Origin of the sequence: Nitrospira sp. SG-bin1 (assembly GCA_002083365.1) — a bacterium.
GTDB lineage: Bacteria > Nitrospirota > Nitrospiria > Nitrospirales > Nitrospiraceae > Nitrospira_D.
In genome coordinates this window covers 57672-115342 of the sequence record LVWS01000018.1, presented here as the reverse complement: position 1 = coordinate 115342, position 57671 = coordinate 57672, and the positions used below count along the sequence as shown (strand labels likewise).

General features: G+C 55.6%; 61 protein-coding genes and 1 tRNA gene (1 of these 62 only partly in view). 47 read left to right on the top strand and 15 right to left on the bottom strand.

Features of this window, described 5'->3' with window-relative positions:
- The 4 genes from A4E19_01495 to A4E19_01480 form a co-directional block, all read left to right on the top strand.
- Position 1: a 1-nt sliver of a hypothetical protein gene (locus A4E19_01495; protein ID OQW35463.1), read on the top strand. Its footprint begins 560 nt before the window's first position; just 1 of its 561 coding nucleotides falls inside the window; its start codon lies off the left edge, out of view; the stop codon is cut by the window's left edge — 1 of its three bases falls inside, at position 1.
- 224 nt (positions 2–225) lie between these two features.
- Positions 226–1605 carry a hypothetical protein gene (locus A4E19_01490; protein OQW35462.1) on the top strand — a complete coding sequence of 460 codons (1380 nt, stop codon included), beginning with the start codon at positions 226–228 and terminating at the stop codon, positions 1603–1605.
- A 598-nt stretch (positions 1606–2203) separates the two neighbouring features.
- A complete protein-coding gene (locus A4E19_01485; GenBank protein ID OQW35461.1) occupies positions 2204–3637 on the top strand; it encodes a hypothetical protein in 1434 nt (477 codons plus the stop codon).
- A gap of 839 nt (positions 3638–4476) precedes the next feature.
- Positions 4477–5373 carry a hypothetical protein gene (locus A4E19_01480; GenBank protein ID OQW35460.1) on the top strand — a complete coding sequence of 299 codons (897 nt, stop codon included), beginning with the start codon at positions 4477–4479 and terminating at the stop codon, positions 5371–5373.
- A 170-nt stretch (positions 5374–5543) separates the two neighbouring features.
- On the opposite strand, the gene A4E19_01475 is transcribed toward A4E19_01480, so the two are convergent.
- The gene (locus A4E19_01475; GenBank protein ID OQW35508.1) at positions 5544–8318 is read right to left on the bottom strand and encodes a hypothetical protein; all 2775 of its coding nucleotides are present in this window, start codon (positions 8316–8318) and stop codon (positions 5544–5546) included.
- A 238-nt stretch (positions 8319–8556) separates the two neighbouring features.
- Between A4E19_01475 and A4E19_01470 the strand changes: the two genes are divergently transcribed.
- Complete coding sequence (locus A4E19_01470) at positions 8557–8877, top strand: hypothetical protein (GenBank protein OQW35459.1); 321 nt, start codon at positions 8557–8559, stop codon at positions 8875–8877.
- A 57-nt stretch (positions 8878–8934) separates the two neighbouring features.
- Positions 8935–9462 carry a hypothetical protein gene (locus tag A4E19_01465; protein OQW35458.1) on the top strand — a complete coding sequence of 176 codons (528 nt, stop codon included), beginning with the start codon at positions 8935–8937 and terminating at the stop codon, positions 9460–9462.
- 179 nt (positions 9463–9641) lie between these two features.
- Here A4E19_01465 and A4E19_01460 read toward each other — a convergent pair whose 3' ends face one another.
- From A4E19_01460 to A4E19_01445, 4 genes are all read right to left on the bottom strand, one after another.
- Positions 9642–9980 (bottom strand): hypothetical protein, encoded by a 339-nt coding sequence (locus A4E19_01460; protein OQW35457.1) that lies wholly within the window; start codon positions 9978–9980, stop codon positions 9642–9644.
- Positions 9977–11011 carry a hypothetical protein gene (locus A4E19_01455; GenBank protein OQW35456.1) on the bottom strand — a complete coding sequence of 345 codons (1035 nt, stop codon included), beginning with the start codon at positions 11009–11011 and terminating at the stop codon, positions 9977–9979. The genes A4E19_01460 and A4E19_01455 overlap by 4 nt, the downstream gene beginning before the upstream one ends.
- A 64-nt stretch (positions 11012–11075) precedes the next feature.
- A complete protein-coding gene (locus A4E19_01450) occupies positions 11076–11738 on the bottom strand; it encodes a hypothetical protein (protein OQW35455.1) in 663 nt (220 codons plus the stop codon).
- A gap of 52 nt (positions 11739–11790) precedes the next feature.
- The gene (locus A4E19_01445) at positions 11791–13350 is read right to left on the bottom strand and encodes a hypothetical protein (GenBank protein OQW35454.1); all 1560 of its coding nucleotides are present in this window, start codon (positions 13348–13350) and stop codon (positions 11791–11793) included.
- Between the two features lie 63 nt (positions 13351–13413).
- Here A4E19_01445 and A4E19_01440 point away from each other — a divergent pair, with 63 nt between their 5' ends.
- Positions 13414–13866 carry a hypothetical protein gene (locus A4E19_01440; protein ID OQW35453.1) on the top strand — a complete coding sequence of 151 codons (453 nt, stop codon included), beginning with the start codon at positions 13414–13416 and terminating at the stop codon, positions 13864–13866.
- A gap of 66 nt (positions 13867–13932) precedes the next feature.
- Here A4E19_01440 and A4E19_01435 read toward each other — a convergent pair whose 3' ends face one another.
- Positions 13933–15519: a hypothetical protein gene (locus tag A4E19_01435; GenBank protein ID OQW35452.1), complete on the bottom strand. Its 1587-nt coding sequence runs from the start codon at positions 15517–15519 to the stop codon at positions 13933–13935.
- Positions 15520–15637: 118 nt separating this feature from the next.
- On the opposite strand from A4E19_01435, the gene A4E19_01430 reads away from it, so the two are divergent.
- The 4 genes from A4E19_01430 (at position 15638) to A4E19_01415 (ending at position 19385) form a co-directional block, all read left to right on the top strand.
- Positions 15638–15892: a hypothetical protein gene (locus A4E19_01430; GenBank protein OQW35451.1), complete on the top strand. Its 255-nt coding sequence runs from the start codon at positions 15638–15640 to the stop codon at positions 15890–15892.
- 64 nt (positions 15893–15956) lie between these two features.
- Positions 15957–16694 carry a hypothetical protein gene (locus tag A4E19_01425; GenBank protein OQW35450.1) on the top strand — a complete coding sequence of 246 codons (738 nt, stop codon included), beginning with the start codon at positions 15957–15959 and terminating at the stop codon, positions 16692–16694.
- 260 nt (positions 16695–16954) lie between these two features.
- On the top strand, positions 16955–17254 hold the full coding sequence (locus A4E19_01420) for an RNA-binding protein (protein OQW35449.1): 300 nt from the start codon (positions 16955–16957) through the stop codon (positions 17252–17254).
- 133 nt (positions 17255–17387) lie between these two features.
- Positions 17388–19385, top strand: a complete 1998-nt coding sequence (locus A4E19_01415; GenBank protein ID OQW35448.1) for an excinuclease ABC subunit B — start codon at positions 17388–17390, stop codon at positions 19383–19385.
- Here the strand turns inward: A4E19_01415 and A4E19_01410 are convergent.
- The 6 genes from A4E19_01410 to A4E19_01385 all read right to left on the bottom strand — a co-directional run bounded on the left by A4E19_01410 (position 19382) and on the right by A4E19_01385 (position 22388).
- Positions 19382–19642 (bottom strand): hypothetical protein, encoded by a 261-nt coding sequence (locus A4E19_01410; GenBank protein ID OQW35447.1) that lies wholly within the window; start codon positions 19640–19642, stop codon positions 19382–19384. The two genes, A4E19_01415 and A4E19_01410, sit on opposite strands and share 4 nt — an antisense overlap.
- A 124-nt stretch (positions 19643–19766) precedes the next feature.
- Complete coding sequence (locus A4E19_01405) at positions 19767–20027, bottom strand: hypothetical protein (protein OQW35446.1); 261 nt, start codon at positions 20025–20027, stop codon at positions 19767–19769.
- Positions 20028–20348: 321 nt separating this feature from the next.
- Complete coding sequence (locus tag A4E19_01400) at positions 20349–21209, bottom strand: transposase (protein ID OQW35445.1); 861 nt, start codon at positions 21207–21209, stop codon at positions 20349–20351.
- A gap of 145 nt (positions 21210–21354) precedes the next feature.
- Positions 21355–21431 (bottom strand) — tRNA-Pro (locus tag A4E19_01395).
- A gap of 43 nt (positions 21432–21474) precedes the next feature.
- Positions 21475–21999, bottom strand: coding sequence for a hypothetical protein (locus A4E19_01390; GenBank protein ID OQW35444.1), 525 nt, complete (start codon positions 21997–21999; stop codon positions 21475–21477).
- A 128-nt stretch (positions 22000–22127) separates the two neighbouring features.
- Positions 22128–22388 (bottom strand): hypothetical protein, encoded by a 261-nt coding sequence (locus tag A4E19_01385; protein OQW35443.1) that lies wholly within the window; start codon positions 22386–22388, stop codon positions 22128–22130.
- A 201-nt stretch (positions 22389–22589) separates the two neighbouring features.
- On the opposite strand from A4E19_01385, the gene A4E19_01380 reads away from it, so the two are divergent.
- The 11 genes from A4E19_01380 to A4E19_01330 all read left to right on the top strand — a co-directional run bounded on the left by A4E19_01380 (position 22590) and on the right by A4E19_01330 (position 31320).
- A complete protein-coding gene (locus tag A4E19_01380; GenBank protein OQW35442.1) occupies positions 22590–23936 on the top strand; it encodes a signal recognition particle protein in 1347 nt (448 codons plus the stop codon).
- A gap of 44 nt (positions 23937–23980) precedes the next feature.
- Positions 23981–24274, top strand: a complete 294-nt coding sequence (locus tag A4E19_01375) for a 30S ribosomal protein S16 (protein OQW35441.1) — start codon at positions 23981–23983, stop codon at positions 24272–24274.
- Positions 24275–24281: 7 nt separating this feature from the next.
- On the top strand, positions 24282–24800 hold the full coding sequence (locus A4E19_01370; GenBank protein OQW35440.1) for a hypothetical protein: 519 nt from the start codon (positions 24282–24284) through the stop codon (positions 24798–24800).
- A 1-nt stretch (position 24801) separates the two neighbouring features.
- Entirely contained in the window at positions 24802–25587 is a 786-nt protein-coding gene (locus tag A4E19_01365; GenBank protein ID OQW35439.1) for a tRNA (guanosine(37)-N1)-methyltransferase TrmD, read from the top strand.
- Between the two features lie 4 nt (positions 25588–25591).
- Complete coding sequence (locus A4E19_01360) at positions 25592–25996, top strand: 50S ribosomal protein L19 (GenBank protein ID OQW35438.1); 405 nt, start codon at positions 25592–25594, stop codon at positions 25994–25996.
- A gap of 65 nt (positions 25997–26061) precedes the next feature.
- Complete coding sequence (locus A4E19_01355; protein OQW35437.1) at positions 26062–26721, top strand: ribonuclease HII; 660 nt, start codon at positions 26062–26064, stop codon at positions 26719–26721.
- 4 nt (positions 26722–26725) lie between these two features.
- The gene (locus A4E19_01350) at positions 26726–27106 is read left to right on the top strand and encodes a hypothetical protein (GenBank protein ID OQW35436.1); all 381 of its coding nucleotides are present in this window, start codon (positions 26726–26728) and stop codon (positions 27104–27106) included.
- A 38-nt stretch (positions 27107–27144) separates the two neighbouring features.
- Entirely contained in the window at positions 27145–27825 is a 681-nt protein-coding gene (locus A4E19_01345) for a cell division ATP-binding protein FtsE (GenBank protein OQW35507.1), read from the top strand.
- Positions 27822–28721 (top strand): hypothetical protein, encoded by a 900-nt coding sequence (locus A4E19_01340; protein OQW35435.1) that lies wholly within the window; start codon positions 27822–27824, stop codon positions 28719–28721. The genes A4E19_01345 and A4E19_01340 overlap by 4 nt, the downstream gene beginning before the upstream one ends.
- A gap of 35 nt (positions 28722–28756) precedes the next feature.
- On the top strand, positions 28757–29899 hold the full coding sequence (locus tag A4E19_01335; protein ID OQW35434.1) for a hypothetical protein: 1143 nt from the start codon (positions 28757–28759) through the stop codon (positions 29897–29899).
- A gap of 68 nt (positions 29900–29967) precedes the next feature.
- Positions 29968–31320: a peptidase S41 gene (locus tag A4E19_01330; GenBank protein ID OQW35433.1), complete on the top strand. Its 1353-nt coding sequence runs from the start codon at positions 29968–29970 to the stop codon at positions 31318–31320.
- On the opposite strand, the gene A4E19_01325 is transcribed toward A4E19_01330, so the two are convergent.
- Entirely contained in the window at positions 31317–31745 is a 429-nt protein-coding gene (locus A4E19_01325) for a histidinol-phosphatase (protein ID OQW35506.1), read from the bottom strand. The genes A4E19_01330 and A4E19_01325 overlap by 4 nt on opposite strands.
- 155 nt (positions 31746–31900) lie before the next feature.
- Between A4E19_01325 and A4E19_01320 the strand changes: the two genes are divergently transcribed.
- The 10 genes from A4E19_01320 to A4E19_01275 all read left to right on the top strand — a co-directional run bounded on the left by A4E19_01320 (position 31901) and on the right by A4E19_01275 (position 41434).
- Positions 31901–32107, top strand: coding sequence for a thiamine biosynthesis protein ThiS (locus A4E19_01320; protein ID OQW35505.1), 207 nt, complete (start codon positions 31901–31903; stop codon positions 32105–32107).
- 9 nt (positions 32108–32116) lie between these two features.
- Positions 32117–32890: a thiazole synthase gene (locus A4E19_01315; GenBank protein OQW35432.1), complete on the top strand. Its 774-nt coding sequence runs from the start codon at positions 32117–32119 to the stop codon at positions 32888–32890.
- 169 nt (positions 32891–33059) lie between these two features.
- Positions 33060–33638 (top strand): hypothetical protein, encoded by a 579-nt coding sequence (locus tag A4E19_01310; GenBank protein OQW35504.1) that lies wholly within the window; start codon positions 33060–33062, stop codon positions 33636–33638.
- A 233-nt stretch (positions 33639–33871) separates the two neighbouring features.
- Positions 33872–35548, top strand: coding sequence for a proteasome ATPase (locus tag A4E19_01305; GenBank protein ID OQW35503.1), 1677 nt, complete (start codon positions 33872–33874; stop codon positions 35546–35548).
- Positions 35549–35555: 7 nt separating this feature from the next.
- Positions 35556–37055, top strand: coding sequence for a proteasome accessory factor PafA2 (locus A4E19_01300; protein OQW35431.1), 1500 nt, complete (start codon positions 35556–35558; stop codon positions 37053–37055).
- A gap of 24 nt (positions 37056–37079) precedes the next feature.
- Entirely contained in the window at positions 37080–37895 is an 816-nt protein-coding gene (locus A4E19_01295; GenBank protein ID OQW35430.1) for a proteasome subunit beta, read from the top strand.
- Between the two features lies 1 nt (position 37896).
- Positions 37897–38583 (top strand): proteasome subunit alpha, encoded by a 687-nt coding sequence (locus A4E19_01290; GenBank protein ID OQW35429.1) that lies wholly within the window; start codon positions 37897–37899, stop codon positions 38581–38583.
- 89 nt (positions 38584–38672) lie between these two features.
- Complete coding sequence (locus A4E19_01285) at positions 38673–40049, top strand: Pup--protein ligase (GenBank protein OQW35502.1); 1377 nt, start codon at positions 38673–38675, stop codon at positions 40047–40049.
- Positions 40046–41038 (top strand): peptidase M23, encoded by a 993-nt coding sequence (locus A4E19_01280; GenBank protein ID OQW35428.1) that lies wholly within the window; start codon positions 40046–40048, stop codon positions 41036–41038. Before A4E19_01285 ends, A4E19_01280 begins: the two co-directional genes overlap by 4 nt.
- A gap of 51 nt (positions 41039–41089) precedes the next feature.
- Positions 41090–41434 (top strand): hypothetical protein, encoded by a 345-nt coding sequence (locus A4E19_01275; protein OQW35427.1) that lies wholly within the window; start codon positions 41090–41092, stop codon positions 41432–41434.
- 160 nt (positions 41435–41594) lie between these two features.
- Here A4E19_01275 and A4E19_01270 read toward each other — a convergent pair whose 3' ends face one another.
- On the bottom strand, positions 41595–42242 hold the full coding sequence (locus A4E19_01270) for a hypothetical protein (protein ID OQW35426.1): 648 nt from the start codon (positions 42240–42242) through the stop codon (positions 41595–41597).
- Between the two features lie 438 nt (positions 42243–42680).
- Entirely contained in the window at positions 42681–43067 is a 387-nt protein-coding gene (locus A4E19_01265; GenBank protein ID OQW35425.1) for a hypothetical protein, read from the bottom strand.
- 605 nt (positions 43068–43672) lie between these two features.
- Here A4E19_01265 and A4E19_01260 point away from each other — a divergent pair.
- The 15 genes from A4E19_01260 to A4E19_01190 all read left to right on the top strand — a co-directional run bounded on the left by A4E19_01260 (position 43673) and on the right by A4E19_01190 (position 57569).
- A complete protein-coding gene (locus tag A4E19_01260) occupies positions 43673–44254 on the top strand; it encodes a hypothetical protein (GenBank protein OQW35424.1) in 582 nt (193 codons plus the stop codon).
- A 258-nt stretch (positions 44255–44512) separates the two neighbouring features.
- Positions 44513–45022 (top strand): orotate phosphoribosyltransferase, encoded by a 510-nt coding sequence (locus tag A4E19_01255; protein OQW35423.1) that lies wholly within the window; start codon positions 44513–44515, stop codon positions 45020–45022.
- A 63-nt stretch (positions 45023–45085) separates the two neighbouring features.
- A complete protein-coding gene (locus A4E19_01250) occupies positions 45086–46990 on the top strand; it encodes a hypothetical protein (GenBank protein ID OQW35501.1) in 1905 nt (634 codons plus the stop codon).
- 78 nt (positions 46991–47068) lie between these two features.
- Entirely contained in the window at positions 47069–47872 is an 804-nt protein-coding gene (locus A4E19_01245) for a hypothetical protein (GenBank protein ID OQW35422.1), read from the top strand.
- On the top strand, positions 47872–48138 hold the full coding sequence (locus A4E19_01240; protein OQW35421.1) for an acyl carrier protein: 267 nt from the start codon (positions 47872–47874) through the stop codon (positions 48136–48138). Before A4E19_01245 ends, A4E19_01240 begins: the two co-directional genes overlap by 1 nt.
- Positions 48139–48152: 14 nt before the next feature.
- Entirely contained in the window at positions 48153–49502 is a 1350-nt protein-coding gene (locus A4E19_01235; protein OQW35420.1) for a hypothetical protein, read from the top strand.
- Positions 49492–49803, top strand: coding sequence for a hypothetical protein (locus tag A4E19_01230; protein ID OQW35419.1), 312 nt, complete (start codon positions 49492–49494; stop codon positions 49801–49803). The genes A4E19_01235 and A4E19_01230 overlap by 11 nt, the downstream gene beginning before the upstream one ends.
- Positions 49804–49847: 44 nt before the next feature.
- Complete coding sequence (locus A4E19_01225; GenBank protein OQW35418.1) at positions 49848–50690, top strand: hypothetical protein; 843 nt, start codon at positions 49848–49850, stop codon at positions 50688–50690.
- Complete coding sequence (locus tag A4E19_01220) at positions 50683–51306, top strand: hypothetical protein (GenBank protein OQW35417.1); 624 nt, start codon at positions 50683–50685, stop codon at positions 51304–51306. Before A4E19_01225 ends, A4E19_01220 begins: the two co-directional genes overlap by 8 nt.
- A complete protein-coding gene (locus A4E19_01215; protein ID OQW35416.1) occupies positions 51303–53627 on the top strand; it encodes a hypothetical protein in 2325 nt (774 codons plus the stop codon). Before A4E19_01220 ends, A4E19_01215 begins: the two co-directional genes overlap by 4 nt.
- A 10-nt stretch (positions 53628–53637) precedes the next feature.
- Positions 53638–54834 carry a beta-ketoacyl-[acyl-carrier-protein] synthase II gene (locus tag A4E19_01210; GenBank protein OQW35500.1) on the top strand — a complete coding sequence of 399 codons (1197 nt, stop codon included), beginning with the start codon at positions 53638–53640 and terminating at the stop codon, positions 54832–54834.
- Positions 54831–55634 (top strand): hypothetical protein, encoded by an 804-nt coding sequence (locus A4E19_01205; protein OQW35415.1) that lies wholly within the window; start codon positions 54831–54833, stop codon positions 55632–55634. The genes A4E19_01210 and A4E19_01205 overlap by 4 nt, the downstream gene beginning before the upstream one ends.
- Positions 55622–56065, top strand: coding sequence for a hypothetical protein (locus A4E19_01200; protein ID OQW35414.1), 444 nt, complete (start codon positions 55622–55624; stop codon positions 56063–56065). The genes A4E19_01205 and A4E19_01200 overlap by 13 nt, the downstream gene beginning before the upstream one ends.
- Positions 56062–56787: a 3-oxoacyl-[acyl-carrier-protein] reductase gene (gene fabG / locus A4E19_01195; protein OQW35413.1), complete on the top strand. Its 726-nt coding sequence runs from the start codon at positions 56062–56064 to the stop codon at positions 56785–56787. The genes A4E19_01200 and fabG overlap by 4 nt, the downstream gene beginning before the upstream one ends.
- Entirely contained in the window at positions 56784–57569 is a 786-nt protein-coding gene (locus tag A4E19_01190; protein OQW35412.1) for a hypothetical protein, read from the top strand. The genes fabG and A4E19_01190 overlap by 4 nt, the downstream gene beginning before the upstream one ends.
- The last annotated feature ends 102 nt before the right edge of the window (positions 57570–57671 follow it).

The following is a 57671-nucleotide window of genomic DNA, read 5'->3' as shown; positions in this document are numbered from 1 at the left end:
AGCGCCTTGAGCCGTTCCGGTATCAGCGTCCGCCATATCATCGTTGAAGCTTCCCGTGCCGGATGCTAGGGTCATGGTGCCGTCACTCGGGCACGGCTGTTCATCGCAGTGTCGTCCATGAGGGTTTCCGAAGATCCTGCTGCCCTTTTACCCAGATGGCAGGTGCGAAGGTCGAGAAGACGGCGGATTCGGGCCGACAATGATGCAGCACAGGGAGGGAAGGACATGGGTCAGCCGGAGGGATCTCAGGCGGCAACCGAAGCGTTCTTGAGAAAGTTGCATGAACGCCCTCACCAGCCGATCGGGAGATGGCTCCGTGCACCGGCTCACGTGCATTATGAAGCATTCCGCATGTCTGACCCGCCGACGCAACGTCCGGCCAGTCGATCGGAATTCCAGTCGCTCTTGGGATATTTCAAGGTTCCGGCCGAGACGATCGAGCTTCGGGATAATTTCGGCTACGGGGTGAAGGAATCGGAAAACGGCGATCGGCTCATCCTTATCTGGCAAGCACATACGGAATACTACAATTATCAACTCTGGCACGTGCCTTCGCCGGTGACAGGGGCGGTGACCTTCGGCGCGCTGGCGTTTCCGGATTACACGTTTCCCCTGGAGCCGCTTGGGTCGGTGGTGTGCCGCTTGGACATTCTACTCGTGACGGGTTTGTTGCCGTCGCGGAGCGACCTACGCGAACTGATGCCCGGGCCCGTTTTATACGGCAGCCGAGTCTTCAACGAGCAAACATGCGTCGTGACGAGTTTTACACCGGATACGCAGGGACGAGAACGGTACTGGGTCAGTATCGGACCGTCCCAAGGCGATTCCTCACGCCTGAAAGACATTGTGGATGCCATTGTGCGGATCGAGACTTATTATCATTTGTTATTGATGCAAAAGCCGCTGTTCTCTGCCGCCATCGATCAAGTCTATAAGTTCGAGCAGGTTCATCTGAAACAACGGGAGATCATTACTCAGCACATTGGACACGCCGACTCCCAGACCTTGCAGCGCTGGCTGAATACGCTGACGCAGGATTTGCTGAAGACCAACCGCATGGCGGGGAAACTTCACTTCGAGCTGTCCGCGTCGCTCCCCTACGACAAGATAGTGCACACGACGTTGGGGTCCATCGCCGAGCATGCGATGGACTCGTACCGTCCGATTTCCGACTATGTCCTGGGTGGGATTACGGGAGTCGCGGAAGGGTATCAACAGCTCTTACGCCGTATCGATACGCTCCGAGGCGGATTCGAGGGCATCATCGCGATCATTCGGGCCCGCATCGACTTGATCCTGGAATCGCAAAACCTCGCCCTGCTTCAAAGCGTGGACAAAACGACCAAGAGCCAAGTGATTCTGCAACACACGGTCGAAGGCTTGTCGGTGATCGTGATCGCGTATTATCTGGCCGGCCTGGCGGGGTATATCTTCAAAGGATTATCCGAAGTGGGCTGGCTCGGCAACGCGAACCTCGCCTCAGCGGTTTTCGTTCCGATCGCCATCGGGCTGGCCTTCCTCATCACGATGGCGAGTAAGAAGTATCTGCATAAGAAGCTGGCCAGCGAAGAGCCGGCGCCACAGGTCAACAAACCGCACGAGTAGTTGCCAGCGTCACGGAGCGAGGGCTTCACTATCCACGGTCGGCTCTTATCCATCCGAGTCGATGACCGAGATCCACATCGTCGCTTCTCACAGCACCAGTATCTTGCTGGATCTCTCTGTAGGGCCAGTACTGAGTCTTCACTGGTAACTATACTGGTATATTTACAAGTAGAAGCGCGGTGTAGGCGCCAAGGTAAGGTGCCGCAATTCCCGTTATTCTGTTTTGAACCATAGACAACAATGTGTTCTGGTCATCCGATTCGATACACCGCCTGAATCTGATTTGATACATGTGTATGTGATTGGAACGGTACGCATCACACGGGGTGGCCGTTCTTAAAACCGTATACGGCTGAAAGTAAAGAGATCAGACCGCTTGTATAGATGGTCGGTGAGCATTCCTCTGCAATGGCATCTCGCTTGCTGTCGGATGGAAAGATGCACACGAGTTGAGTCACATCCTTTCTTTACCGGTTCACTCGACGAGGCTGCCCTGAATTGCGACGCGTGAACCGGAGGAGATGAGAGCTCGCTCGAACGACTCAACGAAGTCGTATTCACTCACATCACTATTATTTTCACCATAAGGAGGGTCGCTATGCAGTGCTTACATGGCTTTGATGACCGGGGGCTTAACGTCCCTTTAGGGCGTTTCAATCAACCGGGTCGGTTCGGCCGCATGTTTCCTGAGCTTCGCTCACTGACGGCTTTCGATCCGGGTCCGGTCGAGCTGGGAAAGGTCGATGGCGCGATGGATGGTGGTAATCCTGGCCCCGGCGATACCAGCCAGAATAACCTACGGATTAAGGCGGGATACACCTTTCTGGGTCAGTTTATCGATCATGACCTGACCCTTGATACCACGTCTCAGCTCGAGCAGCAGGTTGATGTCACCGCGACCATCAACTTCCGCACCCCAGCACTCGAGCTCGACTCAGTGTATGGGTTGGGTCCGGCGGTGCAACCACACCTCTACGACCGCGACAAGCCGTTCCGATTGCTCCTTTCGCCGGACGGGAACGATCTGCCTCGCAATTCCCAGGGTACCGCACTGATCGGCGATCCTCGGAACGATGAAAATGCGATCATCGCGCAGCTGCACCTGATTTGGCTTAAGTTCCACAACCAAGTCTTCGAAAAAGAATTTGCCGGCATGCCGGTTGGCCGGGAGCGGTTCGAGGCGGCACAGAAACTCGTTCGATGGCATTACCAGTGGCTCGTCGTGAACGAATTCCTGCCACGCATTTGCGGCAGCAAGTTGGTGCCCAACACGGTTGCCTATCCGTCGTTTGAGTTCAAAGACCACGCCTTCATGCCGGTCGAGTTCAGCGTGGCCGCCTATCGGTTCGGCCACAGCCAAACGCGTCCCGGTTACTTGCTCGGACGGACCGGTGGTATTCGGGCTGCGGCGTTGTTCCCGGACGACCCATCGATTCCCAACTCGGTGGGAGATCTCCGAGGTTTCCGTCCGATCCCACCTGAGCTCAGAATCGAGTGGAATACCTTCTTCGGTCCATCTGCACAGCCAAGCAAGCTTGTGGATACTAAACTGTCCCGTGTCATGCTTCGGCTGCCGGACGGCGTGGTACCGCCAGGAACACCGGACAAATTCCGCTCGCTGGCGACGCGGAATCTTCAGCGTGGTATCGATATGCGACTTCCGGCCGGGCAGCATGTCGCTCGACGTCTCTGTATTCCGAAGCGGCTGAGCGAAAATGAAATTTGGACCACGAATGGAACCAAAGTCGGCTCGGGTCCGGCACCCTTGTGGTTCTATGTCTTGCGCGAAGGCGAGGTCAGAGCCAAAGGGCGTCGTCTGGCCGGAGCGGGTGCAGCCATTGTCGCACGCACGTTTATCGCGTGCTTGTTAGCCGACAAGGCGTCCTATCTCTGGCAAGATCCGGAATGGATTCCGACGTTGGGCAAAAACGGACGTTTCACAGCCAGCGATCTCGTGAACTATGCGCTCGATCTATCTGGTTCCAACGAGATTGAATCAGAGGACGTCAGTAAACTGGAAGGTGACGACTAGCTCGTGTTAGTCAAGGTCCGGCCGGCGTTTCCCGGCCGGACCGCTTTGCATCCGGCAAGACAAAGAGGTCGGCAACCAGTGCGGGAAGAAGCTCGCCTCAGCCACTTTTATCTCGAACGCCATCGTCCTGGGCTTCTGCAGAGCCTTCAGTCTCTTGTATCGCCGATCTTCATTTCTTTCATGATACATCTCATGTCGATGCTACTCAACAAGGGTTCTTCAGCGATCTTTCGCCTGAGACACGGGTCCAGGACGCGCATCCCATGCAGCTCATTCGTGAGTCCTTGGACCACACTCTAGTCGCGTGGCCCTTTGGCGGGTCGATCCGAGTCTTCTCATGATTCTGCCAGAAAGACGTATCTGCAGATGAAGCTGACGGCTGAACTATAGGCATAACAATCCGAAACACCCGCAGTGATAGTCTCTCAGGTACAGAGTTAGCGCTTGCGATCTTCCATAGGTTTCTCCTCCCTAAGCCAGCGCCTTACCGCCGAATAGCATACGTTAAAGCCCCCTGCTATTCACAACACTTGGGAGCGTTGCCTGACGCTACTTCGTTTGCCAGGGCATGAGCATTTCATAACTTCATTCGGATCGGAAGAGATACATCTCATGAATCTTTGTTGATACACGCATCTGTGACGAGCGCGGTCGGGGTAGTGCTTATAGCGTTACTCGGTAGGACGCATCACTCTTAAAGTACAAAAATATCCAGCTTCTCCTTACCGACCACGTTGCGATTGCAATTCTCCATGAGTTTGGCAAGCATCCTGCTTCCTTCATCAGCATGAGGTAGTCCCGGACATCTCGAAATCACGTCTCGACCGAGAGCTTCTATCATGAGCACCACGATCCAAGGTTCGGTCCAAAACTCCGAAGAGCACCTGTCTCAGGACAATGAGGCCCAACCTGCGGCAGGTGCACAACAAGGCAGCCTGATACAGTCCAAATTCGCGGAAATTGTTTGGACTTCTCTTGCAACTATCTTTGCAGGTCTGATCGGTGCCAATTGGTTCGGCGAATGGGTTACTAAGAAAGAGAACTCACCCAATTCGAGCCATCCGATTGCGATTCACCGAGCAGTCATCTACGCCAAAATTCTTGTCTTTCGAGACCGGGAGCAGGGCGAAAAACCCTTGTACATGAAAAAGCTTCGCCTTGCCGGCCATGCAATCGAACAAGAAATCCCGCTGTACGACGAAGCGCTCTATCTGAAGACCTTTTACCTAAAAGGATCACATGCGAACAGGGTCCCCCTTGAAGGCCATTCGTCCGGCATTGTCAATGTAACGCCGATTGTCCCCCCATCCGCCGAGTTCGATCTCCATCACTACGAGCAGTCGGGGTTCAAACATCTGAGTTATACGCTCGACATTTCTAAACGAGACTATCTGACGGTCGCCTACCACTATTACAATGGCTTTCAGTTCAATCCATCAGGTCACAAATACGAGAGCGATGGAGGCGTGCACTTCGAGTATCCAGCAGATGAAGCGGTCGTAATCTTCGATTTCTCCCATGTGGCCACCCAGAAACGGGAGACTCCCTTTCGCATCAGAGGAACGCCGGCCGTCTCCCTCAAGCGGTCAAAAGACGGTCCCAAAGAGCCAGTCGAGTTCTCGTACCAGGATGGAATTCTGACCACCAAGTCCATCTCAAACATCGAAAAGGGAACGCACATTTTCTGTGATTGGGAGTGGGAGACGGAACAACGCGAGAGCGGAAGCAACAGTTAGGGATGGGGGCTAAACCGCACAAGTAATATTGAGAGGGCATCTGCCAGTGACGGCTAATGACGTGGCACATGGCCACCGATCAGTATCAGGCATTGAGTAATGCTCATTGCCCAGTCGAGTGTTTCGAAACAAAACGGCAGTCATTATTGATCTGGACGAGTTGGTTGCTGCTATTTCTCTAAGGTCTCTGCGAGGAACTTTCCGGTATGTGACGCCTGAACTTTGGCGACCTGTTCCGGTCGGCCTTCGGCCATAATGTATCCTCCGGCAGCCCCCCCTTCCGGGCCGAGGTCGATGATCCAGTCGGCGGACTTGATGACATCCAAGTTGTGCTCGACGACGACCAGCGTGTTGCCGGCATTGACGAGTTGGTGCAGGACGGCGAGGAGTTTCTTGATGTCGTCAAAATGCAGGCCGGTGGTCGGCTCATCCATGATATAGAGCATATCCCTAGCGGAAGCGTCCTTCAATTCAGCGGCGATCTTGAGACGCTGGGCCTCGCCGCCGGACAGTGTGGTGGCTGACTGGCCCAGACGGAGGTACCCAAGCCCGATGGAGGCAAGGAGATGCAGTTTGTCCTGCAGCTTGGGTGTCCCGGCGAAGAAGGAGAAGGCTTCCTCCACCGTCATAGTAAGGACGTCAGAGATATTCTTGCCGCGGTAACGAATCTTCAACACGTCGGGTTTGAAACGGTTGCCTTCGCAGACCTCGCAGGGTGCATAGATGTCTTCAAAAAAATACATTTCCAGCTTTTCAACGCCGCTGCCTTCGCAACGCTCGCAACGGCCGCCGACGGCATTGAACGAAAAGTGGCCGGGGGGGAATCCCTGTCGGAGCGCGTCCCGTTCCGACGCGAAGAGCCGACGGATATCATCGAACGCTTTCAGGTACGTAATCGGGTTGGATCGCGGGGTGCGCCCAATCGGTTGTTGGTCGATCAACCGAACACCTGTGAGATGCTCGATCCCTTTGATCGCCTTAAACCGCCCCATGGGAAGGGATTCCACACGGAAGGCCCGGGCGACGGATCGGTAGAGCGTATCTTCCACCAAGGTGCTCTTGCCTGAACCGGAGACGCCGGTCACACAGACGAGCATGCCGAGGGGAATGCGGACGAACAGATCTTTCAAGTTGTGCTCCGCCGCCCCGGCGATCACCAGCATCTTGCCGTTGCCGGAGCGCCGCTTGCTCGGCAGGGGAATGTGGTCTTCGCCGCGCAGGTATCGGGCGGTGGTCGCCCGGCGGTCCTGGATGAATTTCCGCGTCGGCGCGGCACACACGATCTCGCCTCCTTTTTCGCCGGAGTGAGGACCGAGTTCGACAAGATAGTCGGCCGACTCGATCATGCGGTGATCATGCTCGACGACGATGACCGTGTTGCCAGTGTGGGCCAGATCACGGAGGATGCCGGCCAAGAGATCCGTATCCCTGGGATGAAGGCCGATCGTCGGTTCGTCGAGGACGTACAGGGTGCCGACGAGCCGAGATCCTAGCTGATTGGCGAGCGCCACCCGCTGGGCCTCGCCGCCGGAGAGGGTCTTCGTTTGCCGATTGAGCGTCAGGTACCCTAGGCCGACCCGTTGAAGAAAGCTCAGTTTTGCTGTGAGCTGTCGAAGGATATCGGCTGCGATTTCCCGGTCGGATTGTCGCAGAGGCAGGCGGTTCATCCAATTCACAAGGCTCTCGACCGTTTGCTCCGTCGTCTGATGGATATCGCATCCAGCGATCTTGACAAAGAGCGCATCCGGTTTCAGTCGGCTGCCATGGCAACCGGGGCAATCAAAAGGCGTGCGGTAGCGGCTGAGGAAGACACGGACGTGGAGCTTGTACCGCTTGCCTTCGAGGTACTCGAAGAAATCGTTGATCCCGTCGAAGAATTTGTCGCCTTCCCAGAGCAAGCGCTGCTGGTCCGCCGGCAGCGATGTAAACGGAACGTCGACGTCGATTCCGCGCCGTTTCATCGCCGTCAACATCTGCTTCTGCCACCAGGCGGAGCTCGGTTTACTCCAGGGTTCGACGGCTCCTTGGGCCAAGGACTTCGAAGGGTCGGGGATCACCAGCTCCGGATCGTATCGCAACACATTGCCGAACCCTTTGCATTCCGGGCAGGCGCCGAGCGGATGATTGAACGAAAAAAGAATCGGCCGCAAGGGCTCGAACGTGCGTCCGCACCGTTGGCAGAGAAAGTTCGTACTGTACGACTGAAGCCCATGACCGATGAGCTCGATGGAGCAGCGACCCTCTCCTTCACGAAAGGCCGTTTCGATGGCTTCGACGAGCCGCGCGCGGTTGTCTTGCCGGATTACCAGGCGATCAAGGACGATGAAGAGGGGGGAGGACCTATGGAGTGATGGCGCTTCGACATCGTGCAAATCGATGATGTCATCGCCTGCTTTGATCCTGGTAAAGCCGCGGGGCAGCAGTGATTCAACCATGGCAGCTTCTTCTTTGCGCGATGGCGTCGCGATCGGAGACAGCACCATCGCCCTGGCATCGGGCCATCGCTCGAGTAGATCGTCCGCGACTGTGTCGGGCTGAAATGAACGGGCTTCCTGCTTGCAATCGGGACAGGTGGGTTTGCCGATCTTGGCGAAGAGCAGACGTAGCAGGTCAGAAATTTCCGTCGTCGTGCCGACCGTCGAGCGGGCCGATCGGACCTGATTCTTCTGTTCGATCGCAATGGCCGGCCGCACATTGATCAGGCGATCTACATCCGGACGAGCCACCTTGTCGAGAAACATGCGGGCGTAGGTCGAGAGCGACTCGACATAGCGCCATTGGCCTTCCGCAAAGATCGTGTCGAACGCAAGCGAGGATTTGCCGGATCCCGACACACCGGTAATGGCCGTCACCTGATTGTGAGGAATCTGCAGCGAGATGTTCTTGAGATTGTTCTGCCGCGCCCCTTCGATGATGAGGTGATTGGTCGTGGGATTGGGGGGCAGAGGGTTGGGCACGGTGATCGCTCCTGCATCAGAGTGACCGATCATGGTAGCAACAGTTGATGGCTGGTTCAACGATGGAGCAGCGTCCCCAACGGTTCATTCTGAGCTTGTCGAGGCCTGCGCCCTTCCGCTAGCACAGGTTATGGCGTTAGCGATCGATTGTGTAGTTGTATTCAGCAAAAGGCTTGGCGATGGTTCACCAGAGGTGAGAGGATGGGGCACTTAACCAGGAGGACACATGATTCTGTCGACGACCAACAATATCGAGGGCAAGAAGGCCGTGAAATACTTGGGCTTGGTGTCCGGGGATGCGATCCTCGGCGCGAACATCTTTCGTGATTTTTTCGCCTCGATCAGGGATATCGTCGGGGGGCGGTCGGCCGCGTATGAAAAAGAACTTCGAAAGGCCAAGGATATCGCCCTCGAGGAAATGCGTGAGCAGGCCAAGCACTTGGGGGCCAATGCGATCATCGGGATCGACATCGACTATGAAACCATCGGGACGAACAGCAGCATGTTGATGGTCAGTGCGAGCGGCACGGCGGTTGTGGTCGAATAAGCGGCTTGCATGGCACTGCTTACTAATGAGGAGTACTTGGGATTGGGCCGTCGTATCATGCCGCTTCTCGGCTCCGCCCTGTGCGGACCCTCGGCGAGGGCCTTTCGAGAACTCGCTCAGGCCTACGATGCCACTGCAGAAGAGTCACGCATCGCCGCCGAGGTGTTTCTCTTTCACAAGTATCTGCTGATGCAGGCTTGCGTGGACGTATTTCCAGAGATGCATGTCGATCACATAGTCGGGGGACTGTGCGCGGCGCTTAACGAACGAGCCTGCGGGCTGGACATCGGTCCTGAGCGGCAGCAAGCGATGGAAGCGATGTGGCAGCTGCGTGCGGGGCAATTCGATCGGCCCTTTTCACAAGACCAAGTCCAGTACGTTAAGAGAGATAGTGGGCCGCTCCACTGGAAGCAGACGATCGGTCAGTTCTGCCAAAACATACGAGAAATGGCTGATCCTCCAGACATCTGGGCCGGGACCGACGGTCCTTCCCACATCGCCAGCCGGTCCGTCTCTGCGGCTCTTGATCACATGGTATCGACCCTAGAAGAGATCAGTCAGGTGCAGTTCGGCAGAGAACGCTAGGCAAGTCTAGACTGGTACCATATGAGTTCGTTTGCCGTGAGCCGTTCGACTGCTCCCGACTGGCTGTGGAAGTCTGTGGTGATCGCGCCGAGCCGCAAGAGTCGAGCCTCGTTGGTTAATAAGCATTCGACGAGCTCAAGACGAACGACTCATGAACCACATCATGGGGTGTGGGTACCCTATCGCAGCATCATCTTCACGAGCCCGATACATCCCATATAGAGAACGAGCGATCCGACCATCGCGGGCCAAAAACCGAGGCGGGGGATGCCCATGATCATGGCGAGGACGTAGACAGTCCAAGGTGGGACAAACCAGAGCAGATTCTTGGCGTAGTCGACCGTGGTCGCCCCTCCACCGCTGGCATAGAGCAGGACAAATGTGACGCCGGTGATGGCGGGAAAAGTGCTGGCCATGGCGGCGAGGAACGATTTGCCTTGCGAGCCGAGATAGGTGGAGAAGCTCACGATCGAACCGCCCAATAAAAAGTAAAGCGCATATTTGCCGAGATCGCTCACCTGTAACCTCCGTCTTCATTTCCGCTAAACGCCTCCAGCGCTTCCCGCTCCAATGCTTCTCCTTGGCCGGTATAACGCGGGGAAAAGTGAAACACCACCAGGTCACGCACGCGGGCTTTCCTCGCCATGAGCCCGGCTTGCCTGGCCGTCAAATGATATCGGTCGTACGCTTTTTCTGCATCACAATCCAGATAAGGCGACTCGCAGTAGAAGATGTCGGCACCTTGGGCGAGCGAGACGATCTTGGCTTCGTTTTCCTCGTCGTACCGTGCATCGACGACGTACGCGATCTTTTGCCCGCGTGAAATCGTCAGAAATCGTTCTTTGATTTCACCCAGTACGAATTCACGGTCTTCCCGCCGATGCTCATCGTAGAGGGCCACGGTGAAGCGGAAATCATCCGGCTTGCCTTGCCAGATATGGTGCTTCACGTCCTTGAGCCACGCGCCGACCCTCAGCCCTGCCTCATGTAATTTCTGTTTGTTGACGTTGATGTGAAAGTGCTCTTCCAGTGAATAGGCGAAGGAGGGAATCCGATGATTCAAGACCGCGGCCTTGACCGTCAACATCGGATCTTCCAACACGGTGAAGAGCGGACCGTCGCAGCGTGGTGCGGGAGCGGTGCGTCGTTCTCCTGCATGAAACCCGTCGCTCGCCCCAAACACGGTTCGGTGAATTTCGTGTTCATGAAATTCCCGAACCTCGATCGTGAGGGGATAGCCGTCCACGAGATTCCAGGTATAGCCACGCAATTTCCCCTCGACATTGTCGATCAGACCCGGCGGCCCGACGAGCTTGAGCGTCTTGCCTCGTCCGAGCGCGACGCGGAGGACCGTATCAAATCCAATGAAGTGATCCATGTGGGTATGCGAGATGAAAATCTCACCGGCCCGGAGCAATTTGGTCGGTCCCAATCCAACGTTGTGGCCGAGATCAAACAGCAACGCTCGCTTGGACCAGCGGATGTCCACGTACAGGCCCGGATCGCCGAAGACATCGTTGACCAAGTAACTGGAGAAGGAGGGGTTCATGGCGTAATCACTTATGATCTGTTGATCTGGCAAATGGGATGCCAATCAGCAGATTGTCAGCTTCTCATCCTATCGCCGCTCTGACCACACTGTACATCACCATGACTTCGACGGCGTGAGCGACAATCGTAGTCCAGAGGTTTCGGGTTTGGAGCCAGATGCTTCCCCAGACCAACCCATCCCAGAGGGCGATCCAGTGGAGATGCTGAAACGTATTCACCATGAATGGGTCGAATGCAAACGTCAGTGTGCTTGCAATGAGGGCAAAGGGGGTCCGACCTCGACTCGACTCGGTGCCCCGCCAGCGCGATTCAAGTTCGGCAAGCCGCCCCAAGAGGAAGCCGCGAAAGTTCAGCTCCACGAACAACGCGATTCCGCAGATGAGCCACGGGACCATAAGGAGGACTGGAAGGCGACCATGGAGGGTCTGCTTCAAGAAGGTGATGTCGTACCCGAGGGCCGGATAGACCGAAAGAATCACGAAGGTATTCACGCTTCCGAGTAACAATCCAGTGACTATCCCCCATTTCAGCCCGTTTCCGGCCTTCGCTCTTTCCAACCCCAGCTTGATCGGAACCGCAGACGTGCGCGAGACCCAGAGACCCATGGCCACATAGGCGAGAAGTTGCGGGAGGAATTGAACGAGTAACTTTTCTCCAAGAGAGTGAGGAAGCCAGTAATAGCCGATCGTGGCTCCGACGGGGAGCAACGGCAGCGCTGCTCCCATAGTGGAAAGAGAACTTCGAACGAGCCGATCTGGCTCGGGTGTCATGAGGGCGCTACGAGAGTTCGAGGTGATACCGGTCCAACGTCGTCGCCTTGTGGCGGGAGAGGTTGGACAGCGATTTGTTGTAATCGACGATGGCGCGCAACTCGTTACCCTGTGCCGTCGCCAGATCACGCTGGAAATCCAGCACGAAGCGGGTCGTGCTGAGTCCGACCTTCAACCGTTCCTGCTCGGCCTGGAGTTGTTTCTCGGCCATGATGCGGGCCGAACGCGTGGTCTCGATCCGCTTGAAATCGGTTTGGACTCGACGCACCGCTTCACGAATGCCGACGATGATTTGCTGCCGAACACTGGCCAGCGCCACCTCGGCGTTTTTGGCTTCCAGCTGCCGTTTGTTGTACGTGCTGATGGCGGAACGGTTGCCGAGCGGATAGCTGAGCACCAGTCCCGCTCCATAGTTGTAGAAGTCGCCGCTGAAGTTCCTGGTAAAGGACTCTCCATAGTCTCCGCCGAGTCCGGCTAATCCCATGGTGCCTTGGAACGAAAGGGTCGGGAGTAATTGGTTGCGGGCGAATTGTTTATTGAGTTCGCCCGACTCGATGTTTTTCTTTGCCTGAGCGACCTCCGGCCGCTGTTCGATCGCGGTGTCGATCGCTTCCTGGAGGCTGAGAGGTTCAAGAAACGTGACGGGGGCATCTGTCGGCGTCAGGCGGACGTCTTGCCGCAGTTCCTCTTCGCCGGGATTCAAAAGACGACGCAGTTGGTCCTCTTGATCGCGAATGGATTTCTCCGCCACCAATACCTGTTCCACCCGCGACGCGACGGCCGCCTCGGCTTGGAGAACATCGACGATCGACATCACACCGGCTTTGGTCTTGGCGCGGTTCGATGCCAAGAGTTCTTCCGCGGCTTTCAAGGCGGCTTGGGCGACCTTTAGGTTTTCGTTCGCAAACACCAATTCCCAGTAGGTTTGCTCGACTGTGGTGATGACCGTCATCACACGGTCTCGAAAGACATGCTCTTCGACGAATGCATTGTTCTGGGCGATTTTAATGAAGGTTTTATTGACCGCGATGCCGGCGTTTCTGAGTAACGGCTGAGTGAAGGTGAAGGCCAGGCCGCCCGTCCACGAGGGGTTGAACAAGAATCCCGTGGCGACATCTTGATTCACGCTGTTTCGAGCCGGGCTGTAGTTCACGTCGACATTCCCGCCGGTGATGAGGTTGGTCGAAGCATCGACGGTTACCGAATGGCTACGCTGATCAAAAATTCTGATCTGATTAAGGTTGACTCCGGTTCCGCCGAACACGGGTCGATTGAGCGGATTTACCGTTCGGTTATATTGACCGTTGATGCTCAGGTTGGGGTCGAACTTGGATTGTTCGACAATGATATCGGCCAACCGGCTTTCTTTGTTGTGGCGGCTGATACTAATATCGAGATTGTGTTGCAGTGCGCGAATCGCTGCGTCGGCCAGGGAGACAGTTTCACGTCGCTCAGCAGGAATCGGTTGGGTTACATCGAGGCTCCAGCTTTGAGATGGCGACAATATCCAACACAAGCCAGCGATCGCGAGGTTCACAAGCGTGTGGCGAGGTGGAGATGTGTTCATACATGCCTCCTTGATCGACGATCAGAACAGGAGCATACTATAATGAGTCCTGTGCCCTCTGTCATGAACATTTATGCTCGTCCCATCCAGCAAGGAAGTAACGGCATGCGACGCGTGGAAGTATTAGGTGGCTTGTTGGGCGTGTTGGTGATTGTAGCTCTCTATGCCGATGGGACTGCCCTGGGGCAGAGTACTGCGGGTGCATCAAGCGTCCGGTCGTTTGGTGGAGGAGTCTCTCCGCTGTTTAAGTTCGGCGGCGGCAGTCTGTACATCGATAATCAGGGAACCCAAGGGTTTCTCTACACCCCAGCCCCTAACTTTCAGTCTTATAACTTTCGCAATCCAACCACGGGTCAGGCATGGAGTGGAGCGGTGATGACCTTCGGGCCACAACTGTCCATCGGTCTTATCCAAGGTGCGAATCAGATAGGAAGTCCGACCGTTCTTCCAGGCCCGCCACGCGAAACAGCTCCATTGCCTCCGATCGAGTCGGGCATCATCGATGAGATCCCCTAGACGCTCTCCTCCTCGTTGCCGCATGACGGATAACCGCTCGAATCGTGCCTGTTCACTCGCGTTGCTTCACGGCTCATACGCAAGTTGCCACGTCACAGCCAGCACATACCGCGCGACCGTTTTCAAGATGTCTGGATCGACGGTGTCGGCGGTATCGGTCGGTTGATGAAAGTGAGGATGCACACCGCCGCTGACCACGGTGACCGTCGGCACATCGGCTTCCTTGAACGGGACGTGATCACCCCCAGGGAAGTACCCATAGAGATCCAGTTTGTCCTGAATGCCGGCGGCCTTCCCGGCCGCCAAGAGAGTTTCTTTTTCCAGTCCAGTCACGCCGATCATCAGCCGCCCATTTCCTACTCCGGCATGGTCGATGTTGATCATGGCCTTGGTTGAGTTGAGGGGAATGATGGGTCGGGACGTATAGAGCCGTGAGCCGAGCAGGTCGAGCTCTTCGCCGCTGAACGAAACAAAGAGGATGGTTCGGGAGGGGCGCGCCGCAACTGTTGTAAGCGCGCGTGCAACTTCCACGATAACGGCCGTCCCTGAGGCATTGTCATCGGCCCCCGGGAATAAAATTCCCCCAGGACGGCCGAAGTGGTCCCGATGGGCTCCGACGATCACCGTTTCGGTTCCGGTCCCTGGAATCATGCCGATCACATTGATCAAGATTCCCTCCTCGACCGTCGTCTTCCACTGAAGCGAGGCAACATGGTAGGTCGGTACAGCTTGTGATGTGGGTGTCCGGTTCAGGCGTTCTTGAAGCACGCGAAGACGATCGGCTGGTGCATGTTCGTCTATCAGAATTCGCTCAGCCAAGGCTGTGCTGATCCAGGCACCGGGGATGGCGTGGTCCGAAGACAGTTGCCCGTAGAAGGCACTGGGACGACCGGTGACCCCGCGGAGAATTTCATAGCGGTTGAGGATGGGGCCCGTTGCGGTCAGATAGGCGATCGCTCCCCGTTCTCGGGCAAACCGAACCTTGTCGGCGTGGCTGACAGGTCGTGGATAATGTTCCGGTTTGCCTCGCAGAAACAACACGACGCAGTTGTTCACGTCGACACCGGCATAGTCGTCGACGTCCTGGGAAGGATCGATGATGCCGTAGCCGACAAACACGATCCGGGCTTGGATGTCGGCGGACGGGGAATCGAAAATGGGGAAGTAATCGGTCTCGATTCGTTGGGCGGTCAAGTCCGTTGTCCCACCGATCTTCAATACTGGATCCGGCGACAGCGTCATGGTGGGTACGACTGTCGCCATCGCTCCCGATGAAGCACCCTCCTTCCCTGTCAGGAACGGAACTGCCAGCGAACCGTTATGAATGTGCGGTAGACGCAAACCTGCTGAGAGAAACTCCTGTGCGACCCATTGCGCTGATTGTCCATCGTCTTTCGTGCCGCTTTGCCGTCCGTTGAACGACGGTCCGCTGAGGGTTCGGATATCCGCGAGCATCCGATCCACGGAGAGTGACTCGGCGGCGGCCTCAAAGGACGGTCCAGGCGCTTGAGCGCTGCCAATACTTGATTGCAGCAACAGCACTATGATGGCCCGGGCCAGCATCCAACCGCGCTCGGCATTCATCAAAGTCGAGAAAGGTTTCAAGGCGGTAATATCCAGTGAGGACGGAAACTCTTCAGCACTGTGGATCATAGCACAGCGGGTAAAGCCGGTTGCAGAGTCGCGGTAAGCCCAGGTACTATTCGGCCAAACGAGAGCATGTAACTCTGCGGGAGCACGATTACGGTTTTGCAGTAACGTTGGGGTGCGTATGGCAGGCGGCGAATCGGGAAAAGGATTGTACGATCACTTGTATCGGCGATTTTTTGAACAACGCGACAGCCATCAGGGCTATTCATTTCAGGAGGCTCCGGGCGGCAGTGCTCCGACGCCGACCGTGACGTTCGCCGAGAAGCTGCGGTGGTGGATCTTCGATCGTGGACAACGGCGGAAAAAGATCCTTGCCGAGCGGGACCGATTACAGCGTGAGATTCTTCAACTCAAGAAGACCGGAGGATCGAAATAGTGCGGAGGCCGTCGATGCGTGGGAGCCAGTCCAACGGTACGTCGCCATGAGGGGAACGTGCACAATGCTCTCCGTGTTTATCACGGCTGGCCTCGTGCTGAGCGCAGTTCCAACATTCGCAGTGCAGAATGAAACGCGAGAGGAAAAGGCCGCCAATCTGAAGAAGCAGGCGGTGGGCGGGCTTTTCAAGAAGTGGACGTTTGATCAAGACCAACCCAAGGCTCTGCCGAGCGGTTTCATCAAGGGTATTTCCACCGACGCGCCGCTTGCGGAGTGGGTCGTACAGGTGCATGCGACCGCTCCGTCTCCCCCGAACGTCATCGCCGGTGTATCGAATTGTGCGAGACCCTGCTACCAGGTACTGCTGGCTGATGGGTTGGAGTATGAGTATCCGGATCTCAGCGTGCGCTTTCATGCGCAGGAAGGAACAGCCGGGCGCGGAGGCGTAGTCTTTGGTGTGCATGATGCGCGCAATTTCTATGCAGTGATCGTCGATCCAATCGGTCAAACAGCGCAGCTCGTTCGCTTGTTGGATGGGCAAGAATTGTCTCTCGCACAGGCATCGATCAACCTGAAGCCGGTCGATTGGCATTCGCTTAGGCTGCAACGAAATACCATCATCAGCAAGGATTTTATCGAAGTGTTCGTCGACGGAGTGCTCGTCCTATCCGTTGAAGACCAAGCCTTGGGATTGGGACAAATCGGACTCGTCATTCTTGGAACGTCGACTGTGCTGTTCGACAGCTTCCATGCCGTTCCTCTATTTTCCCATCGGCCACTTTCCGCGCCACCTGCCTATTAGGTGTGTGCCGGTGCGCCGGTTTGGCCTCAAACTTGCCTTTTCCCACTGATCTGGAGTACCATTGAAATGCCGGTTTGCGAAAGGCCTGGCAAGGCCGGCGATGAAAGTGACAAGGCCTGATTGGATGTTGTGTTGGGCCAGTCCGGGAATCTGATCGGAAGCCAGAGCTAAGCCGCCGCTGTGTTGACGTCTTCGGCCCATTCCTTCCTCGTTGCTTTCTCGAGTCCAAGACAACATCATTGTGTCAAAGGAGGAGTCCGATGGGTGCGAAGATTTATGTCGGTGGGTTACCGTATTCAACAACCGAGCAACAGCTGAGCGATCTGTTTGCGGCGCATGGGGCTGTCGCCTCGGCGCGGATCATTACAGATAAGTTCACCGGGCAGTCTCGGGGGTTTGGGTTTGTCGAAATGTCGTCCGATGCGGAAGCGCAAGCGGCGATTAGCGCCTTGAACGGCACGCAACTCGGTGGGCGTACGTTAACGGTGAATGAAGCACGTCCTCAGGAGCCCCGATCCGGCGGAGGAGGACGTGGAGGTTTTGGAGGTGGTCGCGGGTAACGTCGCTTCTGTTCCGCTGCGAGAAGGGCTGCCGGAGTATCCGGCAGCCCTTTTTACTTTTCGTTTACTTTTCGCGTGCGACGTCCAAAGGCCCGATATTACTGTCCGTCGACATGCCTAGCCGAGGAATACCGTGCCTTCTTTTAAATTAGAAGCTCCGTTCAAGCCTTGTGGAGATCAGCCGGAGGCCATCGAAAAACTGACGGTTGGCGTGCAGACCGGAAAGCGACATCAAGTCTTGCTCGGCGTGACAGGATCCGGAAAGACCTTCACGATGGCGAATCTCATCGAGCGGGTCCAGAAACCGACGCTCGTGCTGGTCCACAACAAGACGTTGGCCGGCCAACTCTATCAGGAGTTCAAGCAGTTTTTCCCCCATAACGCCGTCGAGTATTTCGTGAGTTATTACGACTATTATCAGCCGGAAGCGTATATCCCGCAGAGTGATACGTATATCGCGAAGGATGCCTCGATCAATGACGCCATCGATCAGATGCGCCATTCCGCCACGACCGAGCTGTTGCAACGAAACGATGTGCTGATCGTGTCTTCGGTGTCCTGCATCTATGGCCTCGGATCACCGGAGGTCTACCATGACATGCTGATTTATCTGGAGGAAGGCGCCGAAACGAGACGGGAAAAGATACTGTCGAAACTCGTGGAGATCCAATACGAGCGCAATGATGTGGATTTTCATCGGGGCACGTTTCGGGCACGCGGGGATGTGATCGAAATTTTCCCTGCTTCATCTGACGCCAAGTCGGTGCGTATCGAGCTGTTCGGCGACGTGGTCGATGCCATCCATGAGATCGATCCACTCACTGGAAAATCATTGGGCAAGCTTCCCAAGATCGCGATCTATCCGAACACCCATTACCTGATCGCTCCGGATCGCTATGAGCGTGCTATTACCGGCATCGAGGAGGAACTTGAGGAGCGCGCGATCTATTTGAAGAAGATGGGTCGTCTCCTGGAGGCTCAGCGGCTTGAGCAACGAACCAAGTTCGATCTGGAGATGATTCGAGCCATGGGCTATTGCCATGGGATCGAAAATTACTCGCGCCATCTCAGCGGGCGGAGACCGGGAGAGCCGCCTCCCACATTATTGGACTATTTTCCGAAGGATTTTCTTTTGATCGTCGATGAGTCTCACGTGACGGTTCCTCAAGTCGGCGGAATGTACGAGGGTGATTATTCCAGAAAACGGACGTTGGTGGAATATGGATTTCGACTGCCGTCAGCGGTCGACAACCGTCCATTGAAGTTTTCCGAGTTCGAGAGTTGCCTCAATCAGGTGGTGTATGTGTCCGCCACACCGGGTACCTATGAGCTGGAGCATGCGGGCCATGATGTGGTCGAGCAGATCGTTCGTCCCACCGGCCTGATGGATCCGCGCATCGATGTCGTGCCGGCCAAGGGGCAGGTGGACCATCTCCTCGGACAAGTCCGCGCAGAGGTAACCAAGGGCGGCAGAGTCCTCGTCACAACCCTGACGAAGCGGATGGCGGAAGATTTGACCGAGTACTATCACGACTTGGGCATCAAAGTGCGCTATTTGCATTCCGACATCAAGACACTTGAACGAGCTGAAATCATCCGCGATCTTCGGTGTGGGAGGTTTGACGTGTTGGTCGGTATCAATCTCCTGCGGGAAGGGCTCGACCTCCCCGAAGTCAGTCTGGTGGCCATTCTCGATGCCGATAAAGAAGGATATCTCCGTTCGTACCGCGCATTGATTCAAACCGCGGGGCGAGCCGCTCGTCATCTCGAAGGTCGAGTGATTTTTTATGGAGATGTGGTGACGGACTCGATGAAACAGGCGATCGAGGAAACAAACCGCCGCCGTGGGATTCAAGCCGAGTACAACCGAGCCCACGGCATTACGCCGGTCGGTATAAGAAAAGGTATCCCATCCCTCGAGTATGCGGTGGCGGAGATGGACTATGTCCGGTTGGAGCTCGCGGCCGAATCGGTCGAATCATATGAGGACTCCCAATCAACGGATCAGCTCATCCAACGGCTGGAATCGGAAATGAAAGCGGCCGCCAAAGAGTTGGCCTTTGAACGGGCTGCGGAGCTTCGCAACCAAATTCGATCGCTCCGGTTGCAGGCGTTGAACGTGAAATCCTAGACGTGCTTGTAAAGGTAGATCCCGATGAACATCCCGAGGATGCTCAGAATGTTCACCTTGATATTGAATCCGAAGACAAGTTTGAGCAAGACAAGGTCGATGGTGAGCGGTGGGTTGATGCCCGGATTAAAGTTCGTCGCGAAGATACTTTGAATGGTGCCTTGAGGCGCCATGACGTGGAGAATTTCACCGAGTATCCCGCCGAGGAGACCTCCAATCAGCACGAAGATGAGCAACACCCAGGGCGATTTTCTCACGCCGCCACTTTTCTTTCGTTATGAGTTTCCCTACCAATAATAGGCGGTGGCTCCACGGGCACCATATCCGAAGGTTTTCCGCATGTCAATAAAACTACTGACTTAGGTAGTGGGTCAGTTTGAATCATCGATAAATATCCTTCCGATCCCCAACATCTACGACTTTTAAGGTCGTCTCGGTGAAATGGTAGAGAATCCGATAATCGCCAACGCGCCTCTTGCGGAGTCCATACAGCCTTCCCTTTAATTGGATACCAAGGAAAGGATTCAGGGCTAATTCACGTATGGCTTGCCCGATGGTTTTCTTTAATGCACGAGGGAGGGATGCAACGAAATCAGCTGCGCTGCGGGAGAATTCGACGGCTTTGATGCTGCACTGGACCATTCAGAGGCTCGCCAAAAACTTCTTCAAATGAAACGCTATCACCTGCATTAAGTTCAGCAATTCCCCGTTCAATGCGAGCAAGGTCTTCGTCATTTGAAAGAATCTCTATAGTAGCCTTCCAGCTTTCATATTCTTCATGACTAATAAGGATCGCTCCCGTTGATCCCTTCTTTGTAATGAAGTAACTTGTCAAAGTCTTGCCCACCTTGCCTACAAAGTGCCCTAGCCGCCCGCGAGCTTCTGATATGGAGAGTGTTTTGGTCATTGCGAACCTGGGAGATTTCATCCCTATGCGTTTCTGAAGCATTATGAAACACTCGTTTATGCATTTTCAAGGTAGGTCTTCTCCCTATTCTTGTCGAGTAAATCTATAATTTCTTCCAAACTCCACACATGGTCTGCAACGCCTGCCTGCATGGCGGGTGTCACTCGCAAGCTTTGATGAATCCGGCAGAAATTGTAGTGCATGAAGTGCAGAGCCACGGCATGAGCCTGGTTCTCTAGCTTCTTGCTAAAGGCATTGGTGAGACGGGTAAAGCGCCTCATCTGCATCCGCATGGTAAGGTTTTGTCGTTCCACATAGGATGTAGAGACCTTCGACATATCAGGGTTGCCCTTGATCTTCCGTTTCCGAATCCCGCAACACTTAGCAGGGCTGTACCGATGCACGTCAGGGGTGGGAGGAGTCTGATAGAGCTTGTCCAGCATGGCGTAATCGATGTCGATTCCAAAGGCATTCTCTACTGCCGTGATATAGGCCCTATGGCTATCCGTGGTCAGTTGAATCCGATGTTGCAGGCGGCTAGCCAAATCATCAATAAACTTCCTCGCATAGTGTGCTGTCCTCTCTCCGACTAGGAATGAAGGAATGAGCTTGGTATCAGCACACAGGGCCGTCCAGGTCCAGACATCACCAAAGCCAAGCTTGCCCTTGTACTCTTCAGGGACATTCTTTTCCTTCGCATAACAGAACGACCAGATCTCATCGCATTGAATGCGCTTACAAGGCAGGTTCCGCAGGTGTTCATCTTGATACCGAGCGCAAGCCTTACCAAGATCAACGAGAAGCTTGAGCACAGTGCCTTTCGCTACGTCCGTCATCCGGCAGGTTGCGCGAATGCTATTCCCTTCGACTAGTGCGGCGATGATCTGGACTCGTTTGGCTTGCGTTAGTTGGTTCATGGCTCCCTCCGTTGCGACAGAGGTATTATGCTTGAGCGGTCAAGCAAAGTCAAGTTATAAACAAACCTATCCTGTGCCCCTATAAATAGGCGTCTTGACAAAGCCAATTGGCACGGGTAAAGTAAAGGAACCCGTGCCAATTGGTTGGAGCCCCCGGCGGGAATTGAACCCGCGACCTCCCACCTTCCAAAGTGGCGCTCTATCCAGCTGAGCTACGGGGGCAATAAGTTGTTTCGGAGTCTGAACCGCCTAGTGGTGACAGCCGCTAGGCGGTTTGTTTTTCCATACGCTCCTCCTGTGTCACAAGAATATATTTTCCTCTTTCAAGACGTTTGACCCTATTTTCTTTATTAAGTCGCGAAAGAATTCCAGTCATCACGTTCTGAGGGACTATACGTCCCGTCTTTGCTAGCTCTTTACGGATTTCCGAAGGACCTAGCGGCAATGGGGATTCGGATAAAATAGCCCTCACCTCATCAACGAGGGTTAAATCTCGAATTGGTCTAACCTCGTTCAGAGAAGGGGCTATATGCGCATCGCCAGCACTAAAAGACGTTGATCCTTCTTTGGGTATGATTTCTTTATCAAGGTTTCCGGCAAATGATAGCTGCGAAGCCGATGCGACATGCTCATTCATAAGTTTTTCCCTGTGCACAATTTGCCTAGCTGAAAGAAGCACACTAAGATCAGTCTGTGCATTCGCGAGAACAATCTTAGCCTGCGCAATCTCTTTTTCTAAGCGGCGTATTGTCTCTTGCCGTTCAGTTATTGCTCGTTCAAATTCATCCATCGCAGTTCCCTCGCTCCGCCAAGACTACACCAGGCTACGACTTTATGCAACTCTTCCACAGGGCGGCATAGCATTGTCGCCATATCAAGATAGATGAATTGTATAAATTATTGATTTTATTGTGCAAATTACTTATTCTTAGACCAGCGAGCCCTGGCAGCCTTCTTTGCAATTACGGCCCTCTTCTTGGCCGTTAGCTTCTCCGCTCTCGCCTTCCCGCCCTTCAGCCCTCCGAGACGGCCAAGAGCGACAGCGGCAGGGTTCTTTGTGGGGACTTCGGCGGGTTTCTCTTTCTTCACTGAGGTGGTTCCGGCAGGTTGGCCAGTGATGGCTTGTAGGATGTCGTGAGCGATCACGTTCACGTCTGTAGATGGTTTCTTTTTAGCCATGCGATCATCTTACATGACCGCTTAAGCAGAGGCAATATCAAGGAAAATCAGACTGACCCACTACCCTGACTTATGATGACCTTGACTTGCCCTACATGCTCCGATACACTCTCCGATGCTTTTTTTTCTGGATTTTCGAGGCGATCGGAGGTCTGGTAGCAAGGCTTCGATGGCCTCTTTGTTTATGGTGATACGGGCATCATGCTTGATGCGTTGAGCGATAAGTTTGAGAAAATTCTTAAGAAACTCCGAGGGCAGGGTGTGCTCACGGAGCAGAACATCACGGATGCGTTGAAAGATGTGCGGTTGGCGCTGCTTGAAGCCGACGTCAATTTCAAGATCGTCAAGGAATTCGTCGATCGCGTCCGTCAAAAAGCCGTTGGGCAGGAAGTGCTGCAAAGCCTGACTCCCGGACATCAGGTGGTCAAAGTCGTCTGGGATGAACTCCGGGCGATGATGGGGCACGAGCGGTCAGGACTAGCCTTGAGCTCTTCCCCCCCGACCATCCTGATGATGGTCGGTTTGCAAGGAGCGGGAAAAACCACGGCCAGTGGCAAGCTGGCCCGCCTGTTTAAGAATCAAGGTAAGCGGGTCCTCTTGGTTGCGGCCGACCCGCGTCGTCCTGCGGCCGGTGAACAGCTGTGTGCTCTTGGGCGGGATCTCGGAGTGGACGTGCACCGGGAAGATCACATTCAGGCTTCCCAAGCGGAGGTCGTGCGCATGTGTCGTGCGGGGGTCGACCGGGGACGCGAGCAGGGGTTCGATCTTATCATCCTGGATACCGGTGGCCGGTTGCATATCGACGACGAGCTCATGGACGAACTCGTCGCCGTGAAGACAGCCGTGTCTCCTCACGAAGTCCTGTTGGTGGCCGATGCCATGACCGGGCAGGATGCAGTGACCATGGCAGGCCAGTTTGATCAGAAGGTCGGGTTGACGGGTATTATTCTGACCAAGGTCGAAGGAGACGCGCGCGGAGGGGCGGTCTTGTCGATTCGAGCCGCGACCGGCAAGCCCGTTAAGTTTCTGGGTGTCGGGGAAAAGCTGGATGCATTGGAACCGTTTCATCCGGATCGGATGGCCTCCCGTATTCTTGGGATGGGCGACGTCCTGTCGCTCATTGAGAAAGCCCAAGCCAGTATCTCGCGGGAGCAGGCGGAGGAGGCTCAGAAACGGCTCACGAGCAATACCTTCACCTTGGAAGATTTTCGGACTCAGCTCGGCCAGATGAACCGCATGGGCTCGTTGGAGCAAATTCTTGGCATGCTTCCAGGCGGGCAAAAACTGAAGCATGCCATCGAGGGTGACAAGCCGGAACGAGAGATCGGCCGTGTCATCGCCGTGATCGACTCGATGACCCCGCGGGAACGCCGCGATCATACGATCATCAACGGAAGCCGGAAGAAACGGATCGCTCGCGGCAGCGGGACGACGGTGCAGGATGTGAATCGTCTCATCAAGCAGTTTTTGTCCGCCAAGAAGTTGGCCAAGGCAATGACCGGTGCGGGAGGGCGTCGTCAGCTGGCCCAACTCATGCGATCTCGGTAGCGATCATGACAGAGAGTGCGCATTCAGCATAAAGGAGGACCGTTGTGGCTGTACATTTGAGATTAGCTCGGACAGGAAGACACAAACGACCGATGTATCGGGTGGTGGCCGCCGATTCACGAAAAGCACGTGACGGACGGTTCCTCGAGATTCTCGGAATTTTTGACCCATTGAAAGAAGCCGGCGTACCAGAGTTGAAGCAGGAACGTGTTCTGAACTGGCTTCGCCACGGCGCTCAGCCTACGGTGACCGTGCGGACGTTGCTGCGCCGGGCAGGAGTCTGGAAGCAGTTTGAAGCTGAAAAAGCCGCGCAGAAAAAGGCATCGGCAAAGTCTTGATCTCGTGATGGGGGAACAGTCGGAAACCGTGACGGTGGGATTGATTGAGCGGCCCTTTGGTGTCAAAGGAGAAGTCAAGGTTCGACCGTTGTCCGATGTTCCGGGTCGATTCGAGGGGTTGAGGTTCGTGAGCCTCCTTGCAAGGAATGGACAGACGTTGGAGACCAGTGTCACGCATGTGAAACGAGCCGGGGAGAGATTTATCCTCGGATTCACGGATGTAACGACTCCGGAGGACGCGGGTCGCTGGCGAGGCGGATTCATTCAGACGATTCGCGGGTCCGTGCCGGTGCTTCCGGAGGGACAGTTCTATGAATGCGATTTGGTCGGTCTTGCCGTCCGCACCGAAGAGGGGCAGCCTGTAGGTACGCTGGAGGAGATTTGGGATTTGCCGGGAAATCAATTGTTTGTTGTTCGACAAGGAACCAAAGAGATTTTGATTCCTGCCGCGAAAGAACTGGTGGTGGCCGTCGATCTGGCGGCTGGGTCGATGGTCGTCCGGTTGATCGACGGATTGGATGGCTAGCATGTTGCGGTTCGATGTGCTGACATTGTTCCCCGGCATGTTCGGGCCGGTCTTGGCTCACAGCATGCTCAAACGTGGTCAGGACAAGGGGCTTCTCTCCGTGGCGGTGCACAATTTGCGAGACTTCACGACGGATCGCCACAAGGTGGTCGATGATACGCCGTATGGAGGCGGGGCCGGCATGGTCATGAAGGCCGAACCGATCCTCGTGGCGGTGGCTGCGGTTCGGAGTGACGCGCAAACAAACGGTGAAGACATTCGGCTCATGTTTCCGACCCCGCAGGGGCGGCCTTTTACGCAAGACTATGCGCGACAGTTGGCCGGTGAACGCCGCCGGATCGTGATTCTGTGCGGGCACTATGAGGGGGTAGACGAGCGTGTCCGCGCGGCATTAGCTCCGGAGGAGGTCTCACTTGGAGACTATGTGTTGACCGGAGGGGAATTGCCGGCGCTCGTCTTAATCGATGCCGCGGCGAGGCTCGTTCCCGGTGTGTTGGGTGACCCCAGTTCTGTCGTCGAAGAGTCGTTTTCTGATTCGTTGCTGGAGTACCCCCAATATACGAGGCCGGCAGAAGTCGGCGGAATCGGTGTGCCCGACGTGTTACTGTCAGGCCATCATGAGGCAATTCGGTTGTGGCGTCGAAAACAGGCGCTGTGCAGTACCTATTTGAGGCGCCCCGATCTTCTGAAAGATCGGGTGTTCACGAAAGAAGATCAACAGTTGTTGGATGAATTGATGAGCGAAGGCCTTTTGACGGCCCCGACATCATGCCGGGAGGAGGATTAAGATCATGAATCAGTTGGAGCGAATTCAGCGGTCGTTGACGAAGAAATCGATGCCGCGCTTTGAGATCGGAGATACCGTCAGGGTCCACGTCAAAGTCGTTGAAGGCGAAAAAGAGCGTATTCAGGTGTACGAGGGAACCGTGATTGCCCGCAAGGGGAGCTTGAATACGGAAACGTTTACCGTCCGAAAAATTTCCTACGGGGTCGGAGTCGAACGGATTTTCCCGGTGCATTCTCCGATCGTTTCCAAGGTGGATGTGGTCCGACAGGGCCGCGTTCGACGCGCGAAGCTGTACTATCTGCGCGGGAAGAAGGGGAGGTTCGCGAAGGTCGAGGAACGCGAGTTTGTCGGCGACAGCAAACAAGCTGCGCAATCCACTGCCTCGGAAGAAGAGACCGTGACAACCTAGACTTCTACGCTGAATTGTTCCATCACGCACGGCAAGACACTCACGGAAGCGGTGAGGGAACGTTGATGGGGCCCACCGAAGACTTCGAGCGGGAAGCCCGACGGTGTGGGTACCGCCGCATTGCCGGTATCGACGAAGCGGGACGCGGCCCTTTGGCCGGTCCGGTGGTTGCCGCTGCCGTTGTCCTTCCGCGCCGATGTCGGCTTTCGGGAGTCAACGATTCGAAACAACTCTCTGAGGAGGAGCGAGAGCGGTTGTATACCGCGATTCTGGACCAAGCCACGGGGATCGGAATCGGGTCGGCGGACGTCGCCGAGATTGATCGCCTGAATATCCTCGAGGCCTCTCGTCTAGCGATGCGTCGAGCGATCGACCAGCTGGTTCCTTCCCCTGATTATCTCCTCATTGATGCCGTGAGTCTTCCCGGAATCAGGATTTCGGCGCGGCCCATCATCAAGGGAGATGCTCTTTCCCTATCGATCGCAGCCGCTTCCATCATCGCCAAAGTCACAAGGGATCGTCTTATGGTGAAGTATCATGAACTGTTCCCCGACTATGATTTTCTATCGCATAAGGGATATGGCACCACCGGACATCTCCAACAATTGGCGCGCCACGGTCCATGCTCCATTCATCGCCGAACATTCATGCCGGTGCAAGCGGTGATCATCGCAGCGGAGCGGACATCCACCAGGCGGATGAGCCCCACATTGTTTGCACAGTAGACGCATGGCCACGTCCGATCCGCGTCATCAGTTCGGTCAAGCCAGCGAAATGCAAGCCGAACGGTTCTTGCTGGCCAAGGGCTATCGAATTCTCGATCGCAACGTACGGACGTCGTTCGGAGAATTGGACCTCGTGGCGGAAGACCATGGTGTCGTGGTCTTCGTCGAAGTGAAGGGCAGAGCCACGGAAGCCTTTGGCGGGGCCCTATTCGCGGTGGACCACCGTAAGCGGGACAGATTGGCGAGACTGGCCGCTCAATATTTGGCACAACGACATTGGTCCGAGAAGGCTTGCCGATTTGATGTGGTATTGGTTCAGGGGAGTCCCTCGGACCAAGGGCGGATCCAACATCTCGAAAACGCATTTGAAGTCGCCGAATATTGAGGGCCCCGTCCTTCGAAAAGGAGGATTCCATGGATGCGATCATTCAACTCATCCATGTGTCCAAATGGCATGATCGGAAAGCCGCACTGTCCGATGTCACGCTGGAGATCGAGAAGGGTGATTTCGTCCTTCTCATGGGGGCGAGCGGAGCGGGGAAGTCAACTTTGTTACGCATGTTGATCGGGGAAGAGCAACCGGACGAGGGGCAGATTTTCGTCCATGGGAAGAATGTGACGAAGCTCAGACCGTCCGAGATTCCCTTTCTTCGACGGAAGGTCGGCGCGGTGTTTCAAGACTTTCGTCTCTTGCCGAAGAAGTCGGTCTTCGACAATGTGGCGCTCCCGTTGATTGTTCAAGGAGCATCCGAGAAAGATATTCGTCGGAAGGTGACGGAGGCGTTGCGTGCCGTCGATGTCGAACATAAAAAAGATCAACTGCCGAACAGCCTTTCAACGGGAGAGCAGCAGCGAGTCTGCATCGCGCGGGCGATCGTCAATGGGCCGGTGGTGCTCCTAGCCGACGAACCGACCGGCAATCTTGATCCGGAACGCACCAGGGAAATCATCGAGTTGTTCAAATTGATCAATACCCGGGGGACGACCGTGATCGTGGCGACGCACGATCCGCATGTTCTGAGTCAGGCGAATCGGCGGGTGGTCACCCTGATGCACGGTGTGTTGTTGTCGGAACGGCGGATCGGAGAAGGGGTCGGAGTATGAGGCGGCTATTTTACTTGGTTCGCGAAGCATGGGCGAATATGCGGACCAACCGCACGACCACGATCGTCGCCGTGCTCACCACGGCGTTTACCCTAGCCTGTGTCGGCATCTTTCTGTTGCTCTATGTCAATCTTCGGAACGCGGCGTGGTCGCTCCAGGAAGACGTCAAGGTCATGGTCTATTTGGAGGAACGACTTTCCATTGAAAAAGTGCAAGAGCTCGAGCGAAAACTTAAGCTCGATCGTATGGTGGACGAAGTGCTCTTTATTTCAAAAGAAGAGGCGCTGGGCGAATTTCGAGCTCAATTCCCCAGTGAATCGCACTTACTCGAAGGGCTCGGGGAGAACCCGCTTCCCGCCTCGTTTGTGGTGACGCTTGCGCCGAACTTTCGGTCTCCGGATGCCATGAAAAGCTGGGTCGAACGAGTGCAAATCATGGAAGGCGTGGCCAAGGTCGACTATAATCAAGAATGGATCCGCATGCTGGCGGGATTGATCGGATATATCGAACTGGTGGCGATCGCGGTGGGTGTCCTCCTCTCCGCGGCCGCGGTGACCATCATCGGCAATACGACCCGACTCGCACTGTTGGCCAGACGGGAAGAGATCGAAATCCTCCGTTCCATTGGAGCCACACGGACGTTTATCCGTATTCCTTATTTCCTTGAAGGAGCCGTGCTAGGAGCCTGTGGCAGTGCACTCTCATTGGGCATGCTTAAGTTCGCGTTTGAACTGTTTCGACAGCAGATTCGGTTGACCGGCCGTTTCAGCGGGATTGAAGGCATGCTCTCCTTCTTCCCCCTCTCAGTGTGCTTGGCGTTGGTTCTGGCGGGCATGGGGCTTGGTTTTGCCGGGAGCGTGGTCTCGCTTCTTCGTGTGGGAGAAGGTCGGGCATGAGAATCCTGTGCCCTATCCTTCTCGGATGTCTCGTGATGGGAGGATTGGCCTCGGTGGCGGATGCCGCCAATGATCCCATCTCAGAAAAAATCGAACGGGAAAGAAGGAAACTGGAAACGCTGAAAGGCAAGATCGAGGAGAAGCGAAAACGGGCCGAAGAAGCAGAAAAAAAACGCGAGTCAGTGTTGCAAGGTCTCCAAACTCTGGATGAACGATTGGTGCATCATCGCCAAGATCATCAGGACATCGGTAAGAGACTGCGGCAGAAGGATCGGGAGATTGAAGAGATCACGGAACGGCTGGGGTCGATGCGAGCCAGCATTGACGCACGGCGTGAAGCCATCCTTGCGCGACTCCGCGTGCAGTATATGGAAGGTCGATTTGGTCATGTGAAGGCACTCTTGACGGCGAACTCGTACAGTGATTTTCAACGCCGTGGGCAGTACCTTTCCGCCGTATCACTCAAGGATTACGAGCTGTTGGAGACGTTCCGAGCCGATATGGAGCGGATGGAGCAGGCGGAACGTCAGCGCGCCGAGGCCAGAACGGGATTGGTCGCCTTCAAGCTCAATGTCGAGAAGAAGCTGGCCGACATTCGAGTACTTCAGCGGGAAAAGAAAGTGTTTCTCGCGAAGATCACGCATGAAAAGGACGCCTACAATCGTGCGGTTGAGGAGTTGGAGCGTTCCGCCTCACGCGTGGATGGCTTGTTGCATGATCTGGAAACGCGCCGACGTGCCATAGCCATGCCCCCACCTTCGTCTTCATCATTGGCTCATGGGATCAGGGGTACACTGCCCTGGCCGGCCGATGGAAAAGTCGTATCGTTTTTCGGACGGCAGAAGCACCCGACGTTCAACACCTATGTGCAGCGCAAAGGTATTGAGATCCGAACAACAGAGGGGAGCTTGATTCATGCCGTCATGGCCGGGAGCGTGGTGTATGCCGACTGGTTGAAAGGATACGGACTCGTTATAATCTTAGATCACGCCAACGGATTCTTTTCGCTGTATGCACACGCGTCCAAGATTTTGGCCAGAGCGGGTGAGCAAGTGGTCGAAGGCCAACCGATCGGAGAGACGGGGGATACGGGCATGATCGGAGAAAATACATTATACTTCGAGCTACGTGAGGGAGCCGAGCCGGTCGATCCGCTCCACTGGCTGGCAAAACGATAAGATCGGCGTTGCCAAAACCGATTGAGTCGGATGGTTCGGCAACGCCGGGAAGAAGGGATGTGAAGACTATGGAACAGCAGCCTCGGCGGAAGTCTTGGGTGGTCGCCCCGATGATCGCGCTCGCCCTGCTCGGTGGCGTCGTCATCGGGAAAGGCTGGGAACGCACCGGGCATGCCGGCGAAACCTATGAGGAGCTCAAAACCTTCTCCGAGGTCTTGAATCAGGTTCAAAAGCACTATGTCGACGAGACGAAGCCGAAGGACCTTATTCAAGGCGCCATTCGCGGGATGCTGTCGACGCTCGATCCACACTCCGCCTACATGACTCCGGAGATGTACAAAGAGATGCAGGTCGAAACCAGGGGAGAATTCGGCGGGGTCGGCATTCAGATCGGCGTGAAGGACAACCGGCTCGCGGTGATCGCACCGATCGAAGGCACGCCGGCGCATCGGGCCGGGATCAAGGCAGGCGATTTCATCATTAAAGTCAACGATGACCCCACGAAAGATCTGACGTTGATGGATGCGGTCCAAAAGATGCGAGGGCCGAAAGGCAGTAAGGTCAACCTCACCGTTCAACGGGAAGGGACACTGGAGCCCTTGGTCTTCACTCTGGTCCGAGACACGATCAAGATCGAAAGTGTGAAGTCGAAGATCATCGACAATCTTGGCTATGTCCGCTTGACTCAGTTTCAGGAAGCTACCGGACGGGACCTGTCTAAAGCGATTAAACAGTTCAGGGAACAAAAGGTCCAAGGAACCATTCTAGACCTGCGGAACAATCCCGGTGGCTTGCTGACCGCAGCCGTGGATGTCTCCGAGCAATTTCTTCCCAGCGGGAAGCTGGTCGTGTATACGAAGAGCCGGGAAGGAAAAAAGGACGAATGGTTCGCGAAGTCCAAGGATCAGCTGGAAGATCTTCCGGTCATCATTCTTGTCAACGAAGGGTCGGCAAGTGCGTCGGAAATCGTGGCCGGAGCGTTGCAAGACTGGGGGCGGGCCGTTGTGGTCGGGACGACCTCGTTCGGGAAAGGATCGGTGCAGACGATCCTGGCCCTGGGCGATGGGTCCGGGCTTCGCCTCACCACCGCAAAGTACTATACGCCAAAAGGTCGATCGATCCAGTCGACCGGAATTACTCCCGATATCGTGGTGAAGCTCTCCGCCCCGGTTCTGGCGAAAGCGCCAGACGGGAAGCCGACTGAAAAGGATACAACCGCTAAGGCACCAACCGGAAAGGAGTCTCCGCCACAGACGAATGGAAAGTCTCCCGAGGAAGCCGGTCCGAAGAACGGGACGACTCCGCCGTCATTGCCGAGCGAACCGGGGGGCGAACTTTCGCTTGAACAGGATGTTCAGCTGCAGAAGGCGGTCGAATTGCTGAAAAGCTGGAAAATCTTCAAGGAGCTCAAGAGTTCTTAGGGTTGGTGATCGCGCATCTGTTGACGGACTGCCTGTAATAAGTGCTCCTCCGATCCTGAGAAGCCAGGCAAGGTACGAAGCAGGTGCGAGCGAATGAGTTGATCGAGGTCGGAGAGCGTCTGTATGCCGAGTCGGAAGTACAGATAGGCTACGAGTGACTCGGAGAGCCCTGGAAGGGTAGCCCAACTCCTGACGCCCGGCGGAAGCGGGGTCCGGAGCTCTTCGTAAGCGCGGAGAGTGCCGGTTTCCAGAAACTCGTGGATTTTTTTGGTCAGATCAGTGCCGATCCCGTCAATCTCCTCCAACTCCTGGCGCTCCGCCACTGCCGCGACATCCTCTTCGAGAGCAAGTAAGGCCTCCGCGGCCCGTCGATACGCCCGCACTCGGTAGGGGTTCGCCCGTTGGGAGGACAAAAGATTGGCGATCGATTGGAAAAGAGCGGCCAGTCGCTGATTGTTTTCTCTCATGATGAGCCTATCTTAATGGATCTATTGTGAAGTTTCCGCCCCCAATCAAGCAAGGGCCGCTTTGTTGACAAGGTGAATTCCGGTCCCATAGGATGAAAGCCGTGCAGGACGCGATCGAAATCCATGTGAACGGCCAGGCACGGACGTGGCGGTGTGGTGCAACGGTTGCCGATCTATTGGCGGACCTCGACATTCGGGCCGAACGGGTGGCCGTGGAGCTGAATCTCGAAATTCTCGATCGGGCGATCTTTGGTCAACGTCAGCTCAAAAATGGAGACCGGGTCGAGATTCTGGGTTTTATCGGCGGCGGAGCATGCTAAGAGGACACCATGACGGATGACCGGTTGATGATCGCGGGACGTGAATTCAAGTCCCGATTATGGGTTGGAACGGGAAAATACAAAGACTTTGTGGAGACCCAAAAAGCCATTGAAGCGTCCGGTGCTGATGTCGTGACGGTCGCGGTTCGTCGAGTGAACATCACCGATCGATCGAAGGACAATCTGCTCGATTACATCGATCCGAAGAAATATACGATTCTGCCCAACACGGCCGGATGTTATACCGTGGAAGATGCGGTACGCTATTCGAGGTTGGCTCGTGCGGCCGGTGTGTCTGATTTGGTGAAGTTGGAAGTGCTCGGCGACGAGAGAACGCTGTTCCCCGATACAGCCGGCTTGATCGAAGCGGCCAAGATTCTCATTAAAGAAGGATTTATCGTTCTGCCGTATACGAATGACGACCCCATCGTCGCGAAGAGGTTGGTGGATATCGGCTGCCCGGCGGTCATGCCTTTAGCGGCGCCCATCGGGTCCGGGCTCGGTATCCGGAATCCGTACAATTTGAAGATCATCATGGAAACCGTCAAGGTACCGATCATCGTTGATGCCGGTGTCGGAACGGCGTCGGACGCGGCTCTCGCCATGGAGTACGGAGCCGACGCGGTTCTGATGAATACAGCCATTGCGGGTGCGCAGCATCCTCTTGCAATGGCGGAAGCGATGAAGTATGCCGTCCATGCCGGTCGTCTGGCTTATAAGGCCGGCCGCATCCCCAGAAAACTCTACGCGACCGCCAGCAGCCCGATCGAAGGCATGCTCTGAAATTCGTTTTGAGTGTCGAGTGCCGAGTCCTCAGTACGATGAGCGACAAAAAACGACTGAACGTGATTAACCGGTTATCGATGAGCCCGGTGCCCAGTCCTTCCCTCTCAACCTCTTACCAATGCCCCCGGTAGATTTTCGTCTGCTGCTCGTCACCGACAGGACTCAAATAGGCCACCAGTCCCTCCCCTCTCTAATCCTTCAGGCGGTCAGCGCCGGGTTGCCCGCCGTCCAACTGCGGGAACGGGATCTATCGACGCGCGAATTGCTTTCACTGGCGCTGGAAATTCGATCGATCGCGGCGCCGCACGGAGCGGCTCTGATCCTCAATGATCGTGTCGACCTGATGATGGCGTTGAACTTGAATGGGGTGCACCTTCGATCTGATAGTCTCCCTCCCTCCCCAGTACGTCGAGTGATTGGATCAGATCGGTTGATTGGAGTTTCCACACATTCGGTTGAGGAGGTACAACGTGCGGGTCAGGGTGGTGCCGATTACGTCGTCTTTGGTCCGATTTTCGAGACACCGTCGAAACGTTCGTTCGGACCCCCGCTCGGGTTGGAGCTTCTTGCCGACGTCTGTCGCCGATCGTCAATCCCGATCTTCGCCATCGGAGGGATGACGAGTGAACGGGTGTGCGAGGTTCGCCGAGCCGGCGCACATGGAGTTGCCGTGATCGGTGCCGTATTGACTCGAGAGGATGTCGGTGTCGCGGTGCGCGAGTTCCGAGATGCGCTGGAAACGTGAATCGCTTCCAGGTGGCGGGAATGTGTCCCGCGCGCGATCACCTGTTGGAGTTGACCACCCCCAGGACGGATGTTAGAATCCGATCACGACCTGTTTTCACGCTGCGGCTTGGTGTTGCGAGTTGTTCGCGTTGTCCCGATATGGCGGAAAGCAAGGGCCAGCCAAATCGACTCCGGTCCCTCCGAGATTCTGTCAAGAAGATTACGAAGCGGCTGTCTGAGGGGAATGGGGAGATGATTCACAAAAACGACGAGCACGCACGTGAGGTTGACAAACTCCGTGTGCAGATTCAGTCGATGGAAGAAGAGATCCGTCGACTCTATCAATCGCGACATCAACTCGATCAAGCCAACAAGCAGAATGAAAAACTCGTGGCCACGCTGCAAGAGGCGAAGGCACAGATCGAAGCGCTGCGTACTGAGGTGGAAAAATTGACCGCGCCGCCGTCGGCCTATGCCATTTTTTCCAGCATGAATGCGGACGGTACGGGAAATGTCTATGTGTCGGGACGAAAAATGAAGGTCAGCCTTCATCCCGCGATCAAGCGCGATGCGTTGCGAAAGGGGCAGGAAGTCGTTTTGAATGAGGCTCTCAACGTGATCGAAGTGAAGGACTTCGATCATCAGGGAGAGGTCGTCCGACTCAAAGACGTACTGGAAGGGGGACGGGCGTTGGTCACGCTCCATTTCGATGAGGAGAAAGTGGCCGAGCTCGGCGATCCGCTGCTGGCAGAACGTCTGAGTGTAGGGGACCATCTGTTGTATGACCCCCGTTCCGGCTATGTCATCGAGAAGTTGCCGAAATCCGAAGCGGAAGAGCTTGTGCTGGAAGAGGTTCCGGATGTCGACTATGAGCACATCGGAGGGCTCCAGAAAGAATTGGAGCAAGTGCGCGATGCCGTCGAACTGCCGTTCCTGCATCCGCACGTGTTTTCCCAGTATAAGCTCAGCGCACCGAAAGGGGTGTTGCTCTACGGTCCCCCCGGATGTGGGAAAACGTTGATCGCGAAAGCCGTCGCCAATTCGATCGCCAAGAAGTTGGGCCATCGAACCGGAAAGGAGATCCGAAGTTACTTTCTTCACGTGAAAGGCCCAGAATTGCTCAATAAATACGTCGGGGAGTCGGAGCGTCAGGTGCGCGAGGTGTTCAAGAAAGCCAAGGAGCGGGCCGAGGATGGCCATCCTGTGATCGTGTTTTTTGATGAAATGGATGCCCTCTTCAGAACCCGTGGAACCGGTATTTCCTCGGATATCGAATCGACGATCGTTCCGCAATTCCTCTCAGAGATCGATGGGGTGGAGAGATTGCGCAATGTCATCGTCATCGGGGCCAGCAACCGGCAGGATTTGATCGATCCAGCGGTGCTTCGGGCCGGCCGATTGGATGTCAAGGTCAAGGTCGGAAGGCCGGACGCCACGGCGGCCAGAGACATTTTTTCGAAGTACATTTCGACGGATCTCCCGTTTGCCGCCGAGGATTTGGAGCGGCATGGGGGTGATCGACAGGCGCTTGTCGATCGATTGACGACTCTGACAGTCGAGACCATGTATGCCGCCACTGAGGAAAATAAGTTTATCGAGGTCACGTATGCCAACGGTGAAAAGGAGATTCTCTATTTCCGGGACTTCGCGAGCGGAGCGTTGATCGAGGGCATTGTGTCACGCGCGAAAAAATTCGCCGTGAAGCGGGTGATCGCGCAAGAGGGGGAAGGCCTGCGCTCTGACGATCTGATCCGTGCCATTCGTGAGGAGTTCAAGGAACACGAGGATCTTCCCAATACGACCAATCCGGACGATTGGGCGAAAGTCGCCGGGAAGAAGGGTGAAAAAATCATTCATATCAGGACCATCAGCGGTGGTCCCGCCGAACATCGGCAGATTGAAACCGTCAGTACCGGCCACTATCTCTAGCCAAACTATGCCAGAGCATACATCCACTACTCGCATGCGCGTACTTGGCACGGAAACCGAGTTCGGCATCGCGGCAAAAGACTCATCCGCGGTGGACCCCGTGTCGGGTTCCTTCGCCGTGATCGGACATTATCCAGGGTTGCCGGCTCCCGGGGCTCTTTGGGATTACGAGAACGAAAATCCGCTCTTGGATGCCCGAGGATTTGAAGTGGACGGTGAGCGGGAACGTCCCAATCCGGACTATAATCGGCAGCTGAACAAGGTCCTGGCAAACGGCGGACGCTTGTATGTCGATGGAGCACATCCGGAATATTCAACGCCGGAGTGCTCGAGCGCCAGAGAGCTCGTCGCATTTGAGCGAGTCGGAGAGCGCATCCTTGCAACCTGCCTTCAGGACATGGCTCGGGCCAGAGGAAGCGAACAGTACGTGCTGTACAAGAACAATTCCGACGGCAAGGGCAACAGCTATGGATACCACGAGAATTATCTGGTCTCGAGATCCGTACCGTTCGACCGGATCGCTCGGGTGTTGACGCCGTTCCTGGTCACACGACCGATCTTCGCCGGAGCCGGAAAGGTCGGATCGGAAAATCAGACCAGTCCGGTGGAATACCAGATCTCACAGCGCGCCGACTTTTTCGAGTGCCTTATGGACCTCAATACGATGGTCAAACGGCCGATCATCAACACGCGCGACGAGCCGCATGCCGATGCGGCAAGGTTTCGGAGACTCCATGTCATCACAGGTGATGCCAATATGGCGGAACTTTCCACCTATCTGAAGGTGGGTACGTTAGATATCGTCTTGGACTTGCTTGAGTCCGGAGCCGATCTGCCTCAACTCGAGCTGGACGAGCCGGTTCGTGCCATCAAACAGGTGTCTCGCGATCTGGATGTGAAGGAGACCATGAAATTGGCCGGTGGAAGACCGACCACGGCGCTTGCCGTCCAGCGGGCGTATTTGAGCGCGGCCAAGGCTTTTTATGTTTCGCAAGATCATGGTCCCACGACCCGTGATGTGCTGCTCCGCTGGGAGGAAGTGTTGAATCAGCTCGATCGTGATCCGCGGCTGTTGGTGAACGCATTGGATTGGGTTGCCAAGCGGCACATGATCGAATCGTATATGGAGCGGAAAGGTTGCGGATGGGATGATCCCCGAATGAAACTGATGGATCTGCAATACCATGATGTTCGTCCGGACAAGGGATTGTTCTATACGTTGGAGCGTAACCATCTTATTGAACGGATCGTCGAAGAAGATGACATTCGGCAAGCGGAGTTCAATCCGCCGACCGGTACCAGGGCCTATTTCCGTGGTCGCTGCGCCAGTAAATTCGCGAAGGCCTTGTACGGAGCCAGCTGGACGTCGGTGTTGTTCGAGGTCGGCAATACGACGATCAAGAAAGTGCCGCTGATGGATCCCCATCGCGGGACGCTGGCGTTGACCAAGGAGTTGCTCGATACCACCGATTCAGTCGATGCACTGATTGAGAAACTCAAAGTTTGACGAATACGTGACTCGAAAATCGCGATGAAGTTGCCCTATCTGCCCAACCACGACGACTCCAGCTTTTTCGACTTCGTCTCACAACATCATCCGGAATTGGCGTTTCGAAGCCATGGAATAGCGGGAGCAGCCGATCAGATGCGCACCGCTGGATCCATAGCCGTCCCTTCTGCCACGACTGTGCTGGCGCTCAAGTATCAGGATGGGGTGGTGATCGCCGGGGACCGTCGCGCAACGGAAGGATTTCAGATCGCAGATCGCCGAATCGAAAAAGTCTTCAAGATCGATGACTGGTCCGCCATGGCCATTGCCGGAGCGGCCGGCCCCTGCATCGAGATGGCCAAATTATTTCAGACTGAATTGGAGCATTACGAAAAACTGGAAGGCATGCCCTTGTCCTGTGAAGGGAAGGCCAATAAGCTGGGCCAGATGGTCAAGGCCAATCTTCCGATGGTGTTTCAGGGGCTGGTCGTCATGCCGTTGTACGTGGGGTATGACCTGAAACGCGGAGAAGGCCGCATCTTCAAGTACGATATCACGGGCGGGCGTTACGAAGAGTCCGATTATCACGCGATCGGTTCCGGAGGCAAGGACGCTCGCAATACGATGAGGGAACATTTCCGGAGGAATCTTTCCGAGTCTGAGGCGCTCAAGCTGGCGTTGTTGTCGCTTTACAACGCCGCCGACGATGATGTGGGTACGGGTGGACCGGATCTCATCCGAGGGATCTATCCGACCGCCAAGTTTGTGACCGACCAAGGCATCACCGATGTCGCCAATGACAAGCTGCGAGCCGTGTATGACGAGATGATGACTGCGCGTCGTTCGAGGGAGACGTAACATGCCGATGCCTTATTACGTGTCCCCGGAACAGATGATGCAGGATAAGGCCGAGTATGCCAAGAAGGGAATTGCAAAAGGTCGCTCGATCATCGCGATGGAGTATGTTGATGGCATTCTACTGACGGCAGACAACCCGAGCGTCTCGCTACACAAAGTATCTGAAATTTACGACAACATCGCGTTTGCCGGAGCCGGCAAATACAGCGAGTTTGAGAATCTTCGAAAGGCGGGCATCCGCCATGCCGATCTCAGGGGATTCATGTACAGCCGGGAGGATGTGACGGGCCGTTCGCTTGCGAACGGATATTCACAAAGCCTCGGGACCGTGTTCAGCCAGGAAATGAAGCCGCTCGAAGTGGAAATTCTGGTGGTGCAGACCGGTAGCAACAATCATCCAAACGAAATCTATCGAATTTCATTCGATGGCAGCATCATCGACGAAAAGAACTATGCGGTGATCGGAGGACGATCCGAGGCGGTGCAAGCCGTGCTGAAGGAAAAAAGTCCCGGCCAGGCGCCGTCCTTGGACGTCGCGTTGAAACTGTGTGTCACGGCATTGGAACAGACGGCCAACCAAAAGTTGCAGCCGGAAGGGTTGGAAGTCGCGGTCTTGGACCGAACCCGTACCGGCCGAAAGTTCCGTCGGTTGTCGATCGCCGACGTTCGACGCATCCTCTCTCCTTGACCTCTGCGTTCGTAGAGGCTTCCTTTGTTGAAGATCCGACGAGCGGCGTATAATCTGTCTGAAGGCGGTCCATAATGTCTGCCGGCCCTATGAAACAACGGATCTTCGGCCTGGAGAACGAATACGGCCTCATCTTTTCTCCCAACGGCCGTATTTATCTCCCCATGGAAAAAGTCCTCGGGTACATCTTTGAAGGACTGATTCCGAACAGCTGGCCCTCGAACGCCTTCCTGGTCAACGGGGCGCGGTTCTATCAGGACACCGGTTGCCATCCCGAATATTCGACTCCGGAGTGCGACAACATTCTTGACCTTGTGGTCCATGATAAGGCGGGAGAGCGGTTATTGGAGGCCTGTTTGCCTGCAGCGGAGGAGCGGCTTCGAGAGGAAGGGTTGTCCGGGGAAATCTATATTTTCAAGAACAACACGGATTCTTTGGGAAATACCTACGGATGTCACGAAAACTTCCTCATGCGGCGCGACGTCGATTTCTGGAAAGTCACCGAACAATTGATTCCGTTTTTCGTGACCCGGCAAGTGTTCAGCGGGGCCGGTAAGGTATTAAAAGTATCCGGGAAGCCGCAGTATTTCATCTCACAGCGTGCACAGCATATTCACGAGAAGACCTCATCCTCGACGACATCGTCTCGAAGCATCATCAATACCCGCGACGAACCCCATTCGGATGCCGAGCGTTATCGGCGTCTCCATATCATCGTCGGCGATTCCAACATGTCGGAGTATGCCACCTACCTCAAAGTGGGAACCGCCGCGCTCGTGTTGTCGATGATCGAAGAGGGGTACACGGTTCATGGATTGGAACTTGAAGACCCTGTGAAGGCGATCCGAGAGGTCTCGCGGGATCCCACACTGAAGAAAAAGGTGAAGCTCGATGACGGCCGGCAGATGACCGCCATTGAAATCCAGCTCGCCTATCTCAAGCGGGCGAGAGAGTACCTCAATCAACAATCGCACGAACCCATCTTGGATGATGTGTGCAACAAGTGGGAACGGATGCTCCAGCAGCTGGAGGAAGATCCGATGCAGCTCGTCCACCAGGTGGACTGGGTGACGAAGAAGCATCTGATCCAATCCTATGTGGACAAGAAAAATTGCGGGTGGGACGATCCGAGGGTGTTTCTCCTGGATTTGCAGTTCCATGACGTGAAACGCACACGCGGGTTGTATTACCTGATGGAGTCTCGAGGGCTCATCGAGCGAATCGTCGAAGAGGAGGCCGTCCAGCGAGCCATGTCCACCCCTCCTCAAACGACCAGGGCGAAGGTCCGTGGGGATTTCATTCGGTTCGCCCGTGCCAAGAATCGTTCCTATACGGTGGATTGGACGTATCTGAAGCTGAATGGCTATTGGGAGGAGACGATTCTCTGTATGGATCCCTTCAGCGCGGTGAATCGACGGGTCGAGGAACTGATTTCTCAAGTGTCGGGAGGTCGGTTTTACCGATGAAGCCAGCATCATTCGTGGTCTGCCAGACCCATCTAGTAACTGTACGGTGTCTACTCGGTCTCGCCATTCTGCTTGCCGGATCTCTTCCGGTTGAGCTCTTGGCGGGCACTTTGCCGACTGCCGGAGGGGTGGACGGCCACTATAGTGGCAAACAAGGGCAAATTGTCGTGGCCAAAGTGCCGATGGATGGTCCGGCTACGATCGTGCGGGGAACGTTTCTTGGACGTTCCGTTCGTTTCTTCCCCGATCCACGACTCGATGAACCGAAAGGATTTATCGGATTAGTCGGGATTGACCTGCAGGATGAGCCGGGGACTCATGAGCTGCTCGTCGAACTGAAAACGGATGAGCAGAAGCGCACGTTCCGCTACGGCGTGGCAGTTCTCAAGGAGAAATTTCACGTCGAGCATCTTACGCTACCAAGAGACAAGGTCGATCTCGATGAAAAAAGCTTGGCGCGATGGAAGACTGAGCAGGAGCAGGTGAAAGAGGCGTTAGCCAGAGACTCCGAGAGTATACTATGGCAACCGGGTTTCGTGGAGCCGGTAAGTGGCAAGCGAACCGGGATTTTCGGCAGTGTCAGAGTCATGAACGGCCAGGCGAGGAATCCGCACAACGGGGAGGATATCGGTGCACCGCTGGGCACTCCCGTCGTTGCCACGAACGACGGCATCGTGCGGCTCACCGTCGATCATATCTTCTCCGGAAAAGGTGTGTTTCTGGACCACGGATTGGGTTTCTATTCGATGTATTTCCATCTATCCGAAGTCCTGGTCAAGGATGGCGATCAGGTAAAAGCCGGGCAGATCGTCGGAAAAGTGGGAGCTACTGGTCGGGCCACTGGCCCGCATCTTCATTGGGGTGTGAAGCTCAACGGCGCGCGTGTGAATCCCTACGCTCTGCTGGACCTGCCGTTTAGGGGGATGGGACAAGCAGCCCCCGCGCCTGTCGTCCTACCCGCTTCCGGTGCCGGTTCACCGGCTCCCTAAATCAGTCGTGAATGGATACATCCTGGAAGTCTTGTCAGTTCCATCTGAGACGTGGGGCGCAACTCCCGGTTGACCTCTGTCCGCGTTCAGCTTACTCTCGTCGTCATCGCCTTTGTGGACGAGGTGCCGAGCATGAGGATCTTTTTGCTTGTCCTCTCCGTGCTTTCCCTCCTGCTCGCCGCACATCGATTTTCGCTAGCCGAAGGGACCGGGCAGCTCAAGGGAGGACTTTTTTTACTGCTCATCGGCATTCAGCTGCTGATTGCCGCCGCGCTCGTCGGAGATCATCGTGATGACCGCGCCCCGAAGTCTCCGGCATCGACTGAAAAGAACGATCGTAAAGACGGCATGTCCAGTGCCGTGCATGCTACGGAGAAACAAGAGGCGAAACATTGAGAGAACTCTTTCGCCTGGTCGGATCAGCAGGAAATCATCCGTAGGTAGACTTGTAATGAGGATCGAGAAGAAACTCGTTCCTTAGAGGATGGAAAAGTCTGATCAAAACTCAGCGATGAGTAATCAGAGACGATTCGCGACCGTTACCAGCAAAGTCTGATCAACCTTGGCCCGCACGAAGATTTCGCAATCCGCCCACACCTAATCCGACCAATGCAATGAGGCCCATGCCAAAGAGAAGAACCGCCGGCGGCAACGGTACGGCGGTAAGGCTCGCGATCGATCCGACAAACGCGAATGGAATACCGCGAGGTCCTTCAAAAAAGAGCCGCCACCTGGCCTCGCTCAGACTACCAAAACTTGGCGGATCTTGAAGAGCGGTGTTGACAAACAGCCCTCCTCCCTCACGGTCAAGATGAAGGTCAAAACTAAACGGCACTGTGCCACCGAGCTCGGGACCGGTAGCAGCTGACACGAGTTTCCAGCGATCGCCGCTGAGCCCCCCTCCCAAATCACTATTGCGGGAAATTTGTACACCATTGATGCCTGGAGCAAAGGTGGACGTATAATCTCCAATCGTTAGACTGAAGCCTCTGACTGCGCCATTGTAGACGCCACCGGTTCCACCGGTTGCATTGTCAAATTGAAATGATCCGAACACTGTGAGGGCGGTGGGAGCGTCTGTCATGCCGGTGAATGAATAGGTCACAAGCGCCGCTTGTGAAGACCCGATAGGAATCGAGAGGGCACACACCATTGCAGCCGTGAGTGAAAATCCTTTCCTAAGCCATTGCGTCTTCATGGACATAACCTCGCTCCTTCCCAGCGGGCGACAGAACAAAGCGTTATAAGCAAATCATAGACCAGCAACGATAACACTAAGATATGGATAAATAAGATAATAATGAGGACTTGTGGTTCCCACTATGTCTATTCGTACAACATTGTCCACATGTGCATATGCGAGTGCGAATGGTGGATACGAGAAGTAGCCCATCACTTCATGCCTGGCGTCGTGAAGACGCTTTGATATTGATCGGTTGATTCATGGTTCGGCCACCTGTCTGCGCGCTCGTAGCGGAAGGGCCCATCGTTTCCTTTCCAATCCTACTCCTCCTACTCCCTCCGGTTTCAACGATATGTCGGATATCTTCCCGGTTACCCGATCATTATGTCCATACAGAGGTTTGATGGAATTTCCCTTGCATTCAGTGCCGATAGAGCCAGGTTAGGTTATCATTGCATGTTATGGCGGTGAGACACTCAATCCTCCCATCAATGGTATCAAGCTTTCTTCTCCTGGTCCCCTTCCCTGTCTTGACGCATCGGTGATCTCTTCGAGGAGCCGAGCGGCCTCAGGACTCAGCTGTTTCAACTTTTCCCCCAGTTGTCCGGACGTCACGCCTTGTTGAATATCGATGTCCGAGATTTTCCCGTCTTTGAGGCCCTGTTGAAGAATCTGTGCCAAGGCTTGAACCTTTGCCAGGACATCGGAGGGGAGGTTGTTCAGGATACCGGCCGCCTCATGTTGGCTGCCCTGACGTTGGGCATGGGCCGGTGGAAACAAAGAAAGCGAAAACCAACAGAATGCAATCAGCAAGATTCCTGTCACGTTCATCGCATCCTCCTCCATTTTGTCATCATGAATTAGAGCTGTGGCTACAATGCAGAATGCCTGCCAGCCTTTTACGGAAAGAAACTGATGTCTCGGAGAAAGCACAAAAGATCATGGCTCCAAGGCGTCCTCGTCGGTGCAGCTTCAGACCCATATGATAGAAAGGAACATTTTAGATACCTGCTTAAGGATAGAATATGGTTTTATCGGCAAGGGCTGATGCGAGAAGGAAACGCCAATGCTTGACGGGTAGGGGGATCTTCGGACGTCACAGCCTACCTGGTGGTCATTCTTGGACTTCTCGTTTGTGATTCCCATCAGAATGGAAATCATGGCAGGACGAAACCTTGTATCCAGGCAGCATGATGTGCGGCAGGCAGTCTGGAGAACTGGGAAGACGTGATGAGGCAGGTCTCCATCCGGACGTTCCTTGGAATGAAAGTTCTATCCCACAACAACAAAACACGACAGGCCAAGAACTGTTTTTCCCGCTATGGTTCAAACGCATCGCTTGTCTCTCGCCGGTCGTCATCTGGAACAGCTTGAGCCCTATTTCAGATTGTGCTAGATGGGGGCTGCACTCGAGTGAGGCAGCACGATTATTTTGATGAAAGGAGAAGAGGATGAGCAGATTCGGTCAGCGAATTGTTGCCACGACGGCGTTGCTGAGTGTTATGACGATGAGTACCGCCTGCTATGGTCCGTTCAATCTTACGAGGAATGTCTATCACTGGAACAGCAATGTCAAAGGCAGCGGCCAAATCAACGATAAATGGATGAAGGAAATCGTCTTCTTCGGCATGATTATCATCCCGGCGTACCAATTCTCGGCGCTGCTGGACATGTTCATCTTCAACTCGATGCACTTTTGGACGGGTGAAAGCCCCATCAAGGCTTCGGATGTAGACAGTGACGGAACAAAGGTGGCTATCTTAGGTGAAACCATTGTTCGATGGACTTCTTCGGGTGATGCGGCAATAGTCACCTATGAGCGCCATGGAGTTGTCGAGCGTCGTGCCATCATTGTGGCCAGTGCGGGTGGGTATCGTCTTGTCGATGAGAACGGAAGTCTTTTATCCGAGGCAGAGTACACAGCGGACGGCGGTGTTCGTCTCCTCAATGGAGACGGTCATGTAATGAAACAATGGAAAGAGGAATACGTAAAGTCCATGGCTCAAGATCCAGTTGCGACGCTGACCGAATAAACATCGCATTCGATTCGAGCTGGGATCTTGGGTCTATCTGGTCGTGGGTTGGAGCCGTTCAAAATAGGGAAGAGTGTCCAGAGCTGAGAAAAAGTTGTTGCGCCCATCCGCGATTTCTTTATAATCGTATGCCCATACGTACTTAGGCTGAGTATCCAGTGAGCTGAAATTTTTTGTCAACATCGGAGATGAATTCGGCTATACTTCGTTCGGTGTTTAGGATAGTAGATGTTAAAAAAACCTAACTGAGGAGGACTTATGTCGAAGAAAGTGCTCTTATTGGCGGTCGCCGTATTGTTCGGCGCCCAGGCAGGCCTGGCGATGGCGGCAAATCCAGACACCGGTCCGGGCTGCGGGTTAGGGAAAGTGCTCTGGCAAGATTACAAGGGCCAGAAGGAAATTGCCCCTCAAGTGCTGCAGGCAACCACGAATGGCTCATTCGGAACCGGAACATTTGGAATCAGCACCGGAACTCTCGGCTGCACCAATGACGGCAAGTTCATGAGCGAACACAAGACGACCATGTTCGCGTCGCTGAACTTTGAGGCGCTCACCGCGGAGATGGCCCAAGGACAGGGCGAACACTTGGCCTCGCTTGCGACGCTGATGGGTGTCCCGACGGAGCGCCATGCAGCGTTCTTTGCCATGACCCAGGAGCGGTATACGTCCCTGGTTCAAGCTGGGGAAGCTTCTCCGGTCGCATTGGTGAAGTCCCTCAATGATGCGATCGCTGGCCGTCCGGCACTCGCGCAGGTATCGGTACGTTAAGGTACTAACCATAGGGGCCCTGGCAAAGATGTCAGGGCCCTTGTTGTCTCTTGTTACGCCGTGCTGGTTCTCCTTCTTGCAGTTCTAGCCTGTTTGCTGACCCCCGCTCCTTCAAATGCGCAGCAATCCGATCGTGAGCTGTATCTCAAACAGCTCGTCGACCGGGCCGAGCAAGCCCGGCTTGCGGAGCAGCGTGAATGGCATCTACTGTTGCACTATCGGAAGGGGCTCTTCGGCGGATATGAGAGCGAGCAGGATGATCCGGGGTTTTTTATGTCCCCCAAGGGGAAGACGGATCCATCCGCTGAGCTTGCCGCAACCCTTGCGCAATTCTTCTCCTCTGAACCAGTCGGTCGCTCTCGCCAGCCGGCTCAGTGCGCGTTCATCGCCCGATATCATTGGTTGAATGGGCAATTGCAATTTGATCCAACTCGGCTTCCGCCGCTTCCCTGCGAACGGTTTGATCGATGGTTCGAGGATTTTCAGGCCCAATCTATTTCTCTGATCTTTCCTTCAGCTTTTCTGAACAACCCTGCTTCCATGTTCGGTCATACGTTGTTTCGTGTCGATCAGAAGGGTCAGACGGAACAGACCCGCATTCTCGCCTATACCATCAACTACGCGGCGGAGGTGCCACCCAACGCCGGTCTTGCGTATCCTATCCGTGGCATCTTCGGAAGCTATAAGGGGTACTTTTCGACGATTCCTTATTACCTCAAGGTGCAGCAGTATCGAGACATCGAAAACCGGGATATTTGGGAATATCGTCTCAACCTCACCGAAAACCAACTGCGGCGATTTCTGATGCATGCGTGGGAGCTGGGGAATGCGTATTTTGATTACTTCTTTTTCAAGGAAAATTGCTCCTATCATCTTCTCGCGCTGTTGGATTATGCCGACCCCGCGTTGCACTTGGCGGATGAGTTTATCGGGTGGACTGTTCCTGCTGATACCGTGCGATTGATCGTCTCGAAACCAGGCATGGTGTCCGGTATCACATACCGACCGTCTCGGAGCACCGTGATCAAGCGAAAGCGAGAATCGTTGCCCGTAGCGGAGCGAGATCTTGCCCATCGGATTACGCAAGACGTAGGAGAACTGACTTCACCGGCATTCACTCGATTGGTTCCCACCAAACAGGCGTTCCTGCTGGATTTGGCATCGGATTACTTGCGCTACCGGATTGAGACGACCGATTCTCCGAAACAGGAATGGAAGGAGCGTAACAGAACGGTTCTAACCACCCGTAGCCAGCTCCGCATCCCATCCGAAGAGTTTACCGTTCGCCCTTTCGCGAAGCAGCCTGAACTTGGCCATAGGATGCACCGAGTAGCTGTCGGAGGAGGTTGGCGCAATGACGATACGTTTGAAGAAGCAACGTTTCGAGGCGGCTATCATGACCTGCTCGACCCGGAGGTCGGGTATACCCCTGATGCCCAGATTGAAATGGCCTCGATCACAGTACGGCACTACAATCGAGCGGACCAGACCAGGGTGGAACGGGCGACGCTGCTGAACCTTCTGTCTCTCTCGCCGATCGACTCAGTTTTTCATGCCCCCTCCTGGAAGCTCAACATTGGCATGAATACGATCCGACATAACGATTGTCAGCTTTGCAGCAACGGCTTCTTCAATGGTGGGATCGGAGGGGCGAAGGAGTTTCGCTTGCTCAACCGGGAGGTTCTGTTCGCCTTTGCGGAAACCGAGGCAAATGTGAGCAAGGCCTATGACGAAATGCATCGAATTGGAGGCGGAGCAACGGTCGGCATGTTGGCCGATCTCACTGAACGTTGGAAAATCATGGCGACTGGTTCGTACTTGAGATTTCCCGTGGGCGACCAGTCCGACGATTTCCGATGGTACGTCGGGTCGCGATTCACAGTAACTCAAAATTGGGCGGTCAGATTGGAGTACAACCACCGGGACCGGGACAATGATGTTATCTTTTCCGTCCAGGCATTCTTCTAAAGGTCAACTTCTATCTGGCTTGCCAGTGGGACAGTGTTCTGCTACAAGCGTGGACGCCTGTAGCAACGGGATAACCAAATGAGTCAATCCACCGAGTCTCCTAATCGACAGGCTGCGATTTCGGCTGGAAAATCCATTGCCCCTCACCCTCCCTTGCGCCAATATTATGAGGAAGAAGGAGCAAGGCAAGGGTTTCTCAATGAGTTGTTTAACCGCACGGCCTATCAGTACCGCAACATCGACAGAGCCACCGGTTTTGGTTCCGGACTATGGTATCGCAAGAAAGCGCTTGGGCAGGCAGGTCTTAGATCAGGCATGAAGGTCCTGGATGTCGCCTGCGGACCTGGGTTGGTCACGCAATGTGCCTCGGATCTGGTCGGCGCGTCAGGGTTGGTCATTGGTCTTGATCCAAGCATCGGCATGTTGCGCGAAGCACAGAAAAGTTCCAGCCGAAGCTTGGTGCGCGGTGTAGGTGAGCGTCTTCCATTTCCAGACCAGAGTTTTGATTTTCTCAGCATGGGCTACGCGCTCCGACATGTAGCTGACCTCAAGGAGGCGTTTGCGGAATATCACCGCGTGCTTAAGCCGGGTGGCATAGTCCTACTGTTGGAGATCTCGCGGCCACGGTCTTCAGCCCTACTTGTTCTTTCTCGTTTTTACATTAAAACGGTTCTGGGGAGGGTCTTTTCTGCTGCCACACACAATCGGGATATGCAGACACTGATGGCCTATTGGTGGGACACAACTGAGTATTGTGTCCCGCCAGAGACGATCATGAACGTGCTCAGAGAAGTTGGATTCACAGACTGTTCCTTGAAGGAATGGTGGAGCGGGATGCTGCGTGATTATCGAGCCGTGAAAAAAGTTGGGGGTAGGTTGTGATGAATTCGGCCATATTATGGGAGCAGGATATCGCAAAGCTGATCGTCCAGACGCTTAAGCTAAAGATCGATCCGGCTTCGATAAATCCTGAAGCCGCACTGTTTGGCGAGGGCCTCGGACTGGACTCCATCGATGCTTTAGAGCTCTCGTTGGCCATTTCTCAAACATATGGCTATCAGCTCAAGTCGAGTGATCCTGAGATCAGAACGACCTTTTCTTCCCTGCGAGCGTTAGCTAGTGCGATCGAGAAGAACCGCACGAAGTGACCACGGGTGGAGCAATGCGCGACACCCCCTTGATCGGCCCCTATAGGCCGGACGACGTACTGGCCTGGAGGCAAGCAGGGCCTCGCACGGCCCGCCAGTTTCTTGCCGATGTGCTTTGCCTTACAGAGTTACTACCTGATCGGCCTGTTGCGCTCAATCTTGCAACAAGCCGCTATGAGTTTCTGGTTGGATTTGCCGCCGCGATGCTTAGGCAACAGGTGACGTTGCTCCCACACAATCGTGCGCCTGAAGCCCTGCGACGTCTGATTGAAGAGTATCCCGACTACTACGCCCTGACCGATTCAGGCGAGGCGATCGCGGGAGTCGCATCGGTAGCCGTTCAGTCGCCCGACAGACAAGTCTTGGAGATGGTGGCGGTCCCGGAGATCCCAGTGAACCAAGCCGTGGCGGTTGCATTTACCTCTGGAAGTACGGGGACCCCCAAGCGGAACACCAAAACATGGGGGGCCCTCACGGCAGTGGCCCAGGCGACCGGCGCACGTCTCGGAATGAGACCGGGTGGCCGTACCACCGTCGTGGCAACCGTTCCTCATCAGCATATGTTTGGCCTGGAGGCCTCTGTCATGCTGCCGATTCTGCATGGCTTGACCATGCACGCGGCACGACCGCTCTTTCCCGCCGATGTTGAAAGCGCCTTGTCCGAGGCGAACGGGCCATGGCTGCTCGTCACCACCCCGTTGCATCTTCGAGCGTGTGTTGCAGAGCGTATCAGCGTTCCCCCCGGGGGAATTGTGCTTTCCGCCACGGCCCCTCTTCCACGAAATCTTGCGCAAGAGGCGGAGCGGCAATTTCAAGCCGAAGTGCACGAAATCTTCGGGTTTGCCGAGGCTGGCAGCGTGGCTGAGCGGCGTACAGTCGAGGAAGATCTGTGGCGACCATTGGATGGTGTGCGCGTGACTCAGAGTCATGCATCATGTGCCGTCCATGCCTGGTATCTTGCGGATCCGGTCACGGTTCCGGACCGTATCATAGTCGATCCGCAAGGAGCCTTCATCGTACAGGGCCGAGAAGAAGATCACGTGAATGTCGCCGGCCATCGTGTGTCGCTTGGAGACCTCAATCGTAAATTGCTGCAAATCGACGGCGTCGAGGATGGAGTGTTCTTTTTACCCGACGAAGAGGCAGGCTCCGTCACGAGGCTGATGGCCTTTGTCGTCGCGCCTGGACAAACCAGCGAGGATGTCCAGAAAGCGTTGAGGGCGTGCATCGATCCGGTCTTTCTGCCGCGCCCGCTTGTCTGTGTGCCCAGCCTGCCTCGAAATGGAACCGGAAAATTACCGCGGGAAGCGGTGAGTGAGCTGGCCCGGCACTGGCTGGAAAAGGAAGAGAACGATGGTGCATGAACGGGTCGTCTTGATCGGAGAGGACCATCCATCGGTGGCGGGGCATTTCCCAAATCAGCCCATCGTGCCGGGAGTCGTGTTGTTGGGAGAGGTGTTCGAGATGCTGCGTCTCGGCTTAGCGGCGCCGATTCGCGTCACACAGTTGTCGGCGGTGAAATTCTCTTCTCCGCTCAGGCCCGGCGAGGCGCTGACAATTCGCGTCGAAGAAGATGCGATAGCCCATGCCGTGTTTTCCTGTCACGTCCAAGGACGTCCTGTCGCGTCCGGCTCGATTGAGTTCACGCGAGCAGAGCGGACGTGAGTGACGGCTGGCAAACTCAGCAGGAGCGAGGCAGCCGCGCCAGCATGCGATTCATGGCATGGGTGGCGCAGTCGTGCGGCCGCCCGGTCGCTCGGGCGTTGTTGCATCCCATCTGCCTCTACTTTTTCTTGAGTTCAAGAAGAGCCCGCCGGGCGATTCGGCGATTTCGTGAACGCGCGCTTGGTCGACCCGCGAAGTGGCGTGACATTTATCGTCATTACCATGCCTTTGCCTCGACGATACTCGACCGAGTCTATTTCGTCCATGCCCGATTCGATCTGTTCGACATTGAACTGCTGGGCTTGGATGTCCTTGATCGGGAATTGGCAAAAGGGCAAGGCTGTGTGCTCTTGGGATCGCATCTTGGAAGTTTTGAAGTCCTTCGTGCATTGGGTCTGTTTCGGCGGAAACTAGAACTCCGCGTGCTGATGGATGAGCACAACGCGCCCATGATTCGTGGCATGACCAACGAGTTGAATCCCGCCGTGGCCGCCACGGTTATTCAAGTCGGCGGGGTGGAAACGATGTTACAAGTGAAGGAATGTCTCGATCGAGGTGGCCTGCTGGGAGTGATGGGCGATCGAGTGACACAGCATGATCAATCGGTCAACTGTCGGTTTCTCGGGAGTGACGCACGATTCCCGACAGGCCCGATGCGCTTGGCTCATGTGGTTAGCGCTCCTGTGATCATGTTTTTCGGGCTCTACCGCGGAGGGAACCGCTATGAGGTTCACCTCGAATCGTTCAGCGAAAGAGTGCGACTGTCTCCCGATCAACGAGATGCCGACCTGCGGCAATGGGTGCAACGGTTTGCCGATCGCCTTGAGGAGCGCTGCCGTACGGCATCCGACAACTGGTTCAACTTTTACGAATTCTGGGATGGGTGACATGCGTGGGTTCCTTTCGTTGTGTGCTCTCCTATTGATCGGTTACGGATCTTCCATAGGGGCGCAGGAAGCACCTCCCCATGCTAAGTATTCAGCCGATCCCTGGACGCTTGAGCAGCTTCTGACGCTCTTAAAGGAAGGGCGCGAATCTTTGATACAGTTTGAAGAGAAGACGTATTCCTCCTTGTTGACCGAACCATTGGTCACCAGAGGGGTTTTGCGTTTCCTGCCTCCCTCTACGCTGGAAAAAGAAGTGCTGGAACCATACCTAGAGCGCTACCGCATCGAGGGTGACCAGGTCTCGTTCGAAAGCGAGCGGAAACATGTAAAAAAAACCGTTTCATTAGAAACCTATCCGGCTCTGCGGAGTGTTGTCGACGCTTTTCGGGCCAGTCTTGCCGGAGATGCGGTGCGGCTGAAGCAGACCTATACAACCGTGCTCGACGGAGATCGTCGAGCATGGACATTGTTGTTGCGTCCTCAGGATAGAGCGGGGCAGGCGATGATCGAGCATATCCTCATATCCGGGTCGGAAGGTCGCATTGCCACGATCACGGTGCGGGCAGCCGACGGTGATCGATCCGTCATGAAACTTTCAAGGGGAACTCCACCGTGAGGTCGCATTGGTGGGTTCCTAGTCTCTGGCTTTTCGCCATGGCGGGTGGGATCTGGTTCTCGGCCACGCAGGTGTCCATTCACAACGGGTTGGGCGATCTTCTGCCCCAAGGTTCCTCGTCGGCGCAACGGCTGCTGCTGACGCAAGTTCGAGCCGGTCTGTCGGGTAGACTGATATTGCTCGCATTGGAGGGGGAGCGTCCCGAGGAATTGGCTCGTCTCAGTCGGCTGTTGGGGGACACGCTTCGGGCCGGCGACGCGCTCAGCTTCGTCGGAAACGGCACACACACCTGGTCAAGGGACGATCAAGCGCTCTTGTTCGGTTCCCGCTACCTTCTCAGTCCAACCCTCACGGCCGACACCTTCTCGGAATCTTCGCTCCGCAACGCGCTTCAATTGAGGCTGGACGATTTGCGGTCGCCGTTGGCCCCGCTTGTGAAAGAATGGATTCCAGCCGATCCGACCGGTGAAATGTTCGAGATTCTTCAATCGTGGTCCGGGTGGGACACGCCGGCGCAGTACCGAGGCGTGTGGATGTCGGCCGACCACAGGCGCGCGTTGCTCGTCGTGGAAACACGAGCGTCGGGATTCGATGCGGACGCACAGGAAGCGATTCATCAGCATATCCGTGCGTCATTCCAGAAGCTTGTGACGGAGAATGCCGTTCCGGTACGGCTCCTCATGAGCGGGCCTGGCGTGTTTGCGGTAGAAATCCAACGCATGATTGAAGCAGAAGCATGGACGTTATCGATGGTTGCCGGAACACTGGTCCTGTCGTTCCTTTTTGTGAGTTACCGATCGGTTCGGCTGGTGCTGCTCAGTCTGATTCCCATTTCGAGCGGAATCTTGGCGGGCATGATCGCGGTGAACGGCTGGTTCGGATTCGTCCATGGCCTGACATTGGGGTTCGGCGTTACATTGCTTGGAGTGGTCGATGACTATCCGATTCACCTGTTTAGCCATATGACGTCGAGCACGTCGGCTACCGCTGTGATGCGATCTATCTGGCCGACGATGCGTCTCGGGATACTGACGACGGCGATTGGATTTTCGTCGCTGCTCCTTGCCGGTTATCCTGCCCTTGCACAGTTGGGATTGATGGCCATCGTCGGTCTCCTGACGGCCGCCTTCGTCACGCGATGGGTACTGCCCTTCTGTATCCACCAAGGATGGTCCCCGAGACAGGTTCGTCCGGAAGTGCTCTCAAGGGTCGACGTGTTCGCTAGAGGCGGCCGAGTGCTCGTGCCGATCCTTCTGGTTCTTGCGACACCGGTCCTAATATGGTCTGATACACCGGCATGGGAACAGGATCTCGAGAGCGTGAGCCCCTTGTCGGACGACAAGAAGCAGCTCGATCAGCGGTTGCGCCGGGAGCTGGGTGCTCCGGATGTGCGGGACCTCCTGGTCATCGAAGCGTTCACCGAGGAAGATCTTTTGCAGGAGGCGGAAACGGTGGCGCCAAGGCTGGAAGGGCTACAGCGGGATGGAAGCTTGGCTGGTTACGATATCGTCTCACGATACCTGCCGAGTCGTCGTCTTCAACAGGAGCGGCAATGCTTGTTGCCGACTCCGGCCGTACTCGAACGGAATCTCACGTCGGCACAAAACGGGTTACCGTTCGCGCCGGGTTTGTTCGCTCCGTTCTTGGCGGCCGTCAACGAAGCTCGACATCACAAGCCGATCGACCGGACGGCATTCGCAGGAACTTCCTTAGGAACGAAGTTGGAAGCGTTGATGTTCCAGGACGGCGGCCGATGGATCGCCGTGGTGCCGCTTCGCGGAGTGATAGATAGGCGATCGCTTGCGGCAGTGGTGGCTGGATGGGGTGATGTGACGATACAGTATGTAGATATCAAAGAAGAGTCGAATCGCCTCATGACCGCCTATCGCGACCGAACCCTGCAGTTGCTGGCCGGCGGGACCATTGCGATTGCGGTAGCCTTGTTTCTTGGCTTGCGATCGATCACGCTTCTCTGGCGGGTGCTTGCCCCGGTCCTGTGTTCACTGGTGGTGGTCACTGCAGTCTTGAGGGGATCGGGAGTGCCGCTTTCGTTGTTCCATCTGACGACACTGTTGCTTGTGATCGGGTTGGGACTTGACTACGCCTTGTTTCTAAATCGACCTGAGGGAACACCGACGGAGCGGGCCCGAACCATCTTTGGGCTGCTTGTCTGCAGCACCACGACGATCCTGGTCTTCGGAGTACTGGCCTTTTCACGGATTCCGGTCCTTCACGCGATCGGCGTGACCGCCGCCTGTGGCTCCTTCTGTTGCCTTCTTTTTGCCGGCATGATGGCTCGACAGGAGATTCATGTTGGGTAGCCAGAAGCCAATGACTCCATTGGTTCTATCCGCCTACACACTGGTGACAGCGAACGGCCGGGGGATCGGCCCGATTCTTCAGGCGCTTTGTGAGCGGCGATCCGCGTTACGGCCATGCGATTTCGAAGACGTGGCGCTGAAGAGCTATATCGGGCGGATAGCCGGCCTTGAAGATTTTTCACTGGATCATGGGCTCGAGCGCTTCGACTGCCGGAACAATCGACTTGCGTGGCTGGGCCTTCAGCAGGACGGCTTCATGGTGGCCGTGGCCGAAGCGAAGCAGCGGTACGGGGCACATCGCATCGCGGTCGTAATGGGCACCAGTACCTCGGGTATACTAGAAACCGAGCACGCGTACCGTGCGCGGGATCCCGACACGACTACCCTGCCGGACAGCTACAACGCGCGATATCGCTACACCCACAATATGTTCTCACTCGGTCGTTTCGTCCGGTCCTGTCTCGGGCTGGAAGGACCTGCCATGGTGATCTCCACGGCTTGTTCGTCCAGCGCAAAAGTCTTCGCGACTGCTTCCCGGTTGATACAGGCAGGCTTGTGCGACGCCGCGATTGTGGGCGGGGTGGATAGCCTCTGCCTGACGACGCTGTACGGGTTTTCCGCGCTCCAACTTCTTTCGTCCGGTCCTTGTCGGCCTTGCGATGAGGACCGAGACGGTCTGTCGCTGGGGGAGGCCGCCGGATATGTGTTGCTGGAATCCAGTGAACGTGTCGGCGGGCACGGCGCTGTCGCCCTTCTCGGCTACGGTGAAAGTTCGGATGGGTATCACATGTCGCACCCGCATCCGGATGGAGCCGGAGCCGTTCGCGCGATTCGAGATTCCCTGCAACGGGCGGGTATTCGGCCGGAACAAGTCGAGTACATTAACTTGCACGGCACCGCCACGGTCGCGAACGACAGGGTTGAGGACAAGGCTGTGTATAGTGTCTTCGGCGCACGTCCTGCCTGTAGCTCGACCAAAGGATGGACCGGCCATACCTTGGGAGCAGCCGGGATCACCGAGGCCGTCATTTCCGCCCTGTGTCTCCGTCACGGGCTGATCCCGGGGACGCTCAATTGCAGGCGCGTGGATCCCGTATTGAAGAGCCGCATTTTGAAGGAGAATCAGAGTGGGCCCCTCTCGTGCGTGGTCAGCAATATTTTCGGATTCGGCGGAAACAATTGCAGCCTGGTACTGGGGAAGCTGTGATCACAGCCGATATTCAAGGCATCGGTCTTCTCGCTCCCGGCCTCCTGGGTTGGGAAGCCGGCCGTGCGGTGTTGGCGGGCCGTCGCCCGTTTGAACCACAGGAGACTCCTGAGCCAGAGGCTGCGATTTTGCCGTCGAATGAACGGCGTCGCAGCAGCGGATCTGTGCGATGGGCCGTGCACGTGGCGCAGGAGGCGATCGTGCAATCTCGGCTGGATCCTCGCGCTGTGTCGACCGTGTTCGCCTCTTCCGAAGGAGAAATGGAGGTCTTCGACAAACTCTGTAGCACATTGGCGACCCAGGAGCGTTTGGTGTCCCCGACATTATTTCATCAATCCGTGCATAACACGGCGGCCGGCTATTGGGGAATTGCGACGACTGGGCAACAATCATCGACCGCACTCTCATGCTATGACGATTCATTTGCGGCGGGGCTGTTGGAAGCGATGACCATGGCGCATGTCGAAGGATGTCCCGTGCTGTTAGTCGCGTACGACCTTCCTGTGCCGCCTCCGCTCCGTGAAGCTCGTTCAATCAACACAGGGTTCGCAGTGGCCATGGTGTTCGTCCCGCATTCATCGACCCCGTTGGCGCGCATGCACCTGGGCCTAGAAGAGGCCCATGCCGATAAAGTGAAGGGTTTGGAGGATCTTGCGTTAGAGCAAGTTCGCCGAGACAATCCTGCGGCTCGATCGTTGCCCTTGTTGAAGGCGGTCGCAGCCGGAGGAGCACGGACTGTCACGCTGAAGCTGCTCGATACTCAACAGCTTATTGTAGATGTGGATGCATGTCGCAATTGAGGGGACAACAACTGGCTGGGTTGCTTCCCCATGCAGGGGAGATGCGTCTGATCGACTGTGTAGAATGGTGGGATACTTCCATGATTCGATGCCGAACTCGCTCGCATCATCGCGCATCAAATCCGTTGCGCAAAGCCGCTCGCCTTGAAGCGGTTATGGGACTTGAATATGCTGCGCAGGCGATGGGAATCCATGTGAGCTTGCGGGACCAGACGCGTTCGAAGGAGAACATGATCGGCTACATTGGAGGCTTGCGTGACGTGGTGCTTAGCCAAGAGCGACTGGACGAGTGTTTTTCTGATCTCATAATTGAAGCCACGCGCTTGCTCACTGATACGGAAAGTTTTATCTATCAATTCGGTATTTCTTCTGGAGGCCGGGCAGTGATTACGGGACGAGCTTCCATCTTTCTGAAACCTAAGCACTCATGACGAAGAAGCAGGCCCTGGTCACAGGGGGGAGTGGAGTGATCGGTTCAGCCATCGCTCACCGCTTGGCTAAGGACGGGTATGCCGTCATCGTACATGCGTATAGACATGCGGCATCGGCCGAGCAGGTCGTTGAAGAGATCAGGTCTGCGAATGGAACTGGGGTGAGCGTTGCGTTTGATATTACCGATCGGGAGGCGACCAGGCGCGCGCTCAACGCGCTTCTACAGGATGGATCGATTCAAGTCGTCGTGAACAATGCCGGCATTCATGATGATGCGCCCATGGCCGGCATGAGCGATGAACAATGGAGGCGGGTCGTCGACCTATCTCTCAATGGATTCTTCAACGTGACGCAACCCCTCTTGCTTCCTATGATCCGTACGCGCTGGGGGCGTATCGTGTCTATTTCTTCATTGGCCGGTGTCATCGGCAATCGTGGCCAAACAAACTATGCCGCGGCCAAGGCGGGGTTGCAGGGAGCGAGTAAGTCACTGGCCGTCGAGTTGGCTTCCCGAGGCATCACCGTCAATGTCGTCGCTCCTGGGTTGATCGAATCTCCCGCCATCAGAAACGCATTCTCGCCGGAACAGATTGAATCGATGGTGCCCATGAAACGAGTTGGCACAGCGGAAGAAGTCGCACATCTCGTGTCATTTTTGGTTTCAGAGCGGGCCGGGTATATTACCGGCCAGGTGATTGGGATAAACGGAGGGATGGCATGACCACTCCGCACGGTCTCGCTCACGACTACTGGATCGTTATTCCCGGATACAACGAGGCGGCGACCGTCCGTGGCGTTGCAACCCGGGCAAAACAGCGATGTCCCAACGTGGTCGTCGTGGATGACGGCTCGACGGACGGGACCGCAGAGGCGTTGGCTGGTCTGGATGTGACGCTCTTGCGCAATGAGCAGAATCGTGGAAAGGCGGGAAGCCTTGCTCGCGGATTTGCTCATGCGCTGGCACAGGGTGCCGTTGGTGTCATCACGCTGGATGCGGACGGGCAGCATGCGCCGGAAGAAATCCCTCTGTTTCTCGATCAATCGGCGACGTATCCCACGGCTTTCCTCATCGGCGCTCGTCGTCGCGAGCAGCGAAGATCCTCGGTTCCTCGCTATATCGCGAACCGGATTGCTGACTTTTGGATCGGTTGGGCTGCCGGCCTTCCGATCGAAGACAGTCAATCCGGTTTTCGACTGTATCCGGCGAGTTTGCTCCGGACCGTGAGTCCCAAACATGACAAGACCAGAAGCTTCGTATTCGAGAGTGAAATCCTGATCGAAGCGGCACGACGAGGGATTGAGTGTCGCAATGTCGTGATTGCCGTGCAGCCTCGTTCAGGTCCTCGCTTGAGCCATTTTCGCCCCTTGATTGATGTTTTGAGGATTACCCGAATGGTGGCGTGGAAGCTTCTCTCTCGCGGCATGTACCTGCGGGGCCTCTGGATTTGGTTCACAGCCTCTGAAGTACAGTATACGGCTCCGTCCATGACAAAAGGGGACTAGAAGCGCAGTGTTGTGACTGAATCGATCCCGACCAGAAAGTATCCCCACCTACGTCCCATGGCAGTAAATCCCTAAGCAGGGCATTTCAGAGAGTCCTTCCGA

Bases quoted from the DNA above. Each gene is read 5' to 3' on its own strand.
- A4E19_01330 (OQW35433.1), top strand. From the start codon at position 29,968: ATGGAACAGCAGCCTCGGCGGAAGTCTTGGGTGGTCGCCCCGATGATC.
- A4E19_01315 (OQW35432.1), top strand. From the start codon at position 32,117: ATGACGGATGACCGGTTGATGATCGCGGGACGTGAATTCAAGTCCCGA.
- A4E19_01210 (OQW35500.1), top strand. From the start codon at position 53,638: ATGACTCCATTGGTTCTATCCGCCTACACACTGGTGACAGCGAACGGC.
- A4E19_01285 (OQW35502.1), top strand. From the start codon at position 38,673: ATGAAACAACGGATCTTCGGCCTGGAGAACGAATACGGCCTCATCTTT.
- A4E19_01450 (OQW35455.1), bottom strand. From the start codon at position 11,738: ATGGGAGCAGCGCTGCCGTTGCTCCCCGTCGGAGCCACGATCGGCTAT.
- A4E19_01230 (OQW35419.1), top strand. From the start codon at position 49,492: ATGGTGCATGAACGGGTCGTCTTGATCGGAGAGGACCATCCATCGGTG.
- A4E19_01400 (OQW35445.1), bottom strand. From the start codon at position 21,209: ATGAACCAACTAACGCAAGCCAAACGAGTCCAGATCATCGCCGCACTA.
- A4E19_01335 (OQW35434.1), top strand. From the start codon at position 28,757: ATGGGAGGATTGGCCTCGGTGGCGGATGCCGCCAATGATCCCATCTCA.
- A4E19_01260 (OQW35424.1), top strand. From the start codon at position 43,673: ATGAGCAGATTCGGTCAGCGAATTGTTGCCACGACGGCGTTGCTGAGT.
- A4E19_01305 (OQW35503.1), top strand. From the start codon at position 33,872: ATGATTCACAAAAACGACGAGCACGCACGTGAGGTTGACAAACTCCGT.
- A4E19_01470 (OQW35459.1), top strand. From the start codon at position 8,557: ATGATTCTGTCGACGACCAACAATATCGAGGGCAAGAAGGCCGTGAAA.
- A4E19_01340 (OQW35435.1), top strand. From the start codon at position 27,822: ATGAGGCGGCTATTTTACTTGGTTCGCGAAGCATGGGCGAATATGCGG.
- A4E19_01235 (OQW35420.1), top strand. From the start codon at position 48,153: ATGCGCGACACCCCCTTGATCGGCCCCTATAGGCCGGACGACGTACTG.
- A4E19_01385 (OQW35443.1), bottom strand. From the start codon at position 22,388: ATGGCTAAAAAGAAACCATCTACAGACGTGAACGTGATCGCTCACGAC.
- A4E19_01280 (OQW35428.1), top strand. From the start codon at position 40,046: ATGAAGCCAGCATCATTCGTGGTCTGCCAGACCCATCTAGTAACTGTA.
- A4E19_01220 (OQW35417.1), top strand. From the start codon at position 50,683: ATGGGTGACATGCGTGGGTTCCTTTCGTTGTGTGCTCTCCTATTGATC.
- A4E19_01370 (OQW35440.1), top strand. From the start codon at position 24,282: ATGGGGGAACAGTCGGAAACCGTGACGGTGGGATTGATTGAGCGGCCC.
- A4E19_01380 (OQW35442.1), top strand. From the start codon at position 22,590: ATGCTTGATGCGTTGAGCGATAAGTTTGAGAAAATTCTTAAGAAACTC.
- A4E19_01270 (OQW35426.1), bottom strand. From the start codon at position 42,242: ATGTCCATGAAGACGCAATGGCTTAGGAAAGGATTTTCACTCACGGCT.
- A4E19_01245 (OQW35422.1), top strand. From the start codon at position 47,069: ATGAGTCAATCCACCGAGTCTCCTAATCGACAGGCTGCGATTTCGGCT.
- A4E19_01200 (OQW35414.1), top strand. From the start codon at position 55,622: ATGTCGCAATTGAGGGGACAACAACTGGCTGGGTTGCTTCCCCATGCA.
- A4E19_01425 (OQW35450.1), top strand. From the start codon at position 15,957: ATGCTCTCCGTGTTTATCACGGCTGGCCTCGTGCTGAGCGCAGTTCCA.
- A4E19_01365 (OQW35439.1), top strand. From the start codon at position 24,802: ATGTTGCGGTTCGATGTGCTGACATTGTTCCCCGGCATGTTCGGGCCG.
- A4E19_01430 (OQW35451.1), top strand. From the start codon at position 15,638: ATGGCAGGCGGCGAATCGGGAAAAGGATTGTACGATCACTTGTATCGG.
- A4E19_01420 (OQW35449.1), top strand. From the start codon at position 16,955: ATGGGTGCGAAGATTTATGTCGGTGGGTTACCGTATTCAACAACCGAG.
- A4E19_01465 (OQW35458.1), top strand. From the start codon at position 8,935: ATGCCGCTTCTCGGCTCCGCCCTGTGCGGACCCTCGGCGAGGGCCTTT.
- A4E19_01355 (OQW35437.1), top strand. From the start codon at position 26,062: ATGGGGCCCACCGAAGACTTCGAGCGGGAAGCCCGACGGTGTGGGTAC.
- A4E19_01480 (OQW35460.1), top strand. From the start codon at position 4,477: ATGAGCACCACGATCCAAGGTTCGGTCCAAAACTCCGAAGAGCACCTG.
- A4E19_01255 (OQW35423.1), top strand. From the start codon at position 44,513: ATGTCGAAGAAAGTGCTCTTATTGGCGGTCGCCGTATTGTTCGGCGCC.
- A4E19_01445 (OQW35454.1), bottom strand. From the start codon at position 13,350: ATGAACACATCTCCACCTCGCCACACGCTTGTGAACCTCGCGATCGCT.
- A4E19_01295 (OQW35430.1), top strand. From the start codon at position 37,080: ATGAAGTTGCCCTATCTGCCCAACCACGACGACTCCAGCTTTTTCGAC.
- A4E19_01190 (OQW35412.1), top strand. From the start codon at position 56,784: ATGACCACTCCGCACGGTCTCGCTCACGACTACTGGATCGTTATTCCC.
- A4E19_01390 (OQW35444.1), bottom strand. From the start codon at position 21,999: ATGGATGAATTTGAACGAGCAATAACTGAACGGCAAGAGACAATACGC.
- A4E19_01360 (OQW35438.1), top strand. From the start codon at position 25,592: ATGAATCAGTTGGAGCGAATTCAGCGGTCGTTGACGAAGAAATCGATG.
- A4E19_01225 (OQW35418.1), top strand. From the start codon at position 49,848: ATGCGATTCATGGCATGGGTGGCGCAGTCGTGCGGCCGCCCGGTCGCT.
- A4E19_01405 (OQW35446.1), bottom strand. From the start codon at position 20,027: ATGGTCCAGTGCAGCATCAAAGCCGTCGAATTCTCCCGCAGCGCAGCT.
- A4E19_01300 (OQW35431.1), top strand. From the start codon at position 35,556: ATGCCAGAGCATACATCCACTACTCGCATGCGCGTACTTGGCACGGAA.
- A4E19_01265 (OQW35425.1), bottom strand. From the start codon at position 43,067: ATGGAGGAGGATGCGATGAACGTGACAGGAATCTTGCTGATTGCATTC.
- A4E19_01435 (OQW35452.1), bottom strand. From the start codon at position 15,519: ATGATCCACAGTGCTGAAGAGTTTCCGTCCTCACTGGATATTACCGCC.
- A4E19_01350 (OQW35436.1), top strand. From the start codon at position 26,726: ATGGCCACGTCCGATCCGCGTCATCAGTTCGGTCAAGCCAGCGAAATG.
- A4E19_01455 (OQW35456.1), bottom strand. From the start codon at position 11,011: ATGAACCCCTCCTTCTCCAGTTACTTGGTCAACGATGTCTTCGGCGAT.
- A4E19_01440 (OQW35453.1), top strand. From the start codon at position 13,414: ATGAACATTTATGCTCGTCCCATCCAGCAAGGAAGTAACGGCATGCGA.
- fabG (OQW35413.1), top strand. From the start codon at position 56,062: ATGACGAAGAAGCAGGCCCTGGTCACAGGGGGGAGTGGAGTGATCGGT.
- A4E19_01290 (OQW35429.1), top strand. From the start codon at position 37,897: ATGCCGATGCCTTATTACGTGTCCCCGGAACAGATGATGCAGGATAAG.
- A4E19_01240 (OQW35421.1), top strand. From the start codon at position 47,872: ATGAATTCGGCCATATTATGGGAGCAGGATATCGCAAAGCTGATCGTC.
- A4E19_01485 (OQW35461.1), top strand. From the start codon at position 2,204: ATGCAGTGCTTACATGGCTTTGATGACCGGGGGCTTAACGTCCCTTTA.
- A4E19_01490 (OQW35462.1), top strand. From the start codon at position 226: ATGGGTCAGCCGGAGGGATCTCAGGCGGCAACCGAAGCGTTCTTGAGA.